Source organism: Ignavibacteria bacterium (assembly GCA_036262055.1).
Lineage (GTDB): Bacteria > Bacteroidota > Ignavibacteria > Tepidaquicellales > Tepidaquicellaceae > DATAJP01.
Genome location: DATAJP010000002.1, coordinates 1,095,761 through 1,153,431, shown reverse-complemented (window position 1 = coordinate 1,153,431; position 57,671 = coordinate 1,095,761). Strand labels below are relative to the sequence as shown.

54 protein-coding genes and 1 pseudogene (2 of these 55 running past the window's edge) are annotated in these 57,671 nt (G+C 33.3%); 21 read left to right on the top strand and 34 right to left on the bottom strand.

Annotation, left to right across the window (positions count from 1 at the left end; all coding sequences use genetic code 11):
- The 11 genes from VHP32_07025 to VHP32_06975 form a co-directional block, all read right to left on the bottom strand.
- Positions 1-489, bottom strand: partial view of a peptide-N-glycosidase F-related protein gene (locus tag VHP32_07025; protein HEX2787643.1) — the 5' end (the start) only. Its footprint begins 498 nt before the window's first position; the window shows 489 of its 987 coding nt (coding positions 1-489); its start codon is at positions 487-489; its stop codon lies off the left edge, out of view.
- The gene (gene truB, locus VHP32_07020; protein HEX2787642.1) at positions 486-1,178 is read right to left on the bottom strand and encodes a tRNA pseudouridine(55) synthase TruB; all 693 of its coding nucleotides are present in this window, start codon (positions 1,176-1,178) and stop codon (positions 486-488) included. The genes VHP32_07025 and truB overlap by 4 nt, the downstream gene beginning before the upstream one ends.
- A gap of 22 nt (positions 1,179-1,200) precedes the next feature.
- On the bottom strand, positions 1,201-1,539 hold the full coding sequence (gene rbfA / locus VHP32_07015) for a 30S ribosome-binding factor RbfA (protein ID HEX2787641.1): 339 nt from the start codon (positions 1,537-1,539) through the stop codon (positions 1,201-1,203).
- 67 nt (positions 1,540-1,606) lie between these two features.
- Positions 1,607-4,438: a translation initiation factor IF-2 gene (gene infB / locus VHP32_07010; protein ID HEX2787640.1), complete on the bottom strand. Its 2,832-nt coding sequence runs from the start codon at positions 4,436-4,438 to the stop codon at positions 1,607-1,609.
- A gap of 40 nt (positions 4,439-4,478) precedes the next feature.
- Positions 4,479-5,771, bottom strand: coding sequence for a transcription termination factor NusA (gene nusA / locus VHP32_07005; GenBank protein ID HEX2787639.1), 1,293 nt, complete (start codon positions 5,769-5,771; stop codon positions 4,479-4,481).
- 17 nt (positions 5,772-5,788) lie between these two features.
- Complete coding sequence (locus VHP32_07000) at positions 5,789-6,262, bottom strand: hypothetical protein (protein ID HEX2787638.1); 474 nt, start codon at positions 6,260-6,262, stop codon at positions 5,789-5,791.
- A gap of 128 nt (positions 6,263-6,390) precedes the next feature.
- Positions 6,391-6,816, bottom strand: coding sequence for a DoxX family protein (locus tag VHP32_06995; GenBank protein ID HEX2787637.1), 426 nt, complete (start codon positions 6,814-6,816; stop codon positions 6,391-6,393).
- Positions 6,817-6,885: 69 nt separating this feature from the next.
- Positions 6,886-7,293: a YciI family protein gene (locus tag VHP32_06990; protein HEX2787636.1), complete on the bottom strand. Its 408-nt coding sequence runs from the start codon at positions 7,291-7,293 to the stop codon at positions 6,886-6,888.
- A gap of 109 nt (positions 7,294-7,402) precedes the next feature.
- Positions 7,403-8,248 (bottom strand): CPBP family intramembrane glutamic endopeptidase, encoded by an 846-nt coding sequence (locus tag VHP32_06985; protein HEX2787635.1) that lies wholly within the window; start codon positions 8,246-8,248, stop codon positions 7,403-7,405.
- 35 nt (positions 8,249-8,283) lie between these two features.
- Entirely contained in the window at positions 8,284-8,682 is a 399-nt protein-coding gene (locus tag VHP32_06980; GenBank protein HEX2787634.1) for a cupin domain-containing protein, read from the bottom strand.
- A 118-nt stretch (positions 8,683-8,800) separates the two neighbouring features.
- Positions 8,801-9,142 carry a DUF488 domain-containing protein gene (locus VHP32_06975; GenBank protein HEX2787633.1) on the bottom strand — a complete coding sequence of 114 codons (342 nt, stop codon included), beginning with the start codon at positions 9,140-9,142 and terminating at the stop codon, positions 8,801-8,803.
- Positions 9,143-9,376: 234 nt separating this feature from the next.
- Between VHP32_06975 and VHP32_06970 the strand changes: the two genes are divergently transcribed.
- The 10 genes from VHP32_06970 (at position 9,377) to VHP32_06925 (ending at position 20,084) form a co-directional block, all read left to right on the top strand.
- A complete protein-coding gene (locus tag VHP32_06970; GenBank protein HEX2787632.1) occupies positions 9,377-10,804 on the top strand; it encodes a PAS domain S-box protein in 1,428 nt (475 codons plus the stop codon).
- 8 nt (positions 10,805-10,812) lie between these two features.
- Positions 10,813-11,472, top strand: coding sequence for a response regulator transcription factor (locus VHP32_06965; GenBank protein HEX2787631.1), 660 nt, complete (start codon positions 10,813-10,815; stop codon positions 11,470-11,472).
- Between the two features lie 203 nt (positions 11,473-11,675).
- A complete protein-coding gene (locus VHP32_06960) occupies positions 11,676-12,326 on the top strand; it encodes a Crp/Fnr family transcriptional regulator (GenBank protein HEX2787630.1) in 651 nt (216 codons plus the stop codon).
- Between the two features lie 26 nt (positions 12,327-12,352).
- Positions 12,353-14,848 carry a heavy metal translocating P-type ATPase metal-binding domain-containing protein gene (locus tag VHP32_06955; protein ID HEX2787629.1) on the top strand — a complete coding sequence of 832 codons (2,496 nt, stop codon included), beginning with the start codon at positions 12,353-12,355 and terminating at the stop codon, positions 14,846-14,848.
- Positions 14,848-15,039, top strand: coding sequence for a cbb3-type cytochrome oxidase assembly protein CcoS (ccoS, locus tag VHP32_06950; protein ID HEX2787628.1), 192 nt, complete (start codon positions 14,848-14,850; stop codon positions 15,037-15,039). Before VHP32_06955 ends, ccoS begins: the two co-directional genes overlap by 1 nt.
- 5 nt (positions 15,040-15,044) lie before the next feature.
- Positions 15,045-17,189 carry a cytochrome-c oxidase, cbb3-type subunit I gene (gene ccoN, locus VHP32_06945; protein HEX2787627.1) on the top strand — a complete coding sequence of 715 codons (2,145 nt, stop codon included), beginning with the start codon at positions 15,045-15,047 and terminating at the stop codon, positions 17,187-17,189.
- Positions 17,189-17,383: a CcoQ/FixQ family Cbb3-type cytochrome c oxidase assembly chaperone gene (locus VHP32_06940; protein ID HEX2787626.1), complete on the top strand. Its 195-nt coding sequence runs from the start codon at positions 17,189-17,191 to the stop codon at positions 17,381-17,383. The genes ccoN and VHP32_06940 overlap by 1 nt, the downstream gene beginning before the upstream one ends.
- Positions 17,384-17,387: 4 nt before the next feature.
- Positions 17,388-18,248 carry a cbb3-type cytochrome c oxidase N-terminal domain-containing protein gene (locus tag VHP32_06935; GenBank protein HEX2787625.1) on the top strand — a complete coding sequence of 287 codons (861 nt, stop codon included), beginning with the start codon at positions 17,388-17,390 and terminating at the stop codon, positions 18,246-18,248.
- Between the two features lie 4 nt (positions 18,249-18,252).
- Positions 18,253-19,662, top strand: a complete 1,410-nt coding sequence (ccoG, locus tag VHP32_06930; protein HEX2787624.1) for a cytochrome c oxidase accessory protein CcoG — start codon at positions 18,253-18,255, stop codon at positions 19,660-19,662.
- Positions 19,659-20,084 (top strand): FixH family protein, encoded by a 426-nt coding sequence (locus VHP32_06925; protein HEX2787623.1) that lies wholly within the window; start codon positions 19,659-19,661, stop codon positions 20,082-20,084. Before ccoG ends, VHP32_06925 begins: the two co-directional genes overlap by 4 nt.
- An 89-nt stretch (positions 20,085-20,173) precedes the next feature.
- Here VHP32_06925 and VHP32_06920 read toward each other — a convergent pair whose 3' ends face one another.
- From VHP32_06920 to VHP32_06905, 4 genes are all read right to left on the bottom strand, one after another.
- Positions 20,174-22,450, bottom strand: coding sequence for a cytochrome c-type biogenesis CcmF C-terminal domain-containing protein (locus VHP32_06920; protein HEX2787622.1), 2,277 nt, complete (start codon positions 22,448-22,450; stop codon positions 20,174-20,176).
- 3 nt (positions 22,451-22,453) lie between these two features.
- Positions 22,454-22,858, bottom strand: a complete 405-nt coding sequence (locus tag VHP32_06915; GenBank protein ID HEX2787621.1) for a cytochrome c maturation protein CcmE — start codon at positions 22,856-22,858, stop codon at positions 22,454-22,456.
- A gap of 88 nt (positions 22,859-22,946) precedes the next feature.
- A complete protein-coding gene (locus tag VHP32_06910) occupies positions 22,947-23,414 on the bottom strand; it encodes a hypothetical protein (GenBank protein ID HEX2787620.1) in 468 nt (155 codons plus the stop codon).
- A 50-nt stretch (positions 23,415-23,464) separates the two neighbouring features.
- Positions 23,465-25,561: a T9SS type A sorting domain-containing protein gene (locus tag VHP32_06905; GenBank protein ID HEX2787619.1), complete on the bottom strand. Its 2,097-nt coding sequence runs from the start codon at positions 25,559-25,561 to the stop codon at positions 23,465-23,467.
- Positions 25,562-25,968: 407 nt separating this feature from the next.
- Between VHP32_06905 and VHP32_06900 the strand changes: the two genes are divergently transcribed.
- The 5 genes from VHP32_06900 (at position 25,969) to VHP32_06880 (ending at position 32,073) form a co-directional block, all read left to right on the top strand.
- Positions 25,969-28,005, top strand: a complete 2,037-nt coding sequence (locus VHP32_06900) for a cytochrome c3 family protein (GenBank protein HEX2787618.1) — start codon at positions 25,969-25,971, stop codon at positions 28,003-28,005.
- A gap of 36 nt (positions 28,006-28,041) precedes the next feature.
- A complete protein-coding gene (locus VHP32_06895; protein ID HEX2787617.1) occupies positions 28,042-28,620 on the top strand; it encodes a cytochrome c family protein in 579 nt (192 codons plus the stop codon).
- 16 nt (positions 28,621-28,636) lie between these two features.
- The gene (locus VHP32_06890; protein HEX2787616.1) at positions 28,637-29,935 is read left to right on the top strand and encodes a hypothetical protein; all 1,299 of its coding nucleotides are present in this window, start codon (positions 28,637-28,639) and stop codon (positions 29,933-29,935) included.
- Between the two features lie 94 nt (positions 29,936-30,029).
- Positions 30,030-31,202, top strand: coding sequence for a cytochrome c3 family protein (locus tag VHP32_06885; GenBank protein ID HEX2787615.1), 1,173 nt, complete (start codon positions 30,030-30,032; stop codon positions 31,200-31,202).
- Between the two features lie 19 nt (positions 31,203-31,221).
- Positions 31,222-32,073 (top strand): CxxxxCH/CxxCH domain-containing protein, encoded by an 852-nt coding sequence (locus tag VHP32_06880; GenBank protein ID HEX2787614.1) that lies wholly within the window; start codon positions 31,222-31,224, stop codon positions 32,071-32,073.
- Between the two features lie 36 nt (positions 32,074-32,109).
- Here VHP32_06880 and VHP32_06875 read toward each other — a convergent pair whose 3' ends face one another.
- The gene (locus tag VHP32_06875; protein HEX2787613.1) at positions 32,110-32,817 is read right to left on the bottom strand and encodes a Crp/Fnr family transcriptional regulator; all 708 of its coding nucleotides are present in this window, start codon (positions 32,815-32,817) and stop codon (positions 32,110-32,112) included.
- A 295-nt stretch (positions 32,818-33,112) separates the two neighbouring features.
- Between VHP32_06875 and VHP32_06870 the strand changes: the two genes are divergently transcribed.
- On the top strand, positions 33,113-33,559 hold the full coding sequence (locus VHP32_06870) for a hypothetical protein (GenBank protein HEX2787612.1): 447 nt from the start codon (positions 33,113-33,115) through the stop codon (positions 33,557-33,559).
- A 346-nt stretch (positions 33,560-33,905) separates the two neighbouring features.
- On the opposite strand, the gene VHP32_06865 is transcribed toward VHP32_06870, so the two are convergent.
- The 8 genes from VHP32_06865 to VHP32_06830 form a co-directional block, all read right to left on the bottom strand.
- On the bottom strand, positions 33,906-34,475 hold the full coding sequence (locus VHP32_06865) for a hypothetical protein (GenBank protein HEX2787611.1): 570 nt from the start codon (positions 34,473-34,475) through the stop codon (positions 33,906-33,908).
- Positions 34,476-34,484: 9 nt separating this feature from the next.
- On the bottom strand, positions 34,485-36,545 hold the full coding sequence (locus VHP32_06860; protein HEX2787610.1) for a hypothetical protein: 2,061 nt from the start codon (positions 36,543-36,545) through the stop codon (positions 34,485-34,487).
- Between the two features lie 767 nt (positions 36,546-37,312).
- On the bottom strand, positions 37,313-39,199 hold the full coding sequence (locus VHP32_06855; protein HEX2787609.1) for a heavy metal translocating P-type ATPase: 1,887 nt from the start codon (positions 39,197-39,199) through the stop codon (positions 37,313-37,315).
- Between the two features lie 14 nt (positions 39,200-39,213).
- Positions 39,214-39,849: a hypothetical protein gene (locus tag VHP32_06850; GenBank protein ID HEX2787608.1), complete on the bottom strand. Its 636-nt coding sequence runs from the start codon at positions 39,847-39,849 to the stop codon at positions 39,214-39,216.
- On the bottom strand, positions 39,849-40,328 hold the full coding sequence (locus VHP32_06845) for a hypothetical protein (GenBank protein HEX2787607.1): 480 nt from the start codon (positions 40,326-40,328) through the stop codon (positions 39,849-39,851). Before VHP32_06845 ends, VHP32_06850 begins: the two co-directional genes overlap by 1 nt.
- A gap of 2 nt (positions 40,329-40,330) precedes the next feature.
- Entirely contained in the window at positions 40,331-41,683 is a 1,353-nt protein-coding gene (locus VHP32_06840; protein ID HEX2787606.1) for an efflux RND transporter periplasmic adaptor subunit, read from the bottom strand.
- Entirely contained in the window at positions 41,680-42,864 is a 1,185-nt protein-coding gene (locus VHP32_06835) for a TolC family protein (protein ID HEX2787605.1), read from the bottom strand. Before VHP32_06835 ends, VHP32_06840 begins: the two co-directional genes overlap by 4 nt.
- Positions 42,865-42,905: 41 nt before the next feature.
- Complete coding sequence (locus tag VHP32_06830; protein ID HEX2787604.1) at positions 42,906-46,034, bottom strand: CusA/CzcA family heavy metal efflux RND transporter; 3,129 nt, start codon at positions 46,032-46,034, stop codon at positions 42,906-42,908.
- 159 nt (positions 46,035-46,193) lie between these two features.
- Here VHP32_06830 and VHP32_06825 point away from each other — a divergent pair, with 159 nt between their 5' ends.
- The 4 genes and pseudogenes from VHP32_06825 (at position 46,194) to VHP32_06810 (ending at position 47,553) form a co-directional block, all read left to right on the top strand.
- Positions 46,194-46,379 carry a hypothetical protein gene (locus VHP32_06825; protein ID HEX2787603.1) on the top strand — a complete coding sequence of 62 codons (186 nt, stop codon included), beginning with the start codon at positions 46,194-46,196 and terminating at the stop codon, positions 46,377-46,379.
- A gap of 169 nt (positions 46,380-46,548) precedes the next feature.
- Entirely contained in the window at positions 46,549-46,956 is a 408-nt protein-coding gene (locus VHP32_06820; protein ID HEX2787602.1) for a YHS domain-containing protein, read from the top strand.
- Between the two features lie 84 nt (positions 46,957-47,040).
- Positions 47,041-47,349, top strand: a complete 309-nt coding sequence (locus VHP32_06815) for a hypothetical protein (protein ID HEX2787601.1) — start codon at positions 47,041-47,043, stop codon at positions 47,347-47,349.
- Between the two features lies 1 nt (position 47,350).
- Positions 47,351-47,553: pseudogene (locus VHP32_06810) on the top strand (YnfA family protein).
- Positions 47,554-47,923: 370 nt separating this feature from the next.
- Here the strand turns inward: VHP32_06810 and VHP32_06805 are convergent.
- From VHP32_06805 to VHP32_06780, 6 genes are all read right to left on the bottom strand, one after another.
- Positions 47,924-48,955 carry a site-specific integrase gene (locus tag VHP32_06805; protein HEX2787600.1) on the bottom strand — a complete coding sequence of 344 codons (1,032 nt, stop codon included), beginning with the start codon at positions 48,953-48,955 and terminating at the stop codon, positions 47,924-47,926.
- Complete coding sequence (locus tag VHP32_06800; GenBank protein HEX2787599.1) at positions 48,955-49,224, bottom strand: helix-turn-helix domain-containing protein; 270 nt, start codon at positions 49,222-49,224, stop codon at positions 48,955-48,957. The genes VHP32_06805 and VHP32_06800 overlap by 1 nt, the downstream gene beginning before the upstream one ends.
- Before the next feature lie 39 nt (positions 49,225-49,263).
- Entirely contained in the window at positions 49,264-50,937 is a 1,674-nt protein-coding gene (locus VHP32_06795; GenBank protein ID HEX2787598.1) for an ATP-binding protein, read from the bottom strand.
- A gap of 71 nt (positions 50,938-51,008) precedes the next feature.
- Positions 51,009-51,797 (bottom strand): hypothetical protein, encoded by a 789-nt coding sequence (locus VHP32_06790; protein ID HEX2787597.1) that lies wholly within the window; start codon positions 51,795-51,797, stop codon positions 51,009-51,011.
- Between the two features lie 167 nt (positions 51,798-51,964).
- Entirely contained in the window at positions 51,965-52,696 is a 732-nt protein-coding gene (locus tag VHP32_06785) for a hypothetical protein (protein ID HEX2787596.1), read from the bottom strand.
- A gap of 678 nt (positions 52,697-53,374) precedes the next feature.
- The gene (locus VHP32_06780) at positions 53,375-54,496 is read right to left on the bottom strand and encodes a hypothetical protein (protein HEX2787595.1); all 1,122 of its coding nucleotides are present in this window, start codon (positions 54,494-54,496) and stop codon (positions 53,375-53,377) included.
- 229 nt (positions 54,497-54,725) lie between these two features.
- Between VHP32_06780 and VHP32_06775 the strand changes: the two genes are divergently transcribed.
- A complete protein-coding gene (locus VHP32_06775) occupies positions 54,726-55,484 on the top strand; it encodes a hypothetical protein (protein HEX2787594.1) in 759 nt (252 codons plus the stop codon).
- Here the strand turns inward: VHP32_06775 and VHP32_06770 are convergent.
- The 4 genes from VHP32_06770 to VHP32_06755 form a co-directional block, all read right to left on the bottom strand.
- Positions 55,477-56,010, bottom strand: a complete 534-nt coding sequence (locus VHP32_06770; protein ID HEX2787593.1) for a hypothetical protein — start codon at positions 56,008-56,010, stop codon at positions 55,477-55,479. The genes VHP32_06775 and VHP32_06770 overlap by 8 nt on opposite strands.
- Positions 55,992-56,189: a hypothetical protein gene (locus VHP32_06765; GenBank protein ID HEX2787592.1), complete on the bottom strand. Its 198-nt coding sequence runs from the start codon at positions 56,187-56,189 to the stop codon at positions 55,992-55,994. Before VHP32_06765 ends, VHP32_06770 begins: the two co-directional genes overlap by 19 nt.
- 621 nt (positions 56,190-56,810) lie before the next feature.
- Positions 56,811-57,560 (bottom strand): hypothetical protein, encoded by a 750-nt coding sequence (locus VHP32_06760; protein ID HEX2787591.1) that lies wholly within the window; start codon positions 57,558-57,560, stop codon positions 56,811-56,813.
- Positions 57,557-57,671: the 3' portion of a ThiF family adenylyltransferase gene (locus VHP32_06755; protein HEX2787590.1), read on the bottom strand. 662 nt of this gene lie beyond the right edge of the window; the window shows 115 of its 777 coding nt (coding positions 663-777); the start codon falls outside the window, past its right edge; its stop codon occupies positions 57,557-57,559. The genes VHP32_06760 and VHP32_06755 overlap by 4 nt, the downstream gene beginning before the upstream one ends.

Sequence of the window (57,671 nt, the reverse complement as noted above, 5' to 3'; positions counted from 1 at the left end):
TGTGTAAATAATTTCAAAAGTAATTTCCCAGCCGGGATTTACCCATGTATCAATCATTGCATTGATTACAACACCGCCTTTCAAGAGAGGGTAAAGCTCGGAGATGTCGTTCACGCATTCCATTTCATCAGCCCAAGGTCCAACGTTGACGCGTTCAGGCACTTTCTTATTTCCGACTCCGAACCCTGTCATGAATTTCAATAGTTCGATGTTACCGGTTGGAGTATAAAGATAAACGCTTCCAAACCTATCCCACCTATCGCCTGCGGATTTCAAAATCATTCTTACAGTGATTTGTACAGGTTTTTCAATAACAGGAAGAATAACTTTTTTTGAAATAATTCTTCCCTTATCAGAAACTATAACGCTTCCCTGGTTGGATGAATCGCCAAATTGAATCGTGTTTTTCTGAAAAACGGGGAGGGTAACTTTCTGTGCAAAGAGATTTGAAGAAAATAAAACAAAAATCATCAGTAAAATTATTTTCATGCCTGAGCTTCCAAGATTTTATATTTTATGTCTTCGACAGCATCAGGAAAATCTTCCATTATGAACTTTCCAACTCTTGTTCTTCTTAGCTCTTTGAGATAACCGCCTGTTCCGAGCGCTTCACCAAAATCATTTGCGATGCTTCTTATATATGTTCCTTTCGAGCAGGTGATGTCAAAATAAACTTCCGTTTCGCTCAATCTCTTTATCAAAAAATTTTCGATAAAAATATCTCTCGGCTTTCTTTCGATTTCTTTTCCTTTTCGCGCAAGCTTGTAAAGCGGTTTTCCGTTCATTTTTATCGCAGAATGCATAGGGGGCATTTGTTTAATTTCACCGACAAATTTTTTTCTAACATCTTCAAGAAGTTCATCAGTTACAAATGAAGTGTCCTTAAAATCTTTTTCTTCCTTTTCGGTGTCATAGCATTCGGTAACAGCTCCGATTCTTATTATGCCGGTGTATTCTTTGTCGTAATCTATAAACTCATTAATGCTCTTTGTCATTCTGCCTGTGCAGACAATGAGGAGTCCCGTTGCTTTCGGGTCAAGCGTGCCCGCGTGACCGAGTTTTTTTATTCCAAGCTGTCTGCGCAAAATGTTAAGGACATTAGCGCTCGTTCGGTTTAACGGTTTATCGACTAAAATAATTTTATTATCTAATTCCGGGTTGTGAAATCTTTCGGACATTTTGAAAGGAGTTAAGAAAATACTATTTCTTAATATCGTTCAGAATTTTATTTATATGGTCTGCATATTCAGCAGTATCATCATAAAAAAATAATATGTCGGGAGTAAACTTTAGTTTTAACTTTTTCCCAAGCTCATATCTTATGTGTTTCTTTCGATTATCAATTTTTGCGATAGCTCTTTCAGGAGTTTCTTTACTTCCAAGAAAAGTGAGATATACTTTTGCAATTTTTAAGTCGGGACTCATTACGACTTTAGTTACCGTTACTAATCCGAGATGAAGTTCGGCGAGGTCTTTACTCATTGCGGTGTTAATCTGGTGCTTAATCTCCTCTGCTACGCGTTCTGTTCTTATGCTCATAATAGTATCAGTTTAAAATTAGGGCAGACAGGAATGTCTGTCCTACTAAAAAAATAAATTATAAAAATTATGTTGTGGAAAGCTTACGCTTAATTTCTACTAACTCGAATCCTTCTATAATATCTCCGACCTTGACGTCGTTAAAGTTCTCAAGTGAGATACCGCACTCAAATCCTGTTTCAACTTCACGTACGTCATCTTTAAATCTCTTTAAAGCCGAAATCTTTCCTTTAAAAATCTCAAAACCATCTCTTAATAAGCGTACATTCGTATTTCTCGTAACCTTGCCATCCTGAACATAACATCCTGCAACAAGTCCAACTTTCGGAACTTTGAATACTTCCCTGACTTCAACCGTACAGGTAACTTTTTCTTCGATATCCGGCTCAAGCATACCTTCGAGCGCCTGTTTGATTTCCTCTATTACATTATAAATTATGCTGTAAAGCCTTATGTCAATCTGATTTTTCTCGGCAAGCTGTCTTGCGCTCAGGTTTGGACGAACATTAAAGCCAATGATAATTGCTTTCGATGCTTCAGCAAGCAATACGTCTGATTCGGTAATCTGTCCGACTGCTTTATGTATTACAATAACTTTTGCTTCAGGGGTTGTAAGCTTCTGCAATGAATCCGTCAACGCTTCCGCAGAGCCGTCAGCGTCTGCTTTCAATATAATCTTAAGCTCGACTTGTTTACCTTCTTTAATTTGTTTTGAAATATCATCGAGTGTAATCAAACGATGCTGTCTGAAATCCTGTTCGCGTTTCAACTGCTGTCTCTTGATTGCAATTTCTTTTGATTCTCTTTCTGTCTCAAGCTCTATGAATATGTCACCTGCCTGCGGCATTCCATCAAAGCCAAGCACCTGAACTGCCTGAGAAGGTCCTGCTGCATCAAGCTTATGCTCGCGTTCATCGAACATTGCTTTTATTTTTCCGGAGTTCACTCCGCAAATGAACACATCACCAACGTTCAGTGTTCCCTTTTGAATAAGCATCGTAGCAACAATACCCTTTCCCTTATCGAGCTTTGCTTCGAGAACAACACCCCTTGCAAGACGGTCAGGATTTGCTTTCAAATCAAGAACTTCGGCTTCGACAAGAATTTTCTCGAGAAGCGTATCGATATTTTTTCCAAACTTTGCGGAAATTTCAACCGACTGGTATTTACCGCCCCATTCTTCAACAAGCACGCCTTTGTCGGCAAGCTGCTGCTTTATCTTATCGATATTTGAGTCCGGCTTATCAACTTTATTAATCGCAACAACAATCGGAACATTTGCTGCAAGCGCGTGATTAATCGCCTCAACTGTCTGCGGCATAACGCTGTCATCAGCAGCAACAACAAGCACAACGATGTCCGCTGCTTGTCCGCCGCGCGCACGCATAGCCGTAAAAGCTTCGTGACCCGGAGTATCAAGGAAGCTGATTCTTTTTCCGCTGTCAAGCGTAACTGTATATGCACCGATGTGCTGTGTTATTCCGCCTGCTTCACCTGCAACAACATTTGCTTTTCTTATATAGTCAAGCAAAGACGTTTTACCGTGGTCAACGTGCCCCATAACAGTAACGACCGGAGGTCTTGATACAAGCTTATCTTCAGGGTCCGGCGCATCTTCAAGAATTTCTTCTTCATATTCCGATACAAACTCAATTTTAAATCCAAATTCTTCTGCAAGAAGAATTATCAAATCTTTTTCAAGACGTTGGTTAATGGAAACCATCATTCCAAGGTCAAAACATTTTTTTATTAAGTCTGCCACAGGAACATTTACAAGAGTTGCAAGCTCGGATGTGGAAAGAAACTCGGTTACTTTAATAATGTTTTTTCTCTGTTCGGCTAACTCAATTTGTTTTTGTTCCTCTTCAAGGCGTTCTTTTTTCTTTCTCTTTCTTGCAAGAACCCGTGCAGAACTTGCGGAATCTTCTTCAATCTTTGCAAATGTTTCCCTGATGGCATCATCGATTTCTTTTTGTGTAATATCTTTTGCACGATGACCTTTTAAGAGCTTAGCTTTCTTTTTCTTTTCGTATTCCGATTCGGTTTTCTTCTTCTCTTTATCTTTATCTGAGAATTTCGACCCGCTGCCCGGTGCAGGTGTAAATCCACCTTCTTTATTAAAAGGTTTTCCTCCGCCCGGTTTTTCAAATTTTCTTTCCTTAAACTCAGTGCCTTCGCCTTCTCCCGGTTTTTTCTTAGCAGCTTTTATGTCTTTTATCGTTACTTTTTCAACTCTCGGCTTTACTTTTGATTTGTCAAAAGGTTTTCGGAAATCGGGTTTTTTGTTTATCTGACGGTCACCATCTTTTGAAGCGGTATCCGATGAAGGTTTTTTGAAATCTTCTCTCTTTTTAAAATCATCCCTGAAGAATGATTTGTCTGTTTTTGGCTTACCGGTTTGTTTGAACTCAGGTTTGGCTTTTGACTGCTCTTCTTTTCCCGGCTCATCGGTTTTCTTTTTTGCTTTTTCCGATTTCTTTTTCTCTTCGGCTTCTTTCTTCTGTTTTTCTAACTGGAGATATGCCGATAATTCCTGCTTCTGCCTTTCTTCTTCTTTTTTTCTGTTCTCTTCGTCAACAATTTTTCTTATTCTTTCTTCTTCTTCCTTGCGTTTTTTATCTTCTTCTTCTTTTAATTTAATTTCTTCTATTTCCGAAAAAACGACATTATTAATATCGGAAAATTTCTTGAGCTTTTCTTCGTGATGCTGTTTTTCCTCAATGTCTTTTTTGAAATGAGATTTTACTTTCCTGACAGTTTCACTGTCAAGTGAAGTATTTACCGTAACTTTACTGATACCTATTGTAGTCAGATAGTCAATAATATCCTGTTTGGATATATTAATCTCCGACACAAGCTTCATTAACTTAATTTTTTTATCTTTCGTTTCTGTTGTCATTTATCCTTTTAGCTTTCAAAAAAGCAAATTTTCTGAACTTTTATTTTGTTTCTTTTTCTTTCTTTTTTCTTGTTCCTGATTTTTTTTCTTTTTTTGGTTTTTCTTCAACGGACTCTTCTTTTTCATCTTCGCCTGCTTCTTCAGATTCTTCAGAGCTTTCATCATCAGCTTCATCTGATTCTTCACTGCTTTCTTCATTTACTTCCTCTTGCACTTCTTCATTTACATCTTCATCATTCTCATCATCATCTTCATCAAGCATAACTCCTTCTTCGACTTCCTCCTCCTCAGGTTTTTCTTCTTCTTCAGGCTTTACAACGTCAATTGTGTATCCTGTAAGACGTGAAGCAAGCTTAATATTCTGGCCGTTTCTGCCAATGATTAAACTGAATTGGTCTTTGTCTGCATAAATTTTTGCAACCTTCTCATCTTTATCAAGAACTATGTCATCGATTTTAGCAGGAGATAAGGCTCGCTGGATGTATAAAGTCGAATCATCTGTGTAATTTATAACGTCAATATTTTCGTTGCTGAGCTCGCGAACGATGGAATGGATTCTAATTCCTTTCATGCCTACGCATGCACCGACGGCATCGATTCTTTCATCGTTTGAGTAAACCGAAACTTTTGCTCTTTCGCCCGGCTCTCTTGCAATGCCGACGATTTCGATAATGTTGTCATAAATTTCAGGAATTTCGAGCTCAAATAATTTTTTCAGGAATTCATCATCTGCTCTTGATACAATAATAAGCGGAGGTCCTGATTGTCTCTTCTCAACGCTCTTTATGATTGCCCTTACGGTATCTTCTTTCTTATATTTTTCTTTCGGAATCTGCTCGCTTTTAGGGAATATCACCTCGTGCCCGTTGTGCATTAATAAAATCGAGTTCGGTTTTATCTGATAAACTTCAGACACAATAATTTCACCAACAAGTTTTTTATATTCATTAAATGTTACTTCTTTTTCTATTTCTCTTAATTTTTGATTAAGATTTTGTTTCAGATTTAGAACCGAACGTCTTCCGAAATCTTCGATAGAAAGCTCTTCCGCATAATCATCACCGACTTCAAAATCTTCATCAGAGATTGCCTTTGCCTGTTCGACAGTCAGTTCAAGATTCGGGTCATTTACGCTGTCAACAATTTTTTTATATAAATAAATTTCAATGTTTCCGCGGTCCATATTTACGATAACTTCGAAATTAGCTTCGAGCCCGTATCTTTTTTCCATCATTTTCCTGAAAGAATCTTTTATTACTCCTTCCAGAATATCCCGGTCAATGCTTTTTTGTTTCGCCATCTGCGAAAATGCTTCTATTATCTCTGATCTCATATTTAATTAGAATGAATTTAGAATTTTAATTTAATTCTTGAATCTTTTATGTCTGAAAATTTTATAATTTTTTTATCCTTTGCAGGTTGTGATTTTTTTTGCTTAATCTCCTCTATTACAAGCGTATCATCAGGTTCAAGAAGCTCCAGTATGCCTGAGATTTTTTCACCCGTATTGAGTGTAATGTCTATTTCCCTTCCTATATGCTTGTGCAGCTGCCAACCGAATTTAAATGGCTTATCAACACCCGGAGAAGAAACCATAAGTTTTGAGATTTCATTTGTTCCTTTTTCTGTCTGAAAATCATCAAGTAATTTTGAAATTTCTCTGTTTATATTAGAGATGGTCTCAAGATTAAGACCGCTTTCAGAATCAACATAAATTTCCAGAATTTTATTCTTTCTTTCTCCGCGAACCACAAAATCTATAAGTTTCGCTTCAGTGCCTTTTAAATAACTCTCAATTAATGATAAATAATCAGAATTCTCCATGAGGGGTTTATAGAAAAAAAAAGTGGGTCGTTAAACCCACTCTATTATAATCATCTAAAATCAAATAAATATAATATAAAATTAACCTTTTTTCAAGGTAATGGTAATTATCTAATTGCCACTTAAAATTAACTTTTGCTGCCTTTTGGACGATTTATTGCGCCGTCTATTGAAATTCTGCCCGGACCTAAAATAAACAACGTGAAATACATCATCATAAATATAAATGCGAGCTCTTTTTTGGCAAACGGGTCAAAATAATGGAATCCGAAGAACGCCACGCTCAAATTTATTACTATTACAAGCGTAGATAATCTTGTCATAAAACCTAAAACTACCAAACTTGCGCAAAATAATTCCGCAAAAATAGAAAGTGAGAGCGCGGTTGCGGGTCCAAAACCAATAGGGTCAAAAAATCTTTGGGAAATTACGCCATAATTTTCAAATTTCGGCAGCCCGTGCATAAGAATTAAAACAAGGGAAAGAGAAACTCTCATTACCAAGAGTCCGAAATCCGCTGAAAACGATTTTACTGAAAAAAGAAAGTTTTTCATAAAATTTTAATTTATGCTTTTTGGTAAAATCAGTATACTACTACAACAAATTACTTTCATAAACATTCCTTATTCATTCTTTATTATAATGGTGTTAGGTCCGTACCACGGTCGAATTTCCATAGTCAATGTGCCGGCAATGACCGCGGGGTCGGTATCGACCAACGCTTTTGCTTCTTCTTCAGAATCAACTTTAAGAATAAAAATCCCGCGAACGTCCTGCTTATCAAGAAATGGTCCTGCAAGCACAAGCTTACCCTCTTCAAAAAGTCTTCCGATATTATCCAGATGCCCTTTTTGAATTTCCGTGAGCTTTTCTTTGTCGGTAATGCCGTGGTTCGGATTACTCTTAAGGAAAACCATGTAATAGGTGCGCATTTTCCATTCCTCTTCCTTTTTGGTTTGCGTGCTGTCCTGAGAAAATGCTGTATCAAAACATAAAAGGGAAAGAATAACAAATAAAAGATATTTCTTCATTAATCGGTTTGGCTTATATTTAGTTTTCCAAAGTTAGCTTTAATTTTTGTATTAAAAAACGGCAATTTAAAATGCTGAAAATTTCAAATCTTCGGAAGATAAATTACATTTAATTCTCTTGTAATTTTCGATTTTGTAAAAATATTTTACTCTTAAATGATATCACTGCAACGACACCCCAAAATGCAATACCAAGCACAAGGTTATAAGCCACCAGAGACATTCCCGATATTGCTAAAGGGTCGAAGATTCGAACGCTGGCTGTCAGACTCGCGTGCATTAACATAGCAATAAGTAAACTTTGTGTGCGGTCATAAATCCAAACCATAAGTATACGATAAGGCGGCAGAAAAGAGAAAAGTAAACCCGGAAGATATAACCATAAAGAAAGCGTTCCTATTGTCGAACTGCTTCCCCACAAAGTTACTATGAAATGCCATGCTCCCCATAAAAATCCAACAATAATCCCTGTGACAAATATACTATAATGCTGTCTTAATTGAGGTATAGCAAATCCTGTCCAACCCAGTTCCTCAAAGCATCCTGCTGCAAGTCCCGTAATCACACCTAATGTAAAATGCAAAATTTTATTATCTGCTGAAAATATTCCGGGTGTCAATGAAAGCAGGAAGAGTGTAATTACTGTCAGAATTGGCGCTGTAAAGACAGCGATAATATACCATTTAATTTTTACACGCCATGTTAATAATCTTAGGAATAATTTATGTATGCCTTCTTTTCCATAAAGCATTTTTGTCAGAAGAATGCCTGATACACTTGGACCCAAAAGCATTGCCAAAACAACATAAGGTAGTAATATTTCGAATTGTTCAACGGTGCCGGGCAGTCCATCAAGACCTCCAACGGAAAACAATACCACTCCCCATGAAATAGCAAATGTTAATACAAAATAAGTAATTATAGAATGTTGCTTTATGAAAGCTGAGATATTCATATAGGTGTAACTTTACCTGATAATGAATTTAGATTTTATTCCGTAGTTACTCCGTCAAAATCTTCTTCATTTGCTTCAGCTTCTTTTTTAGTGGCGCGTATTATTCCATCCTTGTGATGGGCAGGAGAATATATGGTATACATTTTTAAGTCTTCAGAAGCGCTCAGGTTTATTACATTATGTTTTGCTCCTGCCGGAATGATAATTGCATCACCATCTTTGACGGTGTATTCGTTTCCGTCAATAATACATTTACCTTCACCGTTTTCAAACCTGAAAAACTGGTCATTGTCAGGATGAGTTTCTTCACCAATTTCTTCTTTCGGTTTAAGTGACATAAGCACAAGCTGGCTGTGCTTTGATGTGTATAATACTTTGCGAAAATTATTATTTTCCAAAGTATCTTTTTCAATATTAGATTTAAATCCTTTCATCTGAATACTCCTTATGTAATTTTACTTAATTATAAACGGATAGAATAATAAATAAAAGATATTTTTTCATAATTGGACAGTAATATTAAAAATATTTATTAAGCGCTTCAAACTACAATTAATGAAAAATACTTTTTAGCACAACTGCTTCATTGTATTTTTCATCTTTTGCGGCATACAAGAGTGTAATAACCCCTTCATCTTTTTCCAGTTGTTTAATTTTACTTATAAGATCTGAATTATTTTTCAATTCCCGTTTGTATTTTTCCTTAAATGATTTCCATTTTTTAGGATCATGAGCAAACCATTTTCTTAACCCGGTTGTGGGAGCAATTTCTTTTAGCCAGATATCTATGTTTGCCTTCTCTTTTGTCAGACCTCTTGGCCATAGTCTGTCAACAAGAATTCTATATCCATCACTGTTAGAAGATTTTTCATAAATTCTTTTTATTTTTATCATATTTCGAATTTGATTTAAATTGATTTTTTAGATGTCCACTTTATGGTGTATATTTCTATTCTATTCTTTATAACAATTTAACTTAATAAAAGGAATTTGTGAATGACTTATGTCATTTTAAATCTAATAATTGTCAGTTTTCATTAGGCAAACTACTCTTTTTATACAATTTTTTGCTTGATTATGTATAAAAATTTATCTTAACAAAAATATTTAATTATTGCAATTTCATTAATGGATAATAACATATTACACAACTCAGCATTATCTATTGATGAATTAAAATTCTACCTTGTTCCGTTTGTAAACTCAATGCCTGAAGGTTTCTTAATGATTGATAAAAAAGGAACGATAGTAATAGCCAACTCCAAATGTGCCGGCATGTTTGGTTATCAGGATAATGAGCTAACGGGAAAAAATATTTCTATCCTTGTTCCTTCCATGTTCAGTGCAGCACACAGCAAACACATAGAAAAATTTTTTACATCCCCTCATGCAAGACCCATGGGAACTTCAGGAATGCAGCTATTTGGTTTAAGGCAAAACGGTATTCATTTCCCGATTGAAGTAAGCTTAGGATTTTATAATGCTATGGAAGGGATGTATGGAATGGCTTTTGTTATCGATATCACAAACAAACAACTGCTTGATAATGCCTTGAAACAGTCCGAGCAAAGATTCAAACAGATATTTCAGTCGGGACCTATGGCAATGTGCATTACACACACAGATAATGATAAATTTATTGATATAAATCAGAGATTTTTAGAAATTACAAAATACAATAAGGAAGAAGTTATAGGAGATTCCAAAATAAATCTTGAAACAATTTTGGATTCAGAATCATTTTTAAAGCTTACAGAGGAGCTTGAAACTAAAACTAAAGTCCAGGACTTCGACGCGCTTATAAAGACAAAGGAAGGTAAGCTTATTAATATTTTATTGTCAGTTGAAAAAATTCGTTTAAGTACAGGTTCAAGTTATATTGTTATGTTCAGCGATATTACAGAAAGTAAGCAGCATGAACTAAATCTGCTCAATGCAGTCGTACAGGGTGAAGAAAAGGAAAGAATGCGTCTTTCAAAAGAACTGCACGATGGACTTTCCCCTTTGCTTTCAAGTGTCAGGAATCATCTTGAAGTATTAAATGCTTCTTTTAACCAACTTAATGAGAGAGAGAAAAAATATTTTTCCAATTCAATATCACTTTTAAATAATGCTTTGGATGAAGTCCGAACTATGTCAAAAGATCTTATGCCTAGTTCACTGGAAGACTATGGTTTAATTACAGCGATAAAACAATTATGCGAACGGCTTGATAAAATTAATAATGCGAAAATTTTGTTTTATTCAAATGTCCGCAAAGAAAGATTCGACCGTTCAATTGAAATAGGTTTATACCGCATTGCGCAAGAAATTATAAATAATGCATTAAAATACTCAAAATCCGATAGCATAAACGTTCAGATTGTGAGCCATTCGACAAGTCTCGTTTTAAGTATCGAGGATAACGGAGTTGGGTTTTTGCCAGAGACAAACATGGAGAAAGGTTTAGGATTAAGAAACATTAAAAGCCGCGTAAAGTCTCTCAATGGTTTCGTGACAATCGATTCACGAATGCAGAAAGGAACTTCCATAACTGTGGAAGTGCCCATAAAATAATTTTAATAATGGAAAAAATAAAATTAATCATTACCGACGACCATAAGATGTTTCGCGAAGGAATAAAAAATATATTAAATGACTATGAGGATATAGAAGTATTGTCTGAAGCCGGCTCGGGAGAGGAATTACTTGAAAAACTGACTCAGCAAACAGCGGACGTGATTCTTATGGACATTAACATGCCCGGCATAAGCGGTATTGAAACATCAAAAATAATTAAAAAGAAATATCCCGAAACATTTATACTTGCATTATCAACTTCTGATGACGATAACTATATAATTGAAATGCTTAACACCGGAGCAAAGGGATATGTATTAAAAAGCACCGGCATTGAAGAATTGGTATCGGCAATAAAAACGGTTGCAAAAGGAGACAGTTATTTCTGCAAAGAAGCCTCGGAGGTCATACTTAACCAATTCACCAAGTCAAAGGAAAATAAAAAAAGCAAGTCTTCTTCTGAAGTTCCACTTACTGACAGGGAAATAGAAATATTAAAATTAATTGCAGAAGGGTTAACTAATAAAGAAATTGCCGACCGGTTATTTATCAGCATAAGAACTGTCGATACTCACCGCCGAAACCTTCATCAAAAGTTAAATATCAAAAATACCGCAGGGTTAATAAATTATGCTGTTAAACACAAAATTATTGATTTAAATTGATTTTTATGTGTTTTTTTGAATTTAAGCGCCTAATTCACTACGCATTTTAACGCATTCCCCTAAGTGTTTTTACCTATGTAATACCTAAACTCCCCTCCTATTTTCGTTGTAATCGTATTTTTAATTTTACGTTTTACCGCTCTAATACTTTGCAATCAATAATTCTATTTTTGAATAGGTAAATAAATAACCAATAACCAAAAATGGAAACATTAAATGAAGTAATTTACAGAGAAATCCCTTCTGAGCTTAGCTTTGACAATGAAAATTTAAATTATGAAAAAATTAAATTCGAAAAAAACCAGGATATCTTTAAGGAAAATGTTTTTCCCGTAGGTTTATTTTATGTCAAAACAGGAAAAGTAAAAATTTTTAAAATCTCACCGGACGGTAAAGAAAAAATCCTGCGAATAATGAAAACGGGAGACTTTGTTGGATATAAGGATTTAATTTTGCGTGACCGTTATACTTATTACGCTTCTGCATTTGAGAATACTACACTCTATTTCATCCCTAAAGATAGTTTTTACAATCTGCTTAATCATAATACAGTAAATTTATTTTTTATGAACTTGCTTTCTGAAGAATTAAGCGATACGGAAAATGAGCTTTTGAATCTTTCATATAAGCCGGTTAAGGGGCGTCTTGTTGATGCACTGCTTACGCTTGATGATAACTCACATTCAATTACAATATCAAGAGAAGAGCTGGCGGGATTCGTCGGTTCGGCAACTGAAACTGTTATACGCTTACTTTCGGAATTAAGAAAACAAAATTTAATTTCCATAAAAGGCAGAATGATTCAGGTTGTTAATACGCCGGGCTTAAATAGAATCAGTTCAATATATAATTAAAAACAATTACAAAGCGGATAATCAGAATGCCGGATAAAGAGTTAAATTTAAAAAGCAAAATTTCTCAAAAATGTTTCCATTGCGGAATGGAATGCAATGGAAAAATAGAATCTAATGATAAGTATTTTTGCTGTAATGGCTGCAAAAATGCTTATGAGACCCTTGAAAACAAAAATCTTTGCAATTATTATAAATTAGAGCAACACCCCGGCAATATACCCAAACAATATAACTTCAATAAATTCCGTTTCCTCGAAAATAAGGAGATAGCTTCAAAACTTTGCAGCTATGAAGACGAAAATACTGCGACCTTAACACTATACATACCTTCCATACATTGCACATCGTGCATCTGGCTTCTTGAAAATCTTCAAAAAATTAACCCGGGTGTGTTGCTATCAAGACTAAATTTTAATGAAAAGAAATTATTTGTAAAAATTAACAAGCATTTTATCTCAACTAAACAATTGTTTGAGCTGTTATACTCGCTTGGCTATGAACCTGTTATTGAAAAATCTGAGGAAAACAAAACATCCTCTGAAACAAAAAAATTATATTATAAAATTGGCATTGCGGGCTTTTGTTTTGGCAACATAATGCTTCTGAGCTTTCCCGAATATTTATCCTCATCAGGATTGGAGAATATATATAAAGAATTTTTCGGATACCTAAATATTTTATTTGCAATTCCGCTTCTTTATTGTGCATCAGGATATTTTATTTCTTCATACAAAGGCTTGAAAAATAAAAATATTAATATTGACGTTCCTATTGCCCTCGGTATCTCAATCGTCTTCTTAAGAAGCTTGTATGAGATTTTATCGGGAACAGGTGCCGGCTATTACGATTCTTTTTCAGGATTAATTTTATTTTTGCTGGTCGGGAAATTATTGCAGACAAAAACTTATGATTCATTAAACTTCGAGAGAAATTACAAATCATACTTCCCTCTTGCTGTAACCTTGATTGAAGGAGGTAGAGAAAAAATTATTCCTCTTGAGAAATTGAAAAAAGGAGATAGAATAACGGTAAAAAATAATGAGATTATTCCCGCCGATTCTATTTTATTTAAAGGAAATGCTAACATTGATTACAGTTTTGTTACGGGGGAATCCATCCCGGCAGAAAAGGTTCTTGGTGAAATTATTTATGCAGGAGGCAAACAACTTGGTTCGTCAATCGAGCTTGAAGTAATAAGAGATGTTTCTCAAAGTTACCTTACACAGCTATGGAACAATGAAGCATTTAACAAAACTGAAAAGAGTAAACTTTCCAATTTTGCCGATTTTATCGGAAAAAATTTTACAATAGGAGTTTTTGCGATTGTTTTCTTAACAGCGCTTTACTGGTTCCCTATCAATTTTGATAGAGGGTTATCAGCAATTATTGCTGTGTTAATTGTTGCGTGTCCCTGCGCATTTGCCATCTCAATCCCATTTGCTTTCGGTAACTCAATGAAGATTTTCGGAAGAAATAAATTTTACATAAAAAATATTAATGTTATTGAACGTCTTGCAGATATTGATAAAATAGTTTTTGATAAAACGGGAACGATTACATGTTCCAATGAATCCGAAGTAAAATTCATAGGCAGAGAATTATCGCTTGAAGAAAAATATCTGGTGAATTCTCTTTCAAAAAACTCAACTCATCCTTACAGCAGGATTATAAGTAATTCTCTGCCTTGTTCTTTATCTTCCAAAGAAGAATATAATTCAGACCAATACAAAGAATATACCGGGAAAGGTATTGCCGGAATAATTAATTGCAAACTTATAAAGCTTGGTTCTGAAGAATTTGTCTATAACTCACTTGTAAGAAGTGATTTACCTGACTTTGTCAGTTCGCTTGAGCTTGAGATATCCGATTTAATCGATGAAACCGAAGGTTATGAGCACTTACAGAAACATAAAAATTCAAACGTTTTTTTATCAATTAACACAGAAATACTCGGCTATTTTGAAATTAAGAATAAGTATAAAAATCATTTACCTGAAGTTATTGATGAGCTAAAAACAAATTACAGTTTGGCTGTGCTTTCAGGAGATAACAATGCAGAGAAGCAAAACCTGAAAACATTATTTGGACATGAACCGGACATTTTGTTTAATCAATCTGCGCAAAATAAACTAAACTACATAAAAGAAATGCAGTCAAAAGACATAAAATGCCTTATGATTGGCGACGGATTGAATGATGCAGGCGCATTAAAACAAAGCAATGTCGGTATTTCAGTTGTTGATAACATAAATAGCTTTTCTCCCTCATGTGACGGCATCCTTGAATCGGAAAAATTACAAAAGCTTCCGGCAATTCTCAGCTTTGCAAAAAAGAATTTAACAATCCTCAAAATGGCTTTCACGTTTTCATTGCTTTACAATGCAGCAGGTATGTATTTCGCAATCAGCGGACAGCTGTCCCCGCTTGTAGCGGCAATATTGATGCCTGTCAGCTCAATATCGGTAGTATTATTTGCAACTTTATCAACTAACTTTTTTGCAAAAAAATACAAGCTTATCTGATGAGTGTAATTTTTGTATTAATATTTTTCAGCGTTTTGGTAGCCGCAGGGTTTTTAATTGCATTCATATGGTCGGTTAAAAGCGGACAATATAATGACAGATATACTCCGTCAGTAAGAATGCTGTTTGAAGATAGTTCAGAAGAAGAGTTAAATAAAAAACTATATAATAAGAAGGAGACTTCGGTTTAATGTTAATGGAAAAGGAAAAATTCTTTTACGATAATAAAATCGTAAGAAATTTTGCAATTGCAACTTTAATATGGGGCGTTGTTGGAATGACAGTCGGACTTATCATTGCATTTCAGCTGGTAACACCTGATATGAACATGGGCAGTCAATATACGACATTCGGAAGATTGCGACCGCTTCATACAAATGCCGTGATTTTCGCATTTGTAGGTAATGCAATCTTTATGGGACTTTATTATTCTTTACAAAGACTGTGCAAAGCAAGAATGTTCAGCGACACTTTAAGTAAGCTGCATTTCTGGGGATGGCAGTTAATAATTGTTTTAGCTGCGATTACACTGCCTCTTGGCTTAACAACTTCCAAAGAATATGCTGAGCTTGAGTGGCCCATTGATATTTTAATTGCAGTCGTATGGGTGATTTTTGCAATTAATATGTTCGGCACCATTATTAAGCGCCGTGAAAAGCATATGTATGTTGCAATATGGTTTTACATTGCTACGGTTGTTACGGTTGCAGTTCTTCATATTGTGAACTCAATTGAAATTCCTGCGGGATTATTTAAAAGTTACCCTGTATATGCAGGTGTTCAGGATGCGCTTGTCCAATGGTGGTATGGTCATAATGCAGTTGCATTCTTTCTTACTACTCCTTTTCTTGGATTGATGTATTACTTCTTACCCAAAGCCGCCAATCGTCCTATTTATTCTTATCGTTTATCAATTGTTCACTTTTGGTCACTGATTTTTATTTATATATGGGCAGGACCCCACCATCTTTTATACACTGCTCTTCCTGACTGGGCTCAGTCACTGGGAACGGTTTTCTCAATTATGTTAATTGCTCCGTCTTGGGGCGGAATGTTTAACGGGCTTCTTACTTTAAGAGGTGCATGGGATAAAGTCCGTGAAGAACCTGTATTAAAATTTATGGTAGTTGCAGTTACGTGTTACGGTATGGCAACATTTGAAGGTCCCATGCTCTCATTGAAAAATGTAAATGCAATTGCACATTTCACAGATTGGATTGTTGCTCACGTTCATGTCGGAGCGCTTGGTTGGAACGGATTTTTAATTTTCGGAATTTTATACTGGCTTGTTCCGAAAATGTATAACACAAAGTTGTATTCAAATAAACTTGCCAATACACATTTCTGGCTCGGGACTCTTGGAATAGTTTTTTATGCGGTTGCAATGTATTGGTCGGGATTAACTCAATCATTAATGTGGAAAGAATTTACTCCCGAAGGCGTTCTAAGATATCCGAACTTCCTTGAAACCGTTTTGCAGATAATACCAATGTATGCAATAAGAGGAATCGGCGGAGCGCTTTATCTGACGGGAGTATTAATCGGGGTTTATAATTTATACAAAACAGCGAAAGCCGGAGAGCTGGTTGCAAATGAACCTGCAGAAGCCCACCAGATGAATTTGATGGATGAGACTTTAAAAAACGAGCGTCAAAAAGAAAAGAAACATAGATGGCTCGAAAGCAAACCGACGCAGTTTGCAATACTTGCAACGGTTGTTATATTAATTGGCGGATTGGCAGAAATTATTCCGACATATTTAATCAAATCAAATGTGCCGACAATTTCAAGTGTGAAGCCCTTAACACCGCTTGAACTTCAGGGAAGAGACATATACATACGGGAAGGATGTGTCAGCTGTCACTCGCAAATGATAAGACCGTTCAGGTCAGAAACTGAAAGATACGGTGAATATTCCAAAGCCGGAGAATTTGTTTATGACCATCCATTTTTGTGGGGGTCAAAAAGAACAGGACCGGACCTTGCAAGAGAAGGAGGGAAGTATCCTGACCTATGGCATTTCAATCACATGCTTGACCCGATTACAATGTCGCCGGGTTCTATTATGCCGAAATATCCGTGGCTTTTTTCTCAAGATTTAAATCTTTCGTCAACTGAGACCAAAATAAATTCCCTGAGAAAAGTTGGTGTGCCATATCCTGAAGGGTTTGAAAAAATTGCAAATGAGGAATTGATGATTCAGGCGGATTCTATTACAGCAAACTTAATAAGAAACGGCGCACCTGCGGAAAGCAATAAAGAAATAATCGCGCTCATTGCATATTTACAAAGATTAGGCACTGACATAAAAGTTAATCAAAAAAATCAAACAGTAAAATAATGTTTAAGAATATTTTATCAGGAACTGAAGGTGTTGATGTATATGGAATTTTTTCTCTTGTTGTTTTTTTTGTTTTTTTCTCGATAATGATTGTGTGGATAATAAAAGTAAAGAAGCCGTATCTGAACAAAATGAGTTTATTGCCTCTTGATGACACTGAAACTTTAAAACAAAATCAAACAGAACTTGAATAATAAAATGAAAAAGAAATTTTTTATTTATAGTCTCTTTGCAGAATTTCTTCTTTTCGTAAATAATACGTTTGCTCAGACTGCAGAGCCGGATATGTCTGAAAAAATCCCGTATATAATGCTTGGAGTTTTGGGGATTATTATTGCGTGGATATTTTTTGCTCTGATGTTCTCTGATGATGAACCGAAAGTAAAAGTAAAAAAAGAAAAAAAGTTTAAAATTAACTGGGGCGGTATATTTTATTCTTTGAAGCCGGTTCAGGAAAACGATCCCCAATTGGAACATGAATATGACGGGATAAAAGAGCTTGATAATAATTTACCCCCTCTTCTTAATTATATTTTTATTTTTTCTCTCCTGTTCTCGGTTTTTTACATTCTGCATTATCACGTTTTTGGAACGGGAGATCTATCTTCACAGGAGTATAGCAGTGAAATGAAAGTTGCACAGATGGAGAGGGATGAATTAATTAAATCCGGCGCTTTTATTAATGAGGAAACGGCTCAATATATGAAAGATGATGCAACATTGGAACGGGGAAAAACAATCTATTTCTCTAATTGCGTAATCTGTCATGGTTCTAAAGGCGAAGGTTTGATAGGACCGAATTTCACTGATGAATATTGGATTCACGGTGGAAGTATCGGAAATGTATTTAAAACTATTTCCGTTGGAGTTCCTGAAAAAGGAATGATTAGCTGGAAAACCCAGTTGAGTCCAAAGCAAATTCAGGCGGTTGCAAGTTATATTTTATCGCTCAAAGGAAGTAACCCACCGAACGGCAAACAGGCGGAAGGGATTTTGTATATTGATTCAACTGAAATTAAAACTGATTCATTAAAAAAAGATTCACTAAAAAGTAAATAAATAATTGCAGACAGCTGTAACAAATATTGAATTCCGTGATAAGCTTTCCATAATAGGCGAAAAAGGAAAACGCAAATGGATTTATCCTAAAAAGCCGAAGGGGAATTTCTATAAAGCCCGCACTTATGTAAGCTGGCTGTTATTTGCTGTTTTATTCGGACTGCCGTGGATAAAAATTGAGGGGCACCCTTTTGTTTTGCTAAATATCATAGAGAGGAAATTTATAATATTCGGTCAGCCCTTCGGTCCGCAGGATTTTTATCTCATCGTGGTTTTTGCAATTGTTTCAATCGTGTTTCTAATTTTGTTCACTATTATATATGGACGATTTTTCTGCGGCTGGATTTGCCCTCAGACGATTTTTCTCGAAATGCTTTTCAGGAAAATTGAATACCTGATTGACGGTGATGCAAATCAGCAGCGTGCCCTTGCAAAAAAGAATTGGGGTTTTAATAAAACATTTAAAAGAGTTTTTAAATATTCAATCTTTTTTGCAATCTCATTTATTATCGCAAATACATTTTTGTCATATGTAATAGGTACGGATGAACTTATTAAAATAGTGACAGATAATCCTTCAAATCATATTTCGGGATTAATTGCCATAATAATGTTCTCTCTGGCTTTTTTTGCTGTTTTTTCTTTTATAAGAGAACAAGTTTGTATTCTTGCATGTCCCTATGGCAGATTGCAGGGAGTATTGCTTGACCCAAATTCAATTGTTATTGCATATGATTATGTACGCGGTGAACCACGCGGTCATATGAAAAGAAATGAGACTCGTGATAAAGGAGATTGCATCGATTGCCATCAATGTGTTGATGTTTGTCCTACGGGAATAGATATTCGTAACGGAACACAGCTTGAATGCGTGAACTGTACTGCTTGCATAGATGCGTGTAATTCAATTATGAATAAAGTTGGCTTTGAAAGAGATTTAATTAGATATGCGTCAGCAAACCAGCTTAAGGACAAATCATCATTCAAATTTACCGCGAGAATGATTGGTTATACAACTGTTTTAGTTTTATTAATCGGCGTGTTCACATTTCTGCTTTTAAACCGGGAAGAACTCGATGTTCTGATTCTGCGAACACCCGGAATGTTTTTTCAAGAGCAGCCGGATAATAAAATCAGCAATGTGTATGATGTGAAGATTTATAATAAGTCGTTTAATGATATTCCGGTTGAATTTAGAATTGACAATCCGGATGTTGAAATGAAATTATTATCCGATAATTTAGTAATACCGCAGCAAGAACATAAAGATTTCAAATTATTACTCATTAAAAATAAAAGTGACATTAAATCTTCAACGGAGTTATTAGAAATTGGTGTTTTAAGCAATGGAAAAGTAATTGATAACATTGAGACATCGTTTATGGCACCCGTAAGTAAAAGGAAAAGCGAATGAATTGGGGTAAAAAAATAATTCTTGTTTACGCAATTTTCATTTTAGGAATTGCTTCACTTGTCTTCATATCAATGAGACAAAACATTGATTTGGTAACTGATAATTATTATGAAAAAGAACTTAAATATCAGGAACAAATCGATAAAAAGAAAAGGACACAGTCCTTAAAGGAGAGTATAATGATAACAAAAATAAATTCTGATTTGCACATTAGTTTTCCTTCGGATGCCATTCCGAAATCAGGCGAGGTTACATTTTACAGACCATCGGATGATTCAGAAGATAAAATCTTTCTGTTAAAGGAAAACGAAAAGGAACAAATAATCAGTTTAAATAATTTTTCGTCGGGACTTTGGAAAGTTGTAATTTATTGGAGAACCAACGGAACCGAATATCTGAATGAAGAAATTTTTTATAATTAGCACGGATAAAAGAAATTGCAGATTAATTATTTTTAAAACTAATTAACCAATTAGAGATGTTTATTGTTAGAGGTGTTTGTTATGAAACTTTATTTAGAATATAACTCTTTTCTTCTCCTGATTATTGAAACCATAAATCCTAAAACTAAAACTACTGTTCCAATCCATAAGACATTTATAAACGGCTTTATTGAGGCAGTTACAACAAGTGTTTCATCTGCAGTTTGGTTTTCATTGTTCACATTTCTTTTATCCACTACCGCAATTGTTGCTGAGGCTTCTTCTTCTCCCTGCGGAACATTCATTTTTGTAAAATAGAATATATAATTATCGTTGCCTGTTATTATGGCGGGTTCATATTCAGGATTCCCTTCTTTATATACAATTTTAGGAGACAAATTTTCGGTATATTTACTGTCAGAAACTTTCATCATAGCTCCCACAGTAAAATTACCTTCTTGCATTTCTTTTCCGCCCTTTTGAGTATTTCCAAAATCAAAATCTATAAAGTTGATTGTTAAGTCCCCCATTTTTAACTCCCCGCCTTTCTTGATGTCATGAAGCTCTTCCTGGCTAAATTGTTCGGGCACTTCAAGTCCCATCGGTGATAAATACAGGTCTTTGGTATAAAAATTTGCAATATCAGGATTCTTCATAACACCATCAGAGAATTGGCTGAAATACATTATCGGCTTTAAGACCATTTCTTTTCCGTCTTTTTCAACAAGCACATTAAAATGATATTTTACATCAGTTTTATTATCGGGGTCTTCAAAAGGAGAAGCGCCGATATATGTTAACGTATACCCGAATGCTTCTTTAGGTTTGTTAAGCTCAAGCGATATATTTTCTTCTTCACTGTATCTGGCTGAAGCAATGATACCAAGAAATACAAGAGCAATACCGATGTGCGCAATATAAGCTCCTGCAAGCGACCAGTTCTTTTTAAAAATTCTTGCTATAATCTGAGCGTTTATAAAGAATGCAAATAATGCCGAACAGGCAAATAAAGCGATGAGAAAATCCTGCACACCAATGAATACTAATACTACAGTAATAACAACAGATAACGATAAAGGAAAAATCAAACCCTTAAAAAAATTTTTATCGTCTGATGTTTTCCATTTTAAAAGCAAGCTGATTCCATTAATCAAAGCAATCATTATTGCCAGCGGTAGATTCATTTTATTATAAAATGCGCCATCAACGGAACCTTTAGAAAAAATAGGCCAGCTGGTGCCTGCGAATATGACAGTTGCAGCTGCACAAAGTGTAATTGCACCGACAAAAAGAGCCGACTCTCTCGTTAAAAGCTTGTTCTGATTAAGACTTAAAGATTTTAATTCCTTTAATCTGTATATAATTGCAACGACAGAAATGATAAGAAATAAACCGATGAAGACTAAAAGAGTTATATAAACTTCAAATCCCGGATCAACAAATGAATGAACAGAAGAATCACCGAGAATACCGCTTCTTGTTAAGAACGTAGAATATAAAACGAGCAGGAAGGCAAGAATGCATAAAATTAAATTTGTCTTCTTAAAGCCGCCTGTTCTTTTTTGTGCAACCATTGTATGAACTGCTGCAACAGTAATAAGCCATGGAATGAAAGAAGAATTTTCTACAGGGTCCCATGCCCAGTAACCTCCCCAGCCGAGAACTCCGTAAGCCCAGTAGCCGCCCATCATAATTCCAAGTCCGAGAATACCTCCCGAAAACAACAGCCACGGCATGGAATAATTTATCCATTCATTGTACTTATTCTTCATAAGTGTTGCTATTGCGAAAGAAAAAGGAACAGCAAGAGAAGCAAATCCAAGAAACAATGTAGGGGGATGAATTGACATCCAGAAATTTTGAAGAAGAGGATTTAATCCTTTTCCCTGCTCAGGCATAAAGCCTATATCAACTTCGCCGGGCCATTTATCCCATATATAAAGAAACGGAGATTTAAGAATAAGAATAAAAGCAAGGAATGCAAGAACTAGACCATACATGAACATTACCTGGGGTTCAAGACGGTTGCCCTTAGAAACATAATTAAGCAGTATAATCCCGATAACAGCAGTCATAAAAGTCCAAAGCATAAAACTTCCCTCTTGTCCCGCATAAAATGTTGAAATCAATAAGGGAAGCTGTAATTCTCCATTGCTATGCTCCCAGATATAAGCATACTGATATTGATGGGTTAAAATCAGATACATCAAAAGAGCAGATGCAAAAATAATGCAGGTAACTGTTATCAGAAAAAATGTTCTTCCGGCTCTTAAGTATTTATTATAACCAAAATGAACTTTGAAAAAAGAAAAGATGGAAATAATTGATGCTATGAAAGCAGAATATATTAAGATTTTTCCAATCATAGTTTATTTTGAATGATTATAGGTCTTAATTTCCGAGCCGTCGGCTTCGTATTTAGAAGGACATTTGGTCAGGATATCTTTTGCGTGGAAATATCCGTCTTTCACTTTTCCTTTAACCACAACAGCTTCTGCAACTTCAAAATTATTCGGCTTTGCGCCGTCAAATACAACTTTCATCTCTGTATTATAGTCATCTTTCATAAAAAAAGTGAACTGATTAGTAGCGGCATCAAACTTGCTTTCTTTGTCCTTAATCCAGCTTCCTTTAACCTCAACTGTTCTTGTTCTGTTCTGAGCTTCCGTAAAGTTTACATATTCAATTTTGCTGTCGATGAATGATATAAACCCTACTATAAGAAATGCGACTATAATTATTAGTCCTATAATTATTCTTGATTGCTTGTTCATTCTAAATTAATTGAAATTAATTAAAATTTCATAAGATTGGATTTACCAAAGTACATAACCGTGCTATTCATTATTGCACTGCTTCATTTTACTGAGGAATTGGAAGTCCCATTTGAACATATATATCTTCAATTTGTTTTTTATTTGCAAGCGCTTCCTCGTTTTTAGGGTCTAACGCTAAGACTCTTCTATAAAATTTTAAAGCAGGTCTGTATTTTTCTTTAGCAGGAACATCAGCTTCAAGCATCATATAGTTTCCGGCAGCGAGATTTTTATCTATTGCATTTTTTTTATTGGCTTCGGATTTATCCTTTTCGTAAAGAGCATCCGCTTCTTCAGCATTTTTCTTAACTTTTATAACCATCTCATCGCTCTCTGATTTTGAATCTGTATTTGAGCTTTCAGTTTTGTTTATAGGAGGATGATCAGGCGGTAACTCACGGTTTGACAAATTTTGTTGATTCTGTGTTGACGTGGTTTTCTTTTCTTCCATCTTATCACAAGCTTGAAATAAAAATCCCGCTGCAATTAAAAAAACTATATATTTTATCCGCATTTTTTATTAAAATATTTAATTCTTATAAAAAACTATTTAAAAAAATAATATTATTTTATTAACATCATTTTCTTTACATCGACAAAGCTACCGGCAGCAATCTTATAAAAATAAACTCCGCTGCTGACCGAACGTCCTGATGAGTTCGTTGCGTTCCATTCAACGTTATATGTGCCGGGATTCAGAACATTGTTTAAAAGAACCGTTACTTCTCTTCCTGTTATATCATATACAACGATTTTTACGTTCCCTGCTTTTGCTATTGAGATATTAAATTTAGTTACAGGATTGAACGGATTCGGATAGTTTTGTGACATTTCATATCTCAATGGAATCTCGGTTGAAACAGGCATGATTCCTACAAGAGCATTTCTTGACTTGAGTAAAACATCCACTGCAAATTTAGGATTATGCATACCGCGGCTTCCATCTTCATATATGAGCAAATAATTAAAATATGCTTTTCTTAATGTAACATTGTTGGAATCCGCCGCGACTAATTGCCATGCAACCGAATCAACTCCAACCGGAGGGAGCTGAAGTCTAAGATTCTTTAAACATCCGTCTATTTCCTTTTGCCACGCTTCGGTTAATCCATTTCCGTCATAGTCCTGCGGGGCAATAAATTGGTCAAATCTTGTTTTACCAAAATGGCAGGTCTGGCATCCGCTCAGATTATCAAAATTTGTTTCGGGATTATGCATACTCATACTGTGATCCCCGACCTTATTTCTGTTGGCAGGATTCAAAGTATCTGTAGGCGCCATATGGCATCTTACGCATGCTCCGACAAGAAATTCTTTGTGTGCTGTTGACTGATACGGACCCGCAAACATAGCTGCATTTTGTCCCTGATAAACATCCGTTTGACCTGAATGATGCGGTCCCCATGTCGAAGAAGTAACTCTGGTATTGACATAGGTTAATGAATTTTTTCTGGACTTATGGCAATCCATACAAACTATTCCGTTCCCTACATTTGTATAATGGAAACCATTTGCAAGTGTATCCGCATTTGAAGGCCTGTTCCGCAAACTGAACTGGTTGGAGTTTCCGTGAGGGTCATGGCACGATGCGCATGCTATCATTTCCTGTTTTGCTTTTGTGAAACCGTTAGTGTTTGTTCCTACACCTTTTGTATAGTTCACATATCCGTTACCGTCGTGACATCTTATGCAGTTATCCAAATTATTTGTTCCGTTATTGTTCTGTGCAAACGAACTGCTCCAGATAACATCAGAGTGCAGAGAATTTTTGAACTGTGCAAATTGCGGAGTGCTTGCGGAAGCATCATGACATTTTCCGCAATTGCCTTCATCAACACTTTTTTGAATTTTCATTGTGTCACCGCCTCCGAGAACGTGCTCGCTTCCTGCTCCGTGACAGCTTTCACAACCAACATTTGCAAATGCAACAAGCTGTGAAAAACGGTTTTTCAGAGAATCCCAATTAGCCGGCTTAGGAGGCGAAAAACTGCTCCATACCCAGCCTAATTGGCGCGCTTTATCATCAAAACCATTGTTCTCTGCAAAAATATTATGATCATAGCCAAGTGTGTGCAGCTTGAATTGATTTATTCCATAAGAAGAAGGTCCCGAAGTTATGTTTGTTTTAAAAGTTGTAGCATGTTTGGAATCTTTCCATCGGTTAAATATATCCTGAAACTTAGGCGTTGAGCCGTGGCATGACATACAGTTCGGATATTGAGCAGCAACGTTATCAAAACCTCCTGTGCCTACATATGTGCTTGCATAAATTTTTGTTATGGTATCTCTTGTTCCTGTGGTAGTTGTCATAGATACACTTATCTCATATGTTCCGGTAAGATCTGCTTTGAATTTTGCCCACCATGACAAGCCGGTGATTGTAGAAATTGATGCACTCGAGCCGGCGGGTTTTTGAGTTAATGTCCAGTTTGCATTTGTGATACTTGAAGTATCTCCCCAGTTCCATGCTCTCAGATATACAAATGTGCCTTTAGCAACAGTATTTAATCCTGAGGAAACAGTTGAGTCTTGCGTTAAGCCGGGAGTGCTTGCAAGCATTTGCGGAGTAACGTATTGAGTGACTATCTTTGCTCTTGGCTGTGCAAAAGTTACACCTGAACAAAAAACAAATAAGAACAAAATTGTAATTAAATGTTTCATAATGTTAACTCCAAAATTTTGTTAGATTTAATTTTTTCATTCGTGTTATAAAAAATCTTTTCTAACTCGTAAAATTATTAATAAAATATTAACTATTCATCTTCCATTTTATTCATATAAATATAAGTAAAAGTTAAATTATTGTGAATGATTTAAGTCACTTACAAATATGACATTTATCGTATTAAAATATGACAAATGTCATAGAAAAAAATTGGACAAATGCATATCTGTGTAACTTTTTTGTTTGTATATTGTCTGCAGAAATCTAATTTTAAAAATTAAAATATAAATTTTGTAAAATATTTTTTTAAACAAGAATCTGATATCATTATCGCAAAAGTATTTTATGAACTATGACCCGGAAATAATTTAGAAAAAAATACAATCCAGATATATACTGAGATATGAATGCGGAACTTAATAAACCGAAGAAAGAAAAAAAACTCTTCAAGAAAGTAAAGGGCTTCAAAAGATTTCTTTTATTTAGCGGAATATATCTCGGTTTATTCCTTATTCTCTTAGCAGCCTCAGCTGAATATACATCACAACCTTCTTTTTGCCCCACTTGTCATTACATGGAATCCTTTCATCAAAGCTGGCAAACCTCATCACATAGTAAAGTTGCATGTGTGGAATGTCATTTTGAACCCGGATTAACCGGTACTGTAAAAGGAAAACTTAACGGATTGGTTCAGATAGTAAGCTATGTTTCATTAACATATAAAAAACGTAAGCCTGCTGCAGAGATTCCGGATAATACTTGCGCGCGTTCGGGATGCCATGAAAGACAAGCTTTCGAGGATTCCACATATAACTTTAAGGGTGTTCAGTTCAGTCATAAAAACCATCTGCAGGAATTAAGAAATGGCAAAACTTTAAAATGTACAAGCTGCCATTCCCAGATTGTCCAGACAACACATATGGAGGTAACAACATCTACCTGTTACAACTGCCATATGAAAAAATCTGCAGACCCCGAACATAAATTTGATAAGCTTTCAAATTGCACTACCTGTCATAATTGGGAGAATAAAAGCAAAGATGAAATGGCAAGCTTCAGATATAATCACACTGCTGTTGTTGAAAACAAAATTGCATGTGTGGATTGCCATTCAAATACAGTTGCGGGAAGCGGTAATGTAGATAAAGAAAGATGTTTCCAGTGTCATTTTGAAACTGAAAAACTTACCAAAATTGGTGATACAAAGCTTGTGCATGAAACACACATAACCAAGCATAGCCTAAAATGTTCTTCATGTCATAATACTATTGAGCACAAAATTCAAAAGATGGATCCCACATCGCCGCCTGATTGCCAATCATGCCACTCAAATGCACATTTATCACAGGTGAGTTTATATACAGGAGAAAATGGATTTAATGTTGAGAAATCTCCAAGCACTATGTTTCTCAATGGCATAAACTGCAAAGGTTGTCATGTCCTTCATGAAACTGATAAAAAAAATATAACTACTTCAAAAGCAAGCGGCAGTTCCTGTAACAAGTGTCACGGAAAAGGTTTTGAAAGACTAATTGATGAATGGGAGGCGGGAACGTCTAAAAGATTGCAGACAATCAATTCCATATATAGAACTGCGAGCTCGATTGTTTCATCGAGCAAAAGCGACAGGAAGCCGGAAGCAGAAGAGCTTCTGAAGCAGGCAATGCATAATATAAAAATTGTTGAGATAGGAAAGAGCGTTCATAGTGTCAGCTTTGCTGAAAAGCTTTTACAAGGAAGCTATGGCTTATTGCAAAATTCATTATCAGCTGTTGGCTCTTCGCAAAGATTACCTGATTTTAAATCTCCGCAGGAGTTCATTCCAAACGAATGCTACTCCTGTCATTCAGGAATTCAGGAAGTATCCGTAAAAAAATTTGATATGAATTTTTCACATAATCTTCATATCGTTAAAGAAAAAATTTCGTGCAATAGATGTCACTCTAATGAGCAAAGACATGGTGCATTGACTGTTAATAAACAAAGCTGTAATAATTGTCATCACGCTCAAACCGAGTCCAGTGAAAGTTGTGCAAACTGTCATAAATTCCAGGAGCAGGTTTATAGCGGCACTTATTTGAATAAAAATCACCCTGATATTATGAAAGTTGGTGGTGCCTCCTGCAATGATTGCCATAAAGTTTCAGATAAAATAGTTAAGCCCGATAAAATGATATGTGTGAAATGTCACGAAGCAGGATATGATGATATGATGATTGAATGGAAAAATGATGTGAAGAAAATATCATCAGAGCTGAATGATTTAATATCAAAAGCTAAAGATTCACAACTTAGCGACGAAGATAGAAAAGAAGTGGATGACGCGAGGAAAATTTTAACTCATATTAGTGGATATCCCAGCATATATGTTCATAATTACGATTTGATTTCGACGGTATTAAGTGAAAAGAAAAAGAAAATAAAAAATATGATTAAATAAAATTATTATAATATTAATATAAGAAACAAAAGTGATATGAAAAAGAAAATCTTAATAGTTTTTATATTTATTGCTGCAATAACAGCGGTAACCTTAAAAGTAACGGAGGACGCTTATACCGAAGATGCTTATAGTAACGCGCCGTTTAAGTATGTCGGCGTGACAACGTGTGTGGGCGCATGCCATAAATCTGAGTCTCAGGGAAACCAGTATGAGATTTGGCAAAATTCAAAACACTCGCAGGCGTTTAAAACTCTTCAGACTCCTGAGGCGGACAAGCTTGCTAAAGAAAAAGGGTTTACTACTCCGGCAGCTGAAACTCCTCAATGCGTAAAGTGTCATGTATTGGGAAAAGATATTGACATGTCTGAGTTAGAAAGCACTTTTAATAAAGAAGATGGAGTGCAGTGTGAAACATGTCACGGACCCGGCTCCGATTACAAAAAACTTAATATAATGAAAGACAGGGCTAAATCAGAAGCAAACGGTCTTATTATTCACAAAGAAAAAGAAGCTTTCTGCACGAATTGCCATAACCCTGAAAGTCCCAGTTATAAAGAATTCAATTACGACCAATTCTGGGCACAGATTAAACATCCGAAACCAAAAGAGTAGTTTAATGTAAATTAAAATGAAACCTAAACTATTAATATTAACTGCAATGTTTTTTGCAGTTAATATTACTTACGGTCAATCAATTAATTTCAGATTTAACAATTATGTTTACGGCTGGCAAAGAATAGATACTCTCTCAAATAGTTCATCTGCAAAAACAACACATCTGAGAGGATATCAAAATTATCTTTTTGATGTTAACAGCGGTAAATGGACATTTAATGCTCTTGCCCAGACTGAAGAAGACATAATTAATAAAGTTGATAAAGGGTTTCGTTACAGATTTTATAATTTATATGTTAAGGGCAGTAATCTTTTTGATTTGTTAGACCTTAAACTTGGAAGACAAAATTTATTTGCCGGAGTCGGAAAAGGAACTCTTGATGGTCTTCACTTAAAAATTAAAAGCGGGGAAAACAAAGAATACCAGCTTGCCGTATTCGGCGGAATTCCTGCGCCAAGTTCATACGAATTTGAAAATTTCCCGAAACTAAAGGACAACTTTCATTTTGGAGCGCAGTTTATATATTACGGTGTTAAGGACCTTATGGCGGGTCTAAGCTACTCGAATAAAAAACAAACCCCTGAATCATATTCAACAATAAGATTAGACAGCGTATTTAATCCGGTAACACGGGAAATAACATTAGACGGTCCTTCTGAACAGCTTGCCGGACTTGATATTAATTATACCTATCTGGGAAAGCATAATTTTTATAGCAAGGTTTATTATGATATAGAGCTTAAAAAATTATACAGGGCTGAAATCAATGCACGAGTTGCAATAAAAGATAACCTCAGAGCATTTGCCGAATATAATTACCGTGAACCACATTTTACTTATAACAGTATTTTCTGGGTCTTTGCATATTCTAAATATCAGGAGCTTCAGGGCGGTCTTGATTATTCATTCGATAATGGAATCATTGCATACGGCAAAGTAGGAACTGTATTATATGAGAATGATAATTCTGTAAAAGTTCAGGCGGGGTTTTCTAATGCCAACTATGGATTTTCATTTATTAAATATATGGGCTATGCAGGTGAATCCGACGGAATAAGCGGTTATTACCAAAATCAAATTTACGAAGATATATTATCAGCTTCGGCATCGGTGAGTTATTCCAGGTACAGGCTTGGAGATATTTATGAAACTGATAAAGTAAATTCATTCAGCGGGATGCTCGGAGTTACATACAGACCCATGCCGCAATTATCAGTTGATGCTCAGGGTCAGTTATTGATAAACAGAATCTACGAATCCGATATGAGATTTCTGATAGGTTTTAACTACTGGTTGTTTAAAAAGTTTTAATTATATGCCTATAAAAACCACCAAACTTTTTATTTTACTTTTCGCGGGTATATTTATTTTTTTGGGCACTACTGCTTATCTGGAAAAAGATTCTGTGACAAAACAACAGAAGGGAATGGTTTTTGCTTCAGAAAGAAATGACAACAGTAAGCTGATTAAATTTGACCATAAGCTTCATGTAACCGATGCAGAGATTAAATGTGCTGATTGCCATAAAAATGCACTTACCTCTATTTCTTCAAAAGATAATCTTAACCCTGTTAAAAAAGACTGCGCGGGCTGCCATGAGGTAAATGACGAGAAAACCTGCAACTACTGTCATTATGACGGGGTGTTTAAAAAACTTGAAGCGCCAAAATCGGAACTGATTTTTTCTCACAAGTTCCATATTGAAACAGAAAAGAAACAATGTATTGATTGCCATCAGGAACTTGATAAGGTAAAGTTTTCAAAAGAAAGCGCTGCAGGATTTCCGAGTATGGAAAGCTGTTATAGCTGTCACAATTCACAGAAAGCTTCCAACAACTGCGAATCATGCCACAGCAATTTAACAAATCTCACTCCCAAAAATCACCGGAGTGTGAATTTTCTTAATGAACATAAAATGAGCTTCGGTGTGTCATCAGACAAAAATAATTGTATGATGTGCCACAGCGATAATTTTTGCCAGGTATGTCATTCACCGGTCGGCTTTAAAGGAAATAATTCGAAAGATAATTTTTATGCGCCTTATTACACAAAAGAAGGAGCCGTAAGAACGGACAGGGCAGCTTTGCAAAAATTAACAACTGCTCATACATTAAATTATAAGTTCACTCACGGACTTGATGCCAATCAAAAGAGCTTTGAATGTAACACATGCCATGAACCGCAGAGTTTCTGTGTTTCTTGTCACCAAAGCGGAGGAGAATTAATTACAGGTTTTGTCCCAACAAGTCATCAGGTCAATAATTTTACTACCTTTGGAGTTAATACCGGAGGAGGTTTGCATTCAGAACTCGCAAGAAAAGACATTGAATCGTGTGCTTCTTGTCATAATGTTGAAGGAAGTGACCCGACCTGTATAAAATGTCATTTTGATAATGACGGTGTAAAAGGAACACATCCTAAAACTCATGATTTTGGATTTATGAAAGATGAAAAGGGCATCTGGCACGAAACTGCAGGAGCAGTTTGCTACACTTGTCATACGGATGCAAATGCAAAGCCCAATGGCATCTCAGGAGTTGGATTTTGCGGATATTGTCACGGACAGAATACCAGATAAAAAATAAATTTTAATTATTATGAAAAAGTTATTTTTATTTTATGGAATATGTATGGCGCTGATAGCCATAACGCTTAATTATCAGGGCTGCAGTGAGCTTAATAATAATACTACTTTAGCGCCGGATATTGATACTCACCCTGACGGGTGGGCAAATCCTTCTTCAAGTAATTTTCACGGTAAATATATTTTTGATAATAAGCAGTGGAATTTAACTCAATGCAAAACATGCCATGGTGGTGATTATAAAGGCGGCACATCGGGTTCTAATTGTCTTGGCTGCCATACAGGAAGCGGAGGACCTCAAAATTGCCGGCTTTGTCATGGGAACAGCGAACATTCAAGTCCGCCCAAAGCATTAAATGGAGATACATCGGTAACTTATATCGGAGTAGGTGTTCACCAGCTGCATAGAACACCTTTATTCTCTGCTTCGGTGGGATGTAATGAATGCCATACAGCTTTGGATGGGTTCAGTGACCCGAACCATATTGGCGATAACCCGAATGGGATTGCTGAAATTAATTTTGGACCGCTTTCAAGAGCTTCAATAGGAGGAAATATTACACCTGATCCTCAATGGGACAGAAATACAGCAACATGCTCAAATGTTTATTGTCATGGCACTTTTAAAGAAGGCAATCTGACTGCTGCAGGAGTCTGGACAAATCCAAACAGTGTGGTTTGTGGTTCGTGTCATGGAGACCCGGTAACGGGCAACCCTACACCAAGAACAAAAGGTGTGTTTACACCTCCCCATTTTTCATTTATGACTATTAACTCTTGTTATGTATGTCATGAAACCGTGATAAATTCTCAGGGGGTAATATTTGATAAGACCAAGCATGTAAACGGCGTAATAAATTACTAAATTTACAAAGGGTTTTAAATCTTAGTTTTTTTAAGCTTAATCGAAAATATTTGCAGTTATTATTAACTGTTCAGAGTCGACAATTTTTATTCTTTTATTAATCAACTCTATCATTTTTTCAGACTTAAATTCAGAAAGTATTCTGATTACAGTTTCCGTAGCTGTGCCTACAATATTGGCAATATCCTCCCTTGAAATACTTATTTTAATGAATCCTTCACTATCAATGCCATAAAATTCATTAAGCATCAAAAGAGTTTCAGCCATCCTTTCGCGGACAGGTTTCAGTGCCATCGTTGCCAGTTTTTTTTCGGTATTTTTTAAATCATTAGAAAGAAGCTGAATTAATTTAGATGAAAAATCTGAATTTGATTTAAGAAAATCAAAAAATAATTTTTTGGGTACAAAACAAAGTGTAGCTTCTTCCAAAACCGTTGCAGTACCGGTATATGCTTCACCGCTTATCAATGCTCTATATCCAAGTATATCACCTTCTTTAGCCAGACGGATGATATATTTTTTTCCGCCGCGCTTGCTTTGAAATACTTTTATCTTTCCCCTATTTATACAATATAAACCAAATGGCATATTGCCTTCATTGAAAACGTTTGTATTTTTGGGATATATGGTACAGGTTTTTTCATGATCCATTTCCTTAATTTGTTCATGAGTTAGCTTGCAAAATACATTATCATGATTTGAAAAGCATTTATCACAAGGAGGTTGTTCAATTTGAATTTTCATAATAGATTTTTTACCCTCATTACACTAATTAATAATTTTTGAATAAACTAAATAAGTAAAACATCTATTATATTTTAAACAAATTTATTTATTTCTCATATGACAAAAGTCATACTTTTATATGATATGAGTCATATGATAGTTCAAAACAAAAGTATATATTTACAATAAGCTCTAATTTTGATGTTAATTGTTAATTATAATTAATCACTGTTAATCATAACCCTCAGAGAGAAATCTTCCGGGATTATTTTTATTTTTTGATACATCAAAAAAAACAAAATTATAAATAATCATGGGACAATTAAAACAAATAAACACATTGAGCAATGAAGAAATTGTAGAATTAATAGGGAATGAAGAAGCACAGCTTCTTGATAGATTAAATTCATTAAGAAATGAAATTGGTGAATTTAAAAGCAATTTAATTAATAAAGAAATAAATGATTTTAGGGAAAGCATATTGAACATTCAGGATTCAATGGAGAATCTTTTTTACGCTGAAGAATTAATTATCCCATCGCTTGATCTTTCACTTCCGGAACCTTCACCAACAATTATAATTAAAAATGAGAATAAACAATTACTGGAATATTATAATGAGTTAACGGAATTGGTTCGTGACGAAGGTGAAATAATATTTAACCTGCAGAGTATGGAAGAGATTTTGATTGTTTTGATAGATGCTTTCGAAAGATTAACACATAAGAAAAGAATACTTCTTAGTTGTTGTGAGCATTGAATTAGTGATAAAACTGCCAGCGATTTTCGAAAAGGTAAATATTTTCGAATAAAATCTGAAAGGATGCGATTTTAAAACATTGAAAAACATTAAAAATTTCAATATTTTAATCTGCGTCCTTAGCTCAGCTGGTAGAGCAAATGACTCTTAATCATATCTTCAGAATTTATATCACAGTAAAAATATTCAAATTTTCTGCAATTCTAATTTATAATTAAGACTTTTTAGTAAGTTATACGATAAGTTAAAAAATCCTATCAGCAATTCTTTCAGCAATTTTGTGACAACTTTCAAATTAGTAGTACTCAATATGCATTTCATATAAATGTGTATGCAGATTGTTACATTAATTGTTTTGTATAATTAATTTCTTCACATAATCATCGGGAAGTTCAGTGGTTTCTCTTGTAGGAACTTTTATTCTGTCGGGCAATGTGCTACATACATCAATAAGAAAGGAAATACAATCACTTCTTGTAAGCTGATATTGTTTTTTCTTCCATTCTTCAACTTTGAGTTGAATTTTTAAATAGTCAGAAAAATCAATCCTAATAAAAAACTGTCTGTCAATTTTTGTGAATACATCGGATGCTATATTCCCATCTACTGGGCCAAACCAATAAGATTTTGCACCGTCAACTTTCTTTTTTGGATAAAATCCCCAAATTTCTGTTTCATTTCCATTTATGTCACAAGTTAATGGCGTTCCTTTTCCAATTCCAATAAAAGCATGACCAACAAGAGCCGAGGCATCCCACTTTTCAGCAAACACACCAAAATAATATTCTTGTGTGGCTGTGATTAAGCCCAATGAATTTTCTTCAATATTTTTTACATTTACTTTGGTTGTGCTGTTTTGACAACCACAACTATATATTATTATAATAACTATTAATAATAATTTATTCCTTTTCATAAGATTAATTTATTTGATTGGTATACTAATAACTTTACTTGCTCCGATAAAGTCTTCAAGAATAACTTCAATTGTGCCTTCATAATTGCTCACTTGTTGTGTAGTTTCATTGTATTGAAGTTTTTGTGGACTAACCGACCAATAATATTTTATTGCATCAAAGGGAAAACTTAGTGGGATAGGAATGTTAATTGTGTTTTGAACTTTCAAGGTAGTTAAAGGATATTTTGTTAGACCAAGTGGTTGTTCTGTTGAAAAACCAGCCAAGACAGCTAACCCCTTACTCAGTTTAATATTGTAATATTTCTCTAAATCTATGGGATTAGTGCTATTTTTTATGATTGGTTGACTAAATAAATAAAAGGTATCAATTTTTGAAGGCAAAGAATAACTTGGCATATCAATCATCAACCGATTACTTTGGTAAGGCAAATAAATAAACTGAGTATTGTTCCGGGGGAAATAATTTACCCAATTTGTTCCGTCTGACCGTTTATAATATGTTCCTGTGTAGAAATTGTTTATAAATGTTCGACCAAAAACATCAGTTAATTTAACTTTATAAAAAACCTCCTTATTTCCCCAATCTGTTGTAATTGACTTATAAATTCCTTCTTCAAATTTTTTAAGTTCCTTTTCTAATTCTGTCGGATTAACTTTAGCACAATAGACTGTGCTTATAAGTTCTATCGGTAAGAAAGATATTGTTTTATCACTTTTGAGTATGCTTCTAAAATCAAGTGCTACCTTATCGTCCGCTAATAATTCAATGTTCTCAATAAGATTTAATTGATCCGGAAAATTTGCATCTGAAAAGACATAAAAGTCTAGAGGAAGTTTTTTAAATATTGGAAAATTCTCATTAACTCTTGGGTTATGAATAATATCAAAATTTGGCAGTTTAGGAATTAACCTTTCAAGGGGAATTTCAAGTTTTGGGGGGATATGGATTTTGGTCAAATCTTCTTCGGTTAGTGATGTCCGATGAAGTTTGACTAACTCGCTTAGCCTTGTTTTTATTATGATTGAATATTCTTCAATTTCTTTAATTTTAGTAAGATCAATCAGTAGGTATTTGTAGTTTGATTTATCAGTATACTTATCAATATTCTCATTAATTAAATAAAGGCGATTATATTCTTGTGTTATTTCATGAACTATTCTTTCTCTTTCATCTGTCCAAATATCTCTGTGGTCTAATCCATATTGGGAATAAGGACTTGTGAAATAACCTATTGGGGCTGATGCTTTATAATTCAAATTTGAAACATAATTCCCGATTTCATTCATGATTTTGTCAATGTTATCTGTATCAAATGTCAGGCTTTTAATGATACCATCTAACGCACCAATTCCTTGCCCACCTTTTGCTAATACTTTTACATCAATTCTTTTTTGCTGACTCGCTTTCACCATCTCTTTGCTTATATCAAGTTTGAAACTACCACTACCAACGCCAAAACTTGCTTCCCCCTTGGTTTGAAATCCAATTTTATTCTGTAAATCTCTACTAATATTACTAATTGTAATTACTGCATAAACACTTATACCTCTCCTTATAGCATTTACAAAATGAGTTCCGTAATCGGTTTTAAATTGTGCGTATCCTGTTGAACCTTGCCTTAGCAAGGTAGCAGCACTTGGATCAAGTCGTGGGTTATTTAAACGGATTTGACCAAATTCAGATGTTGCTTCAAGAAGAATCGTTAATGAATTAGATTGAAATGCGGAATTGAAATCCATGTTGAAGGATGCAGAACCTTTGAAGGTTAAATATCGTGCTTCAATTTTTGAGTCAAGATGAAATTTGTCTTTCAAAGTTTGAGCATCGTAAATTACACTCATTCCTAAATAGGAGTTTATAGCATTATTTGTTGCAGTATCGTAACTATCTATTGTCAATGCATCTTTAAATGTTTTTGTAAAATCATCTTTTACAAATCCTTTTCCTAACTGCATAGAAGATACAGGATAAAATTCAAAGTAATTTACATCAGTTTGAGCTTGTGTAAATGGTGTAACAAGCAAACTGAGAATAATGAACAAGGAATAAATAACTCTATTTCTCATTTTATTTTGATTAAGAAGTTTAATCTCAAAGAAGCATTTGTTGTACGGTTGGAAATCTTACCGTAACACAATCCACAATTTTGGTTAAAAATTCAACTTCAGGAACTGAACCAGTTATTCCTAACGTTAGTCTTCGATGGTGAAATGAAAAGAATGGCTAAAAATAATAAATATTAATCTCATAATATGTTATCATTATAAATAGCTATATGAGCCGCATATGTTTAATCCTTCCTCAAATGAAACTTCTTAAATTATTCTTATAAAGTCAATTCCTAAATGAAATTTGAATTTGCGATAAATTCTTGTTTTATAGTTCATATAATTATTATTTAAATAATGTTAATATTTCTGATTTAGTAGTAGATGTCATCATAAGTATTTTGATAGTTGGCTTGGAGTGATAAGGTGCGCGTTTATAGTAATTAATTTTCAATCTCCTCTTTTTCTTTTTTGGAGAAAAGTAATACTCATCCTATGTAAATAACTTCTAGAAAAACAAGAAAAATAAAATAATTATAAATAGTAATATTCCGCTTGATACTGCTGGAACAGGTGGTTCGTAATTATATATTTTATATTGTTTTCCGTCTTTCGTCTCAACTATTATTTCAAAAGCAGGGAATTCTTCATGCGGGGCCTCCTTCAAATAGCAAGTAATATTAAATTTTAGGTATTAAGAGAAAGACTTAATAATTACATAATATTAATGTCATAAGATTTTAAAAAAGTAAAATTGAGCTAAATTTGTTTATAGAATATTTCAGTTAGCTATCGTATTTCATAAGTCTCAATCCGTTTATTATTACAATCACTGTAACACCTACATCGGCAAAAATTGCCATTACAAGATTGCTTAATTCAAAAACGGCTAAGGTTATGAATAATATTTTTATGCCTATGGCAAATGATGTATTCAGTTTTATAGTATTTATTGTCTTGCGGGATAATTTTACTAAATAAGGCAATAAAATTAAATTGTCATTCATTAAAGTTATATCTGCGGTTTCAATTGCGGCATCAGATCCAACCTCACCCATAGCAATTCCCACAGTTGCTGTTGCTAAAGCAGGAGCATCATTAATCCCATCACCAACCATACCAACTTTGTCATATTTTTTTAATAACGTTTGTATTTCATTAACTTTATCAGCAGGAAGCAAGCTGCTTTTTACTTCTTTTATTCCAACCTTATCAGCAATATAATTTGCAGGTATAGAATGGTCTCCTGTGAGCATTATAGGAGTTATCCCTAAGTTTTTAATTTCATTAATTGCTTCATTACTTTCTTTTTTTAACTCATCTGTGACTGCAATAATACCTTCTACGTTTTTATCATTGCTCAAAATCATTGCTGTTTTACCCTGTGCTTGAAGTTCATCAGTTTTTTTAACAATAGCTTCAAGCACGTTGTTTTTTTCCGTTATAAACTTGACGCTTCCTAAATAATGAATTTTCTCTTTACATATTATACATTCACCTTTAACACCTTTACCTGTAACCGCCTGAAAATTTTCCATAGGATGATGTTCTATGTTATTTTCTTTTGCTTTCTCTACTATGCTCATTGCTATAGGATGTTCAGAAAATATTTCCAGACCCGTAGCACAAGCAAGAACATCCTCTTTGGTAAAATCATTGAAAGGAATAATATCACTTACAATTGGTTTTCCATAAGTAATCGTAAGTGTTTTGTCTAGAGCGAGAGCTTTAATTTGTGCCATTGATTCAATGTATTTGCCTCCTTTAATAATAATGCCTTTTGCAGACGCATTTCCAACAGCAGAGTATATAGAAACCGGTGTCGAGATAACCAACGCACACGGACAAGATATAACCAATAAAGTTAATGCCATTAGCAGCCATTCATTAAAAGAACCGTTTAAAAATAAGACGGGTATCATTACTATTAATAGTGCAATAACAATTATAGAAGGGGTATAGTATGACGAAAATTTTTCAATAAATTTTTGAGTTTCTGCTTTTGTTTTTGTAGCTTGAAATGTTAATTCTATTATTTTTGCTAGAGTTGAATCTGAAGATTTTTTTGTTACTTCAACTTCAAGATAACCTTGTTTATTAATTGTACCTGCAAAAACATCGTCACCTATATGTTTATCATAAGGAATCGGCTCACCTGTAATTGCAGCTTCATCAACAGATGACGCACCGTAAACAACTTTGCCATCAAGCGCTATTGTATCGCCCGGTTTGATAATTATTATATCACCGATATCTACCTTCTCTATTGGAGTATTTTCTTGTTTACCTTTTACATCTGCCATCTTAGGTGTTTTGTCAACTAGAGATTTTAAAGCCGACCGGCTTTTCATCACGCCAAATCTTTCAAGATATTCACCTACTGTAAATAAGACGATTACAATTGCTGCTTCCGGATATTGTTTAAGATAGAAAGCACCAACAACAGCAAGCGACATTAAGGTATTTATACTTTTGAAGTTTAATTTTATTAAATTCCTTAAGCCATTCCATAAAGTTTTATACCCGATTCCAATACAAATTAAAGCAAAGAGCGGTATAGCTATTTCATCAGGGAAATGAATTCCGCTTAATGACAAAACTTCCAAAGCTAATACTAACAAAAGTGATAAAAATAAAAGTTTAAATTTTTTATCTCTAAATAATTCTTTCATACCTGATTAGGAAATTATATTTCGACAAAATATACAAATAATGCAAGAACGATAAAAGCAATTCCTGTAATTAAGTTTTCACGCCTATCTAAAAATTTCAATTTTTGGTTTAGTCTATTAACACCTGCTTGACCTACATATACTAAAATGACCATGCCTGAAATTGTAATGAATAAATACACCACTGATACCAGTAGTATTCCTTGCCAGCCATACAGACCTGCATTGAAATAGTATGCTTCGAGTTCAATGCATGGTGAAAAGAACATTGCAGTTATCAAAGTCAGAATTATAGCTTTCTTAGACTTGCTTTTAATTTCATTCAGATCTTCTTCAAGATGTCTATGAGTATGCGCATGTTTTATGTAGAGAATGATATATATTATCCCTGCTATAAATAAAACTAGAGGAGCTAATAAATGAGTTATAGTTTCAGCAATACTTGAAATTTCATATCCTATTATTCCGATAATAATGCCAATTAAAACTGTGCTTAAAACATGAGCAAACCCTGAAATTGCTGTTACTTGTAAAGTTTCTGCTTTACGCCAGTTTTCTGTTTTGCCTATTGCAATAAAAGGCAACCAATGACTTGGTATTAATGCATGAATAATACTCAATGTTAAGCTGCCTATAAATAATTCAAACATTATTTATTAATTAATTCATCCGGAATCTTACAGCACTCATCAAGTCTCTCATAAGCTTCATTATCAGCTACTTTATTATTTGCGTCATACCCTGCCTTAGTTATTAAGTTTTCCATTGAAGAGACATTTGTTTTCAAAGAATCATAATTTACATAGACAACCTTTTTATAACTATCAACCAATAATCTTATTATTCCTGTATCTCGATTTAATGCGTTTTCCACAGAATCCTGACATGTGGAGCACTGGAGTGAAGGCAGTGTGATTAAGGTAAAACTTATAGAAGGATTTTTTATTGTATCTTGTGCAAATATTTCACTGTCTTGTTTATTCATTGGTGAAATATCAGGTTTTCTATTGTTCTGTTCGGAACAAATTTTTCTTACCTTTACTTTTACTTTATTATTATCACAAGCTAAAAAATCAATTGCGATAATGACGATTAAAATATATATAATATTTAATTTAATCGGTTTCATTATTAATGTTCATGACCACTTAGTTCTTCTTTTTTAAGTTCTGCTTTTAAATAAAATGTTCCGCTTGTTACAATTTCAGTGCCGGGATTTAACTCTTCAATTGGAAAAATTTCAATATATTTATCATCTGATATGCCGGTATTTACCATAACTTTTTTAAATACAATTCCCTGTTCGTGAGGATGTTGCTCATCCATAGCATGTTCTTCACCTTCTTTCTGTTCGTCTTCTTCATGTTTGTGTTCACCTTCATCGTGTTTATGCTCGTCTTCACTATGTTCAGGGTGACTTTCAATTTCCTTCATTTCGTTCGTTTTGAAAAAAACAAATTTTTCTTCTCCTTCTGTTTCAAGTGCTGATAATGGAACAGCAAGAACACTGTTAGCGCTCACATAAATTTTTGCAGTTATAAACATAAACGGAAGAAGCTTATCTTGTCTGTTGTTTATTGCAACTCGAACTTTTACGGTTCTGTTTTTATCATCGAAAACCCTGCTTATATAAGAAATCTTTCCTTCGAATATTTCATTAGGAGTGTTATTGGGTGTGATTGTAACTTTTTGTCCTTCTGTGATAAACGGTAAGTCTTTTTCAAAAACACTTAAATCGGCATAAACAGTCGAAGTATTAATAATATAAAACATATCAACAGAAGGTTCAACAAATTGTCCAACCGTAACCATTCTCGATACAACATTTCCCGAAATAGGCGAAGTTACTGAATAGAACCTTTGCAAATTTGCTGCAGTAGTGTCGCTATAAATATTATCAAATCTTTTCGTAGAGATTTTATATGATGCTAATTTTTCTTCTAGTGTTCTATAATTAGCAAGAGCTCTTTTATAGTTTGCTTCAAGATCCGCAAGCGTCTTTTGTGAACCTATATTATTTTGGTTTAACTTTAATTGTCTTTCATATTCCTGTTTTGTAAATTCATATTCATTCTTTGCATTTATATAATCCACCTGCATATCTATAAGCTGAGGATTTTCTATGACTGCAAGTGTTTGACCTGCGCGAACATACGAACCCTCTTTTACATAAATTTTGTTGACTCTTCCTGAAATCAAACTGCCAACTCTCGATTGAGCATCCTGATTAGCAGCTATTTCACCGTTAACTTTTATATAGCCACTTAAATTTTGCGTTTGAAGCTTTTCCAATTGTATATTCATAATTTTCATTTGCTCATCAGTCAGTACAACTTCTTCCTTATGCTCGCCCTCTTCGTGTCCGTGTTCATCATGAGCTTCCTTAGTGGCATCATTACCACCACAGCCACTAAGAATAAATAACAGCAAAAATATTTTTAAAAATATCATTGGCATTATTTTCATATATTTTATTAAATTCATTTTATATCTCCTGCGATAATTTTTTCTAAATTTATTATGGATTTGTTGTAATTATAAACGGCGTTCATATATTGAACTCTCGTATCATATACAATTCCGAGTGCTTGTAAATATTCCGTATAATCAATTGAGCCTTCTTCATAACTTATCTTTGCCTGTCGGAAAATTTCATCAGTTTCTTTAAATACGTCCTCATTGAAAAATTTTAACTGTCTTAGATTATTTTGATAATCCTGAAACGATTGATTTAAAATAGTTTCAATACTTGCTCTAACGGTTATTTCTTGACTTGACGCCATCTGAAATTCATAATCAGCCTCTTTAATGTTCCCAGACTGCTCACCCCAAAACCAAAGGGGAACGTCAACTCCAAGTTCAATTCCCCAATAACCACCATCATTTCCAATTTTTTGATTATAATACTTTACTGATAAATCAGGAAGCAGTTCCGCTTTCGACAAAGACATTTTATTCGAGAACTTTTCTTTTTGTAAACTAGAAATTATTATTTCAGGATTATTTTGCACAGCAAGATTTAATAACTCTTGTTTTGTTAAAACAAGCTCTTTGAAGCTTAAATCACCGGAGGGAATAATTTCATAATTCATATTCAATAATCTTTTTAATTCAGATTGAGAATTTACAATTTGTGATTTTAAGTTGCTAATATCATTCTCTATTTTAATTTTATTTATTCGTGCTCTAAGAACTTCGAGATTTGAAGTTGCACCTGCATTATACTTCTGTTCAGCAATAAATAAAAAATCATTATAAATTTTCAGATTCTCAGTTGCAATTTCCAATAATTGATTGTTAAGAAGTAAATTCAAGTAAGCTATTTTAACTTTTGAAGCAATATCGTTCGTTACCCGTCTTACTTCCTGTTTTGCAATTTCAACTTGCGAACTTTGAACATCGGCTCTCAAAAAGTAGCTCAGAGGAAACTCGAACTCCTGTGAAACTCCGATTTTTCTGTTTTCAAAATTGCTTATACTACCTTTTACACCTTCATACTCAATGAAAACCTGTGGCTTAGTGATATTAAAAGCTTTCTGTTTTATTCCTTCTTCTCTTCCAATATTAAATTGTGCAGTTTTTATTTCTGGATTATTTTCAATTGCAATTTTTACTGCTTCATCAACCGAAGTAATTTTTTGCGAATAAGAAATAGAAAAATTCATTAAAAAAATTAAGATAAGTACTATTATAAAATTTATTTTTCTCATACTTCTTTATATGTTGGATTAGTATGTTTATTGAAAATTCCGTATAGAACCGGCAATACGATTAACGTTAATATAGTTGAAGAGATTAGTCCTCCAATCACAACAGTAGCAAGGGGTCTTTGCACTTCAGCTCCAGAACCTGTTGAAATTGCCATAGGAATAAATCCCAATGAAGCAACAAGTGCTGTCATTAATATAGGTCGCAGTCTTGCCATTGTTCCTCTTACAATTCTCTCGTGAATATTATTCATACCTTCACTTTGCAGACGATTAAAATATGCTATCATAACTATTCCGTTGAGAACCGCAACACCAAATAGCGCAATGAATCCTATTCCTGCCGATATGCTAAAGGGCATATCACGAATTAAAAGAGCAAAAATTCCGCCGACAATTGCAAAAGGAATTCCTGAAAATATAAGCAAACCCTGTTTCACTGAGTTAAACGCTACAAAAAGTAAAATAAAAATAAAGAGCAATGCCACAGGTACGGCAATCAATAAACGGTCTCTTGCGCTTTCGAGATTTTTAAACTGACCTCCGTATTCTATTATATACCCTGCTGGAAGTTGAATTTCAGAATTCACTTTTGTCTGTAGTTCATTTACAAAGCTTTCAATATCTCTGCCGCGAACATTACTTTGAATTACAATTCTTCTATTCCCATTATCGCGAGTGATTTCTGCAGGTCCTTCTTTGATTTCAATTTCGGCAAGCTCTGAAAGCGGTATCATTAAGTTGTCATGCGAAGCAACAAGAATATTTTTAATATTGTCTATGTTTGATTTATAAGCATCTTGATACTTTACAACTATATCGAACTTTTTATCACCTTCAAAAACTACTCCCGAAGCTTTACCGGCAAGCGCAGTTTCTATAATATTGTTCACGTCTTCGACATTGATCCCGTATCGTGCAATTTTATCTCTCAAAATTTTTATCTGAAGTTGAGGCAAACCTTCAACCTGCTGAACCAATATATCTTCCGCACCAGTAATCTCTCTCATTATGGAAGCTATTTTGTTGCCTTCAGTTGCTAAAACAGATAAGTCATCACCAAAGATTTTAACAGCAATATCACTTCGTGTGCCCGATATTAATTCATTAAACCTCATTTCAATTGGTTGTGATGCCTGAAAACCAACACCGGGAATCACCGAAAGTTTTTTTAACATTTTCTCAACTAGTTCGTCTCTTGTTTCTGCGGATGTCCACTCTTCCTTAGGGTAAAGCATTATTATAATGTCTGAAACTTCAGGTCCCATTGGATCAGTCGCAATTTCAGGTGCGCCTGTTTTTGTAACCACAGTTTTTACTTCGGGAAATGTTTTCAAAATCGTTTCTACTTTTCCTGCAATTTCATTTGAAGATGTCAAAGAAACTCCCGGCAATCTGATTGAATGAAAAGCTAAATCACCCTCTTCAAGTTTAGGAATAAATTCACCGCCGAGTCGTGTAAAAGTAAATATGCTGATTAGAAGAATAACAACAGCAGAAATTATTGTTAAAGTTTTATTTCGTAAAGCAAATTCGAGCACGGGTGAATATATTTTTTTCAACCAATTAATTAATTTATCTGCTAATGTTTCTTTTTCTTTTAAGTTTCTTTGTAAAATCAAGGCACACATCATAGGAACATAAGTTAGAGAAAGTAGTAATGCACCAATAAGAGCAAAACCGACTGTAAAAGCCATCGGTTTGAACATTTTACCTTCGATTCCTCCTAATGCAAAAATTGGAAGGTATACTACTATAATAATAAGCTCGCCAAAGACAGCAGACTTTCTAATTGCAATAGAAGAAGTATAAACCGTTTCATTTAATTCTTCCTTCGTCAAAGCTTTGTTATTATGATGTATTCTTAAAGCTATTGAAACAATTACCGCTTCAACTATTATTACAGCACCATCGACAATTATGCCGAAGTCTAGAGCACCAAGCGACATGAGGTTTCCCGATACTTTAAATATGTTCATCATTATAAGAGCAAAAAGCATCGACAACGGAATGACTGAGGCAACGATAAATCCTGCATGTAAATTTCCTAGCATTAACACCAAAACGACTATTACAATAATACCCCCTTCAATTAAATTTCTTTCAACAGTTGCAATTGTACTATTAACAAGGTCTTCTCTATTATAAAATTCATCGACAACCACTCCTTCAGGAAGAGAAGGTCTTATCTCTTCAATTTTAGTATGAACATTCTCAGCTACTTCTCTTGAGTTAGCTCCCTTGAGCATCATTACAATTCCCGCAACAACTTCACCATTGCCGTCCTGTGTAACAGCACCAACTCTGGGACCTTCACCGTATTTTACTTCTGCAACTTGCTTAATATAAACAGGGATACCATGTTCGCTCTTTACCACGATATTATTTAGGTCGTCAAAATTTTCTATTAATCCAATTCCTCTGATTGCATATTGTTCTGATTGTCTTTCAATATATCCTCCGCCAATGTTACTATTGTTTTCAACTACTGCATCGTATATATCACGCAAAGTCAGATTAAAACTTTTAAGTGCATCTGGATTTATTAAAATCTGATATTGTTGTTCAAAACCTCCGAAACTATTAACTTCTGCAACACCTTCAGTTCCAAGCAATTGACGTTTTACAATCCAATCCTGAATAGTTCGCAGTTGCATATTATTATATGCAGTATCTCCCGGATTTTCATTTCGCACAACATATTGATAAATCTCACCGAGACCTGTACTGACAGGAGCCATTTCCGGCTTACCCAATCCTTCCGGAATATTTTCCTGCGCTTCTTGAAGTTTTTGAAATATCAGGTTTCTTGCAAAATAAATATCAACATCATCTTCAAACACAACTGTTACAACCGATATTCCGAATTTTGAAGTTGAACGCAACTCAACTAAATTAGGTAAACTTTTCATTGATATTTCTATCGGATATGTAATGAACCTTTCAATTTCAGTTGCAGATAGAGTTGGACTTGAAGTAATTATTTGTACCTGATTATTTGTAATATCAGGTACGGCATCAATTGGCAGTTTCAATGCCGAATATACCCCTGCAATAATTAATAACAGAGTTAAAAACCCTATTATCATTTTTTGCCTTATGGAAAAAGCAATAATTTTGTTTATCATAAATTAAATTTGTGTATAAACGAATACAGTATTCCGAACTGTTAAATAACAGCCGGTTAATAATTAAAAATTTAAAATTAATTTATGATTTGGGTGGAGGCGAGACTGGTGGGGATTCTAAATAAATGAGATTTGTAAATTCTTTTTGAGTAAAACTAAATGAACTGTTGTATAGTTCAAAAACAAAATGTTGCGGGTTCGTTATGCTCATATTACAGCAAAGACAACTGCAAAGCGGAGAACATTCATCTGAGTGCTCATCTTCATGACCTGTATTTTCAACATGAACGCCTTGCAACGAATGCCTGCATTGAGCAAATTCATCCATACAGGGCTTCACTGTAATAACTAAAAGATAAACTATAAATATGTTTATTAATATTTTAAGCACAAATAAAAATATGTTATTTAATTAAGATTGGCAATCTATAATAATTTAGTCAACTTCTTAAATTAGAGAATGTATTTTTATTAATATTAATATTTAAAAATTTGCCATTATTTGTTAACTTGAATGAAATTAAAAATACTTATGAAAAACTTATCATTATTATTCTTATTATTTGCAATGTTATTAACGTTTAATTCGTCTTTATCAGCTAAAATTGGCCCTGAAAACCGTGAATTATCTGATAGTGCAACATGCTTGGTTTCCGGTGAAGTCATTAAAGAAGGAAAAGGTGCAAAACTTATGTATCTTGGCAAAGAATATTTATTCTGCTGTGAAGGATGTGTGGGAGAATTTAAAGCAGCTTCTATCAAATATACAAATGGTGTTGCTACTTGTCCAATCTGTAATGAAGATGATGCCAAAGAAAGCATTACAACATCTCATGACGGAACAACCTATTATTTCTGCAATAATAAATGTAAAGAAAAATTCAATAAAGATCCTGAAAAAATCTTAAATAAATATAATTAAGCAATGAGATTAATTTGGTCATTAATATTTATATTCTGTTTTCTTTGCATTGAGAACTCTTATTCTCAGGAAAATACATCTGAAATGAATAAAGAAAATATTGTTGCTTGCAAGCTCACATCTGCTGAATTGCAAAAAAGGAAAGAAACAATTCTAATTAGCTTAAAAACCAAATTGCTTGAAAAAAAAGAATTGCAGAATGGATTTGCATTCAAGTTTGCCGGAACAGATGAGATGCTTGATGAACTTACTGAATTCATAAAAACCGAAAGAGAATGCTGTGGTTTTTTTAATTTTAATCTTCTTGTAAGCGGAGATAAAAATGAAACTTGGTTAGAATTAACTGGCACAGAGGGAGCAAAAGAATTTATTAGCTCTGAACTGGGACTATAGCATTGCTAAGTCTGTAGGAATTTTTATACTTGCAGGTTTATGTGAAATTGGTGGAGAATATTTAGTCTGGTTATAGATGAAGAATGATAAACTGTATGGTATGGAATAATTGGATTTATAATTCTTGCTTTATATGGAGCAATTGCTGCAATGCAATCATCTAATTTCGGTCGAGTGTATGCAACTTATGGCGGAATATTTATAGGTAAAATCTTCGATAAATATTCCGGTTAATCTTAAAAATCTTGAAGATAAATCAAACAGCGAATATGGATTGGGCAGCGGATATGAAGAACTAAAAGATATATGTAAAAAACTTTTTGGAAACTTGAAGAAAAATATCCTGAAAAAATCAAAGCTGCTATAAATGAAATAAAAGAAAAGGAAAATTTAAAAAATGAATTAAGTTCTCTCACCATTTCTCAAGCCGCATAAGTATATGTTGTCTAGGAAATATATAATTTTCATTTCTTATTTAATTATTATCATTAAAAACTTTTCTGAATGATAAATAAAAAAGACTTATTGATTTCTCAATAAGTCTTAACTAGTTAAAATTATAATTGCTACTCATTTAAATTATTTCATTTAATTCCTTTCTCAAACTATCATTTTTAATACTTGCATAATATTTAAAAGTTGTATTCACCGAATCATGTCCAAGTAGTTCTGCAATCCTTGAACGTTCCATACCATTTGAAGCAAGATTACTCGCAAATGTTTTCCGAAATGTTTTAAGGTCAATTCCCCTTTCTTTATTGTTTAAATATGCTTTTATCCTTCTGAATCTCCGTCCAACAGTTTCTACAGTAAACTTATCAAATATGAAATCCTCATCTGATTTACATTTGAAATGCTTATAAATTTCATTCACAATAAATTCTTCAAGTTTATCATAAATTGGAAAGTTAATTATTTTATTTGTCTTCGAAATTCTAACGATTAATTTCTTATTGAGCAAATCTATATCTTTCCATTTTATCCTTAAAACATCACAAGGTCTCTGACCGGTCAATAGAAGCATTTGCAGAACAAGATAATATTGATAATCTCGTTCTTTTGCTATATTCAGAGTGTTTTCCAGTAACACCGGTTCGAAGGTCTTTATTGGTTTCTTTTGAGCTTTTGGCATTAACTTTTTAGATACAGGGGATTTAATCAAAACATTTTCTTCAACCAAATAATTAAAGAAAATTCTCATATATCTTATATAAGTTCTTATAGTTTCAATGCTGCGCCCGGGTATAAGCTGTTCAAGATATTTATTAAAGATTTCTTTATTAACTGATTTAACATTCTGTTCTTCAGAAATTAACTTAATTAAATGTTTATATGCTCTTAAAAAGCTTTCTCTATGCGATACGGATTTATTTGCCAGATGCTCTATCATGTATTTTAAGCTAGCTTCTTTAAGTGACAATCCTTCAACTTTAACTACATTTTTGTTTTTTACTTTAATTAAATATAATTCTATTTCTTTTTTCTTTTCCTCCGCTTTTGTTTTAAAAGCTGCCGATGAAGGCAGCTTTGTGTTTATATAATATTTTTTCCCATTTAGAAGATAATCAATATACCAGTATTTCCCTCGCTTATAACATGAAGCCATTAGTCATCTCCTTTCATAATACTTAATAAATGTTGCTTTACATTGGAGTCTGAATAAATTTCTTCAGAGTTATTTTGTGATGTTCTTATATAATTCCATACATTAATTTTTGGTACTTTGATTTTTCCTTCAATTACTAAATGTTTTATTTCTCCGCTGACAATTAGTCTTGTAGCTTTTGAATGAGAAATCTTTAACAGATTTCTTACCTGATTTACCGAAAGCAATCGCAGTGCTTCATCAGGTTGATTATAAAATATATTATCCATATTTGGTCTTTAAAATTGTTCATATTTATTATGCCGTTTTTACAAAGATTTTATAATCGGTTCACCCACAATTTTCTCTAGTGATCTTTCCAGGGTGAACATTAGTATGTTATGTTCATCAAGAATATTCATATTACATTGAACATCCAGATATTTAAGTTTAAAGTAATGCATTAAGAACTCTGCGATTATATAGAACTTTAATGATTCCGTTATGGATTCATTTCCAAGTTCATTAATTCTCAATCTTTCGATAAACTCTTTATGTTTTTTGTAAATAATAACATCACTGTTTATTAACTCGGATTTTAGATGCCGTCCTTTATTATCAAAAGGCGGTTCATCTTCCGGATTTATTCTTATTGTTAAGTTGATGTCTTTTATTTTAGGTTTTACCTTAAATGTTCCATATTTATAATAATCATAGAATTTTAAAGGTTTTGATTGTTCTGAAGCTATTTCATTATCTGGCTTTCCTTTCTGTGTGGTTTGGTTTAATCCCTGTTGAGCTTCTTTTGGGTGTTTTAAAAAGATTGCTGTTTCAATTAATGGAGCATCAGGCTTATCTGACTCTTCATTAAAATCTTTTTCATCAGGGGTTTTCTTTTCTTTTAAAAACTTCGAAATTGTTTTATTAACTATATCATTTATTAAGCTTTCAATTTCACTTATGTTAGTTTTTTGATGTAAGCTTAAATTTTTGTTGACAAAATCAATTATCTCAGGTTCAATTTCCCGGAGTCTTTTGAATAAGCTTTTAGCATTACGATCAGTGCTGTAATTATCGCGGGAAAGAGTGGGATTTAAAACGGATTTTGTATCAACAAACCCGGTAAGATATGGATTAGACCATATCTTTGTTTTATTATTAGAATCAAATACTTTTAATCGCTTTACTTGTTCTACCCTTCTCTGTTTGGTTATAAAAACCGGGAGTCTTTGAAGCGATCTATTAAGCGTGAATTTTAAAAATACATCTATACGGGGATTTTCTTTTGATTCCGGAATACCCGGGTCTAAAAGAAAAGAACGGTTATATTCTTCTCCTTCAATAGATGTATAATCAAAAGCCTTACAGATTTTTGTTTTATTTCTTTCAGTTTTTAAAGTAACATTTATTCTTTTATCTTTTAAGATTAACTCAAAATGAGATTCTATTTCGTCTTTCAATTTATTCACGTCAATTTCTTCCCATTTATCTTTTAAGAAATCAGTTAATGTTACTTTTGTGTATGAATTGTTTAAACCTCCTTTCTTTATTTTTGTTATAATAAAATTTATATCTGATATTTGTTCTTTTTCAAAATCAGATCTTAGAATTTCGACTTTCTGCACAATATCTGTGCCTTTCGTTTTGGTTTCTATTGTTATTTTGCTGCAAACAGCCAGAAATGAAAAAATACCAAATCCGAATCTTCCGTTAGTCCAGGATTGAGCTTTTTTATCTGAGTTACCAATGTTTTCTAAAATTCTTGATAATTCATCAATACCTGTACAATCATCAAATATTGTTATCTCAGCGTCAATATGTTTTTTCCCTTTTATATTTACATTAATGTTGTTTTTTGTTTCTTCACATGATTGAACAATATTAGAAAATGAATCAAATGAGTTATCTATAAATTCCATTAAAACTCTTATCGGATCGTTGTACATTGATGCTATACTTGTAATTATTAAAGGAGATATTCTTGGTTTTATATTAGTGTGCATTAAATAATTCTATAAATGTCTCCTCGCACGCAGAAGAGCCATTTAGATTATTTAAAATTAGAGTTTTGAGTTTATATTGTTACTATTTCCTCCTGTTTAAGTTTTAAAAGAGGATCTTCCTGTTCTTTATTTATAGGACTTATTAATCCTTTTAAAGATTGATCTAAAGATTCTTCTTGAGCGGCTGAAGATTTCTCATTGTTAGTTTCATCTATAATTGATTTTGATGATTCCTCTGTTGCTGTTTGTGTTATCTGTGCAGCTTTAGCAGTATTTGATTGAGTATTGGTTGTTTCCTTATCTGCTGGTTTTGAAACCTCTTCTTTTGTTGCTTGTGTTACCAGTGCAGCTTGAGGGGTCACGGTCTTTTTGGAAGCCTGTGGGTTTTTTATAGTAAAAGTAGACTTATTGTCCTTCATAAACTCAAGAATCTTAACTTCTTTTAGGTTCTCCTTTTTAGTAATAAAATCTCTGAGCCTTTTTTCCGTGAAGTTAGTTTCTTTTTCGAAGAAATCTAATTCATCTGCAGTATCTATTATTTCTTGTGTTTCATTTACTGCATCTACGCTCCCGAAATCCATAAAGGATTTTTTTTGGAATTTTCTATTACTTCTTTTAACTGATGATAGAAGTAATAATTGTTTAATCTCAAGTTTCTTAACAGTAATATTAATCTTAATATTAAGCTCATATATCTTAATTGTCTTTGCGATTTCTAACACTGCCTTATAAGATAAATGGTCTGTATTAAGAATGGAGATTTCGTAAACTCTATCACATTCATTTGACCATTCCTTGAGTTTTTTTAGAATTTTGTTTTTATCTTCAGTTCCATTAACTACTAAATTTATATTTGTCATTTTTTATTTTTTTAAATTTATTTAAACTTTTAATTACAAATACAAAAATGGTTGTTTTTATACGGAAAAAAAAAGCTATTGAAGTAACAAAATAAGAATAAGTTTATAAATGAGCGCGGTTTTTATGCAAAAATCAAACAAATTTAATCAAATATTATTAGATGTTTCTACAATTTGTTACTTTTCACATTTGTCCTTCTCTTTATAAAAGTATAATAAGATTTTTCAAGTTTTAAACACATATCACTAAAAGTATTATTTTTGCTTGCTTTTAATCTTTTAATATAGGAATTATTTTTAAACTTTTTATCATTAAGAATCCTTTTTAGAACACTCGATATTAATTCTACCTTTTTTCTTTTTTTTATTTCAGGATCTGAACTAGATTCCATACTTTTTTCTTCTTTTAATATTTCATAATAAATTTTTTCGGAATCATTAAGCATTAAGTTCATAAAGTATTTGTTGTCTTCAAATTCTATTTTTTCTAGATAAAAACTTTCATAAAATCCTAATAAATCTAAAATTATTTGGGAAGAAGTTGCTAATTCATATAATGCAGGATATCTTTCATAAATTAAGTCATTCCTTCTAAAATAATTTTTAAACCAATGGATCCTGTCACTATAAAATGCTATTGTTGACAAATGGTCGATTAGCGGTTTAGGGTTTGAATCCACTAATTGGTTACTTATATATCGAAGTTGGGCTGTAGCTCTTCTCACATTTTTAAAGATTTTTTTGAATCGTGTAGAAACCTTTGTTTTATTATCAAAAGCCATTGCGTTTACATCGTAAAACAAAGGTTTATCATAAAAGGGGTAGTTTAGTATCCATTTATCTTCGTAACTCCCATATTCTGTTTCAGTTTTTATTTTATAGCGAAATTTATTTTTCATATTTTAAAATTAAGTTTATAAATAATATTTAAAAGTCTGCATATATGCATAACAACTTTAGTATCTAAATATTATATATAGATACAAATGTTCTTTGTGCATAAAATGTAGTTAGTATATAATTCATCATTTTCAAGATAAAGTACCTTCTTGATTATAACGAATTCGAATCGTCCAATTTTTTATTGATTGGCGATATCTTAAAGACTATTTTAGAGCATTGAATTTGACATCATGATGGGGAGGTCCAAACACGTCATATCTGAATTATAACGTCCGTCCTCAAATTAATGTCAATTGAACTGGATTAGTTGTAACTTCATTTTCTCTCAAAACAACATAATAGAAATTATTTTTTTTATCAATATTCATTTTTAGTTCTTATGAATTTTTTGAAATTCTTTTTTTAATTTTTTATTAGTTGAATCTATATGGAATGTTAATAACAACTTTATAAAATCTCTTTAAAAAATTGTTTTTTAACATTGAAAACAAACTGCTTTCAAAGCTTTTTTAACATTTCACCCTCTTTCTGGAAGGAAGGAAGGGGGGAAGTAGTATGGTATGTGGTGTGTGGGATGTCTGATACATGTTATGATGATATTATGTTATAATGATTGATGGTGAGTATTAGTATTAGAATATGTATAAGTAAAAAGAACATTACATAAACACACCTCATAACTTTGGTTCAAAACTCATTTCCTTTTCATATGATTTTACCATACATTCTTTGAGCTCATCTTTCAGTCCTTCCCTCACAATAAAAGAATCATGAATGCATAAAACCGGCTCACCCTTCTTAGTAAAATGCTTTATTATCCGCTCGCTTATTTTTGAGTCTTTATACTGAAGCTTTACACCCACATCTTTATTGAAAAACCGGGCGATTCGCGCGTGTTCAGTTTTCCAGCTGGTTAAATACTGCATCATGTTTTTGTTGGTTAATTCATTAGAATCCTTACAAAGCCCATTATTTCTGAACTCATTTCTCATTGCACCTATGCTGTTTGTTTCATTTGTTGAGTTAATTGAAATTAAACCTGTCAGCTTATATTTTTTCCTTAAATCCGGATCACCCTGAGCGAGAGCGGCATAAGCATCATCCTTATAGTCGATTCCCATCATATTATACAGCATTCTAATATGCATACAGCTATAGTCAACTTCAACAGTTTTCTGTCCGTTTATCATTAGCTGTTCTCTAAGCTCCTTTGGCATGTTGCTTTCAATTCCTCTGTAAAATCTGCCGCCACGTTTGAAATCACCGCTAAAAATCCTTACGATATATGGATTAAACAAATCATAGTTTCCATTCAAGTTTTTCTTAACTGAATACTTTTTCATAAACTCAAGATTTTCATTAATGCTGCCTGGAAGCTCAAACCTACATGCCTGGCGGACTAAATTATATTCTTTAAGCAGCAGTCTTTTTCTAATGATGTTTGCATTGTCATCATAATCAAGATAAACATTCTTTTCAGAATTTCTTGCTTTCAATATTATATACTCTGTGGGTTCAACTTCTTTTATTTGGATATTATCGACCAAAGTCATATCAGTAGTAAATAACTCATTTATTTTATTGGTTGGATAAAATTTTGATAATACTCCCTTTCCATACTCAGGATTGTTATAGCCGATTTCCTGAGTTAAATACCCGGTAATAGCAAGAGCGTCCATAGTTTTCACAACCAAATCGTAAGTCATGAAATTATACCTGTATCTACTTGCTCCGGAGTAATAAGTCTTAGCTCTTGAGTATGCGCACCATTGATTGAGCCGTTTACATAAAAACAAATTGGCAAGTAAGCGTTTTAAAAACTCATTTTTTAAATATATTTTCTTGTTACGTAACCCTAAATTATCAAACAAGTTTTGTATTTGATGATGGTCTGATTTTAAAGAATATTTGATGGGAAATGATTCTTTGATATTTGGTAAAAGCATTTTATGTTATTATTAGTTTATTTAAAATATAGAGCATTTTGATTTGTAAGTGCTCTAAATATAAATACCATTTTAATTTATGACAGAAGAAGAAATTGAAGAAAATTTCGAAGAAACAAGAAACTCACTATATAATTGGAATAGAGAAGGTAAAACTCATATGACAATTGATGTACTGGAAAATGCGGTAGATTCATTAGAAACTATAATTCATTTTTTTAATCGCGAAGATAATCTGAAATGGAAATGGATAATTATTTGTATACACCATGCATTATATTCATTTTGTATATGCAATCTTCAAGGTACTAATTATGAACAAGTGTTAATAAGAAATTTTGACGACGATAATAATCAGTGGTTTAAAAGAGGTGAAGAAAAATGGAAGAAGTCAAAAAAAATAAAAAGAGGTAAAAAAGGTTACATAATAGAATGGAATGAGCATGAATTTGAACCAATATTTAATAATAATGGGAAAGTGCACCAAGTTAAAAGAAAAGAGAAACTCATTTCTTTCTGGACCGCAATTGCAAGAGTTCAAGATCAAGAATTTTGGATGGCTAGGTATATTCATTCTCGGCATGTTATAATAACTGATGAACAGATTAAAGCATTAGAATCTATAGAGTATCTTAGAGATGAGTTCATCCATTATGTTCCTAAATTGCATTCTATAGAAATTGGATATATGTGTGAGAATATTTTAAAAATATTACCAATTCTAAATAATTTAGCATTTAATACAAATCAAGTTTCATATTATTTAGATAAACATAAACAAGATAGGATAAAAAATTCATTGGATATGATTGAAAAAGTTTTAAAACAACTTATATAGTATTGAATCTATTAGGCACATCTTTATATAACACCTTTTTAACTACATCGTTATAATAAGCTATATTTGAATCATTATTAACAATGCAGATCCTGATTGATTTATGTTTCGGAGGAACTCCGACGGTTTCCTGAATTAGATTATATGTATATAATTCGTCATAAGCTTTCCTTACTGTGTTTCTTGATACTTTCCATTCTTTAGCAATATGTCTAAAGTTTACATTCTGATGTATTGCAAGCTTTATCTCTTTGGAAAGCCCCGGAAATTCTAAGAACTTAACCCTGCCTTTAAGAATAAGATATAAATAAAGTGAAAAGTAACATTTAAATGGAATTGAATATAGCTTATCTGAATATTCAATGTTGAGCTTAGCAAATAACTCTTTTAATCTCTCGTTATTAAAATGATTTCTTTTCCTGCGCTCATATCTTTTGCGCAGTCTTGTTATTTGTTTTTCCTTCATTGTATCGAATAGTTTTCTTTCTTGAGGTGATAAGTTATATTTTACTGATATTCTATCCATGGGTGTTCTTTATCTAATTGTTTCTTAAATTTGTTTAATATCTTCTGTAATCTAATTTGGGATTTACTTTCTTTAAGTTCAATCGGGTAAGTTTCAAAAATTAAATTAATTTTATCATATAAATCTTTAGCATAAAATACATTCCCTTCAGGAATTAATTCATATCTTAAATCATCCAAATTATATTGGCACATTTTTATCTCCTTTATATATTGTTAATATTTTAATTACTTAGAGCAAAATGTATTGATAGTGATGCAAAGGAGATTGAAGAAATCGGGTTAGATTATCATAATTTAATTGGTGGGAAATACACTCCTAAAAGCTTACAATCTAATTATTTTTTAAAGAATTTCGTCCATTCCTTTCCCTTTCTGGTCGTATAATATATATATATCATAGGTCTGTAGTAAGAGAAGGTATACTATGTATGTCATATATATGGTATGATATGATATAATATAATATGTTATGATGTGTATGTAACATGTAACAAACAAAAAAAAAAGAAAATCTATAATTTTTTTTTGAGGTCTACTGTAAATCTTAATTATTATATAAAAAACAGCCTCTTAGAAAAAAATGCCCAAATATTTTGGGCAAATTTTGTTAAGTGATTTATGTATAAACAGGTTAGCTATTTTAAGCTTTTATGTTTTACTTGCATCCCTTAATCTTCTTAAGAATTATTTTTAATAAATCAGTTCCTATAGACTTTAGAAGCTCTAATAGTATCTTTTTTATAATCATTGGTTAACCTCCTATGGTTTCATTAATATTTTAATTATTTTGAACTGAAATTATCCGGTCATACCGGTTTCATAAGCCATCATTTCTTCTATTAAGTCAACTCTGCCGCGTAGTTCCATTATCTCCCATTTAATATCTTCCTCGTCAATGTAGGAAGACCTGAAATTATCCTTTCTGCCCCCGTAATCATTCTTCTTTTCGGTTTTGAAAGTAAAATCTTTATCAAAAATGTTCTTGGATTCAATATTTGATATGTCTATAATTCCTATGCCGTAATCAATAACCGGAGTAACCGGTAACGGGATAATGGCTTCATTTACTTTCATATTATAAATACCATTTACAAAACCATCCTTTTGGGTAAATAATAAGCTTAACTCAAAGTTCTGGTTTATGAAGCTATGATCTGTTGAAGAGAAGTTATTTAAACCATCGGGATGCCTGTGAATAACAACATTGTGGTCATAGCTATCTGCTTCATAATCGATGGAGCATGATGTTACCTTCTGTTTTGGTATGTAATATTCCTCAGAAAGCCGTAATTCATCAATTTTGTTTGACTGATCTTTTATGATATCCGTTACAATTGAGAACTCATTATCATCGACCATTCTTGATATATGATTGCATATTACAAGCAGCTTTAACGGTATAATGACTTTAACTGAACGGATAATGTTAATTCCTGAGTCCCATGCTGAATCATTTGATTTCATAAGCCCACATTTATTTTTTGTATTACCCGGCGTTTTATCTTCATCATCTGTTATTACTGATAGTGCTGAAAGTGTTGAGTTCATTCGTTTGTTGGTTTAGTTTCTTTAAAGTTTTTAAGCAGGTTTTTAATATTTAAGTTAATACACAGATTCTGGTCGCTTCCATTTATCAGCACTTCAATGATAGCGATTGTT

What these genes read in the sequence shown, in the direction of transcription:
- VHP32_06925 (HEX2787623.1), top strand. Translation starts at nt 19,659, where the DNA reads ATGAATTGGGGTAAAAAAATAATTCTTGTTTACGCAATTTTCATTTTA.
- VHP32_06980 (HEX2787634.1), bottom strand. Translation starts at nt 8,682, where the DNA reads ATGAAAGGATTTAAATCTAATATTGAAAAAGATACTTTGGAAAATAAT.
- VHP32_06870 (HEX2787612.1), top strand. Translation starts at nt 33,113, where the DNA reads ATGGGACAATTAAAACAAATAAACACATTGAGCAATGAAGAAATTGTA.
- ccoN (HEX2787627.1), top strand. Translation starts at nt 15,045, where the DNA reads ATGGAAAAGGAAAAATTCTTTTACGATAATAAAATCGTAAGAAATTTT.
- VHP32_06845 (HEX2787607.1), bottom strand. Translation starts at nt 40,328, where the DNA reads ATGAAACCGATTAAATTAAATATTATATATATTTTAATCGTCATTATC.
- VHP32_06990 (HEX2787636.1), bottom strand. Translation starts at nt 7,293, where the DNA reads ATGAAGAAATATCTTTTATTTGTTATTCTTTCCCTTTTATGTTTTGAT.
- nusA (HEX2787639.1), bottom strand. Translation starts at nt 5,771, where the DNA reads ATGAGATCAGAGATAATAGAAGCATTTTCGCAGATGGCGAAACAAAAA.
- VHP32_06975 (HEX2787633.1), bottom strand. Translation starts at nt 9,142, where the DNA reads ATGATAAAAATAAAAAGAATTTATGAAAAATCTTCTAACAGTGATGGA.
- VHP32_06905 (HEX2787619.1), bottom strand. Translation starts at nt 25,561, where the DNA reads ATGAAACATTTAATTACAATTTTGTTCTTATTTGTTTTTTGTTCAGGT.
- VHP32_06955 (HEX2787629.1), top strand. Translation starts at nt 12,353, where the DNA reads ATGCCGGATAAAGAGTTAAATTTAAAAAGCAAAATTTCTCAAAAATGT.
- VHP32_06895 (HEX2787617.1), top strand. Translation starts at nt 28,042, where the DNA reads ATGAAAAAGAAAATCTTAATAGTTTTTATATTTATTGCTGCAATAACA.
- VHP32_06855 (HEX2787609.1), bottom strand. Translation starts at nt 39,199, where the DNA reads ATGAAAGAATTATTTAGAGATAAAAAATTTAAACTTTTATTTTTATCA.
- VHP32_06865 (HEX2787611.1), bottom strand. Translation starts at nt 34,475, where the DNA reads ATGAAAAGGAATAAATTATTATTAATAGTTATTATAATAATATATAGT.
- VHP32_06820 (HEX2787602.1), top strand. Translation starts at nt 46,549, where the DNA reads ATGAAATTAAAAATACTTATGAAAAACTTATCATTATTATTCTTATTA.
- VHP32_06920 (HEX2787622.1), bottom strand. Translation starts at nt 22,450, where the DNA reads ATGATTGGAAAAATCTTAATATATTCTGCTTTCATAGCATCAATTATT.
- VHP32_06770 (HEX2787593.1), bottom strand. Translation starts at nt 56,010, where the DNA reads ATGGATAGAATATCAGTAAAATATAACTTATCACCTCAAGAAAGAAAA.
- VHP32_06815 (HEX2787601.1), top strand. Translation starts at nt 47,041, where the DNA reads ATGAATAAAGAAAATATTGTTGCTTGCAAGCTCACATCTGCTGAATTG.
- VHP32_06940 (HEX2787626.1), top strand. Translation starts at nt 17,189, where the DNA reads ATGTTTAAGAATATTTTATCAGGAACTGAAGGTGTTGATGTATATGGA.
- VHP32_06790 (HEX2787597.1), bottom strand. Translation starts at nt 51,797, where the DNA reads ATGACAAATATAAATTTAGTAGTTAATGGAACTGAAGATAAAAACAAA.
- VHP32_06805 (HEX2787600.1), bottom strand. Translation starts at nt 48,955, where the DNA reads ATGGCTTCATGTTATAAGCGAGGGAAATACTGGTATATTGATTATCTT.
- VHP32_06965 (HEX2787631.1), top strand. Translation starts at nt 10,813, where the DNA reads ATGGAAAAAATAAAATTAATCATTACCGACGACCATAAGATGTTTCGC.
- VHP32_06900 (HEX2787618.1), top strand. Translation starts at nt 25,969, where the DNA reads ATGAATGCGGAACTTAATAAACCGAAGAAAGAAAAAAAACTCTTCAAG.
- VHP32_06850 (HEX2787608.1), bottom strand. Translation starts at nt 39,849, where the DNA reads ATGTTTGAATTATTTATAGGCAGCTTAACATTGAGTATTATTCATGCA.
- truB (HEX2787642.1), bottom strand. Translation starts at nt 1,178, where the DNA reads ATGTCCGAAAGATTTCACAACCCGGAATTAGATAATAAAATTATTTTA.
- VHP32_06995 (HEX2787637.1), bottom strand. Translation starts at nt 6,816, where the DNA reads ATGAAAAACTTTCTTTTTTCAGTAAAATCGTTTTCAGCGGATTTCGGA.
- VHP32_06985 (HEX2787635.1), bottom strand. Translation starts at nt 8,248, where the DNA reads ATGAATATCTCAGCTTTCATAAAGCAACATTCTATAATTACTTATTTT.
- VHP32_06890 (HEX2787616.1), top strand. Translation starts at nt 28,637, where the DNA reads ATGAAACCTAAACTATTAATATTAACTGCAATGTTTTTTGCAGTTAAT.
- VHP32_06825 (HEX2787603.1), top strand. Translation starts at nt 46,194, where the DNA reads ATGAACTGTTGTATAGTTCAAAAACAAAATGTTGCGGGTTCGTTATGC.
- ccoS (HEX2787628.1), top strand. Translation starts at nt 14,848, where the DNA reads ATGAGTGTAATTTTTGTATTAATATTTTTCAGCGTTTTGGTAGCCGCA.
- VHP32_06960 (HEX2787630.1), top strand. Translation starts at nt 11,676, where the DNA reads ATGGAAACATTAAATGAAGTAATTTACAGAGAAATCCCTTCTGAGCTT.
- VHP32_06760 (HEX2787591.1), bottom strand. Translation starts at nt 57,560, where the DNA reads ATGAACTCAACACTTTCAGCACTATCAGTAATAACAGATGATGAAGAT.
- VHP32_06775 (HEX2787594.1), top strand. Translation starts at nt 54,726, where the DNA reads ATGACAGAAGAAGAAATTGAAGAAAATTTCGAAGAAACAAGAAACTCA.
- infB (HEX2787640.1), bottom strand. Translation starts at nt 4,438, where the DNA reads ATGACAACAGAAACGAAAGATAAAAAAATTAAGTTAATGAAGCTTGTG.
- VHP32_06835 (HEX2787605.1), bottom strand. Translation starts at nt 42,864, where the DNA reads ATGAATTTTTCTATTTCTTATTCGCAAAAAATTACTTCGGTTGATGAA.
- VHP32_06910 (HEX2787620.1), bottom strand. Translation starts at nt 23,414, where the DNA reads ATGCGGATAAAATATATAGTTTTTTTAATTGCAGCGGGATTTTTATTT.
- VHP32_07000 (HEX2787638.1), bottom strand. Translation starts at nt 6,262, where the DNA reads ATGGAGAATTCTGATTATTTATCATTAATTGAGAGTTATTTAAAAGGC.
- VHP32_06840 (HEX2787606.1), bottom strand. Translation starts at nt 41,683, where the DNA reads ATGAATTTAATAAAATATATGAAAATAATGCCAATGATATTTTTAAAA.
- VHP32_06875 (HEX2787613.1), bottom strand. Translation starts at nt 32,817, where the DNA reads ATGAAAATTCAAATTGAACAACCTCCTTGTGATAAATGCTTTTCAAAT.
- rbfA (HEX2787641.1), bottom strand. Translation starts at nt 1,539, where the DNA reads ATGAGCATAAGAACAGAACGCGTAGCAGAGGAGATTAAGCACCAGATT.
- VHP32_06935 (HEX2787625.1), top strand. Translation starts at nt 17,388, where the DNA reads ATGAAAAAGAAATTTTTTATTTATAGTCTCTTTGCAGAATTTCTTCTT.
- VHP32_06785 (HEX2787596.1), bottom strand. Translation starts at nt 52,696, where the DNA reads ATGAAAAATAAATTTCGCTATAAAATAAAAACTGAAACAGAATATGGG.
- VHP32_06800 (HEX2787599.1), bottom strand. Translation starts at nt 49,224, where the DNA reads ATGGATAATATATTTTATAATCAACCTGATGAAGCACTGCGATTGCTT.
- VHP32_06830 (HEX2787604.1), bottom strand. Translation starts at nt 46,034, where the DNA reads ATGATAAACAAAATTATTGCTTTTTCCATAAGGCAAAAAATGATAATA.
- VHP32_06915 (HEX2787621.1), bottom strand. Translation starts at nt 22,858, where the DNA reads ATGAACAAGCAATCAAGAATAATTATAGGACTAATAATTATAGTCGCA.
- VHP32_06970 (HEX2787632.1), top strand. Translation starts at nt 9,377, where the DNA reads ATGGATAATAACATATTACACAACTCAGCATTATCTATTGATGAATTA.
- VHP32_06880 (HEX2787614.1), top strand. Translation starts at nt 31,222, where the DNA reads ATGAAAAAGTTATTTTTATTTTATGGAATATGTATGGCGCTGATAGCC.
- VHP32_06795 (HEX2787598.1), bottom strand. Translation starts at nt 50,937, where the DNA reads ATGCACACTAATATAAAACCAAGAATATCTCCTTTAATAATTACAAGT.
- VHP32_06860 (HEX2787610.1), bottom strand. Translation starts at nt 36,545, where the DNA reads ATGAGAAATAGAGTTATTTATTCCTTGTTCATTATTCTCAGTTTGCTT.